Annotated in this window: 42 protein-coding genes; 24 read left to right on the plus strand and 18 right to left on the minus strand. The window is 64.6% G+C overall.

The window, feature by feature from the left end; all coding sequences use genetic code 11:
- The first annotated feature begins 4 nt into the window (after positions 1-4).
- Both G3574_RS07445 and G3574_RS07450 read left to right on the plus strand, forming a co-directional pair.
- On the plus strand, positions 5-1,150 hold the full coding sequence (locus G3574_RS07445) for an acyltransferase family protein (RefSeq protein ID WP_163961585.1): 1,146 nt from the start codon (positions 5-7) through the stop codon (positions 1,148-1,150).
- A gap of 162 nt (positions 1,151-1,312) precedes the next feature.
- Positions 1,313-1,669 (plus strand): DUF4189 domain-containing protein, encoded by a 357-nt coding sequence (locus G3574_RS07450; RefSeq protein ID WP_163961587.1) that lies wholly within the window; start codon positions 1,313-1,315, stop codon positions 1,667-1,669.
- Between the two features lie 133 nt (positions 1,670-1,802).
- Here the strand turns inward: G3574_RS07450 and G3574_RS07455 are convergent, their stop codons facing one another.
- Positions 1,803-2,678 (minus strand): sulfurtransferase, encoded by an 876-nt coding sequence (locus G3574_RS07455; protein ID WP_163961589.1) that lies wholly within the window; start codon positions 2,676-2,678, stop codon positions 1,803-1,805.
- Between the two features lie 190 nt (positions 2,679-2,868).
- Here G3574_RS07455 and dnaE point away from each other — a divergent pair, with 190 nt between their 5' ends.
- On the plus strand, positions 2,869-6,345 hold the full coding sequence (gene dnaE, locus G3574_RS07460; RefSeq protein ID WP_163961591.1) for a DNA polymerase III subunit alpha: 3,477 nt from the start codon (positions 2,869-2,871) through the stop codon (positions 6,343-6,345).
- A 314-nt stretch (positions 6,346-6,659) separates the two neighbouring features.
- Here the strand turns inward: dnaE and G3574_RS07465 are convergent, their stop codons facing one another.
- Both G3574_RS07465 and G3574_RS07470 read right to left on the minus strand, forming a co-directional pair.
- Positions 6,660-7,259, minus strand: coding sequence for a GNAT family N-acetyltransferase (locus tag G3574_RS07465; RefSeq protein ID WP_163961594.1), 600 nt, complete (start codon positions 7,257-7,259; stop codon positions 6,660-6,662).
- A 21-nt stretch (positions 7,260-7,280) separates the two neighbouring features.
- The gene (locus G3574_RS07470; RefSeq protein WP_163961595.1) at positions 7,281-7,664 is read right to left on the minus strand and encodes a DUF2917 domain-containing protein; all 384 of its coding nucleotides are present in this window, start codon (positions 7,662-7,664) and stop codon (positions 7,281-7,283) included.
- 124 nt (positions 7,665-7,788) lie between these two features.
- On the opposite strand from G3574_RS07470, the gene G3574_RS07475 reads away from it, so the two are divergent.
- Entirely contained in the window at positions 7,789-8,697 is a 909-nt protein-coding gene (locus G3574_RS07475) for a LysR family transcriptional regulator (protein WP_163961597.1), read from the plus strand.
- A gap of 148 nt (positions 8,698-8,845) precedes the next feature.
- A complete protein-coding gene (locus tag G3574_RS07480; protein WP_163961600.1) occupies positions 8,846-9,178 on the plus strand; it encodes a hypothetical protein in 333 nt (110 codons plus the stop codon).
- Positions 9,179-9,236: 58 nt separating this feature from the next.
- Here G3574_RS07480 and G3574_RS07485 read toward each other — a convergent pair whose 3' ends face one another.
- Together G3574_RS07485 and G3574_RS07490 are read right to left on the minus strand one after the other, a co-directional pair.
- Entirely contained in the window at positions 9,237-10,268 is a 1,032-nt protein-coding gene (locus G3574_RS07485) for a glycosyltransferase family 9 protein (protein WP_163961602.1), read from the minus strand.
- Positions 10,265-11,035 (minus strand): glycosyltransferase family 2 protein, encoded by a 771-nt coding sequence (locus G3574_RS07490; RefSeq protein ID WP_163961604.1) that lies wholly within the window; start codon positions 11,033-11,035, stop codon positions 10,265-10,267. Before G3574_RS07490 ends, G3574_RS07485 begins: the two co-directional genes overlap by 4 nt.
- A gap of 99 nt (positions 11,036-11,134) precedes the next feature.
- Here G3574_RS07490 and msbA point away from each other — a divergent pair, with 99 nt between their 5' ends.
- The 5 genes from msbA to G3574_RS07515 all read left to right on the plus strand — a co-directional run bounded on the left by msbA (position 11,135) and on the right by G3574_RS07515 (position 15,586).
- Complete coding sequence (msbA, locus tag G3574_RS07495; RefSeq protein ID WP_163961606.1) at positions 11,135-12,871, plus strand: lipid A export permease/ATP-binding protein MsbA; 1,737 nt, start codon at positions 11,135-11,137, stop codon at positions 12,869-12,871.
- The gene (locus G3574_RS07500) at positions 12,871-13,458 is read left to right on the plus strand and encodes a peroxidase-related enzyme (RefSeq protein WP_163961609.1); all 588 of its coding nucleotides are present in this window, start codon (positions 12,871-12,873) and stop codon (positions 13,456-13,458) included. Before msbA ends, G3574_RS07500 begins: the two co-directional genes overlap by 1 nt.
- A 10-nt stretch (positions 13,459-13,468) precedes the next feature.
- Positions 13,469-14,515, plus strand: a complete 1,047-nt coding sequence (waaF, locus tag G3574_RS07505) for a lipopolysaccharide heptosyltransferase II (protein ID WP_205609690.1) — start codon at positions 13,469-13,471, stop codon at positions 14,513-14,515.
- A 111-nt stretch (positions 14,516-14,626) separates the two neighbouring features.
- The gene (locus G3574_RS07510; protein WP_163961611.1) at positions 14,627-15,118 is read left to right on the plus strand and encodes a hypothetical protein; all 492 of its coding nucleotides are present in this window, start codon (positions 14,627-14,629) and stop codon (positions 15,116-15,118) included.
- Between the two features lie 66 nt (positions 15,119-15,184).
- Entirely contained in the window at positions 15,185-15,586 is a 402-nt protein-coding gene (locus G3574_RS07515; RefSeq protein WP_163961613.1) for a hypothetical protein, read from the plus strand.
- A 13-nt stretch (positions 15,587-15,599) separates the two neighbouring features.
- Here the strand turns inward: G3574_RS07515 and G3574_RS07520 are convergent, their stop codons facing one another.
- The 11 genes from G3574_RS07520 to G3574_RS07570 form a co-directional block, all read right to left on the minus strand.
- Positions 15,600-16,670, minus strand: coding sequence for a flavodoxin family protein (locus tag G3574_RS07520; protein WP_163961615.1), 1,071 nt, complete (start codon positions 16,668-16,670; stop codon positions 15,600-15,602).
- 92 nt (positions 16,671-16,762) lie between these two features.
- On the minus strand, positions 16,763-17,992 hold the full coding sequence (hutI, locus tag G3574_RS07525) for an imidazolonepropionase (RefSeq protein WP_163961617.1): 1,230 nt from the start codon (positions 17,990-17,992) through the stop codon (positions 16,763-16,765).
- Positions 17,985-18,557, minus strand: coding sequence for a HutD/Ves family protein (locus tag G3574_RS07530; protein ID WP_163961619.1), 573 nt, complete (start codon positions 18,555-18,557; stop codon positions 17,985-17,987). The genes hutI and G3574_RS07530 overlap by 8 nt, the downstream gene beginning before the upstream one ends.
- The gene (gene hutG, locus G3574_RS07535; protein WP_205609691.1) at positions 18,544-19,533 is read right to left on the minus strand and encodes a formimidoylglutamase; all 990 of its coding nucleotides are present in this window, start codon (positions 19,531-19,533) and stop codon (positions 18,544-18,546) included. The genes G3574_RS07530 and hutG overlap by 14 nt, the downstream gene beginning before the upstream one ends.
- 13 nt (positions 19,534-19,546) lie before the next feature.
- A complete protein-coding gene (gene hutH, locus G3574_RS07540) occupies positions 19,547-21,088 on the minus strand; it encodes a histidine ammonia-lyase (protein WP_163961621.1) in 1,542 nt (513 codons plus the stop codon).
- Between the two features lie 233 nt (positions 21,089-21,321).
- The gene (hutU, locus tag G3574_RS07545; RefSeq protein ID WP_163961623.1) at positions 21,322-23,040 is read right to left on the minus strand and encodes a urocanate hydratase; all 1,719 of its coding nucleotides are present in this window, start codon (positions 23,038-23,040) and stop codon (positions 21,322-21,324) included.
- 16 nt (positions 23,041-23,056) lie between these two features.
- The gene (locus G3574_RS07550; protein WP_163961625.1) at positions 23,057-23,761 is read right to left on the minus strand and encodes an ABC transporter ATP-binding protein; all 705 of its coding nucleotides are present in this window, start codon (positions 23,759-23,761) and stop codon (positions 23,057-23,059) included.
- Positions 23,754-24,566 (minus strand): ABC transporter ATP-binding protein, encoded by an 813-nt coding sequence (locus G3574_RS07555; protein ID WP_163961627.1) that lies wholly within the window; start codon positions 24,564-24,566, stop codon positions 23,754-23,756. The genes G3574_RS07550 and G3574_RS07555 overlap by 8 nt, the downstream gene beginning before the upstream one ends.
- On the minus strand, positions 24,563-25,420 hold the full coding sequence (locus G3574_RS07560; protein ID WP_328804757.1) for a branched-chain amino acid ABC transporter permease: 858 nt from the start codon (positions 25,418-25,420) through the stop codon (positions 24,563-24,565). The genes G3574_RS07555 and G3574_RS07560 overlap by 4 nt, the downstream gene beginning before the upstream one ends.
- 2 nt (positions 25,421-25,422) lie before the next feature.
- Positions 25,423-26,286 (minus strand): branched-chain amino acid ABC transporter permease, encoded by an 864-nt coding sequence (locus G3574_RS07565; RefSeq protein ID WP_163961629.1) that lies wholly within the window; start codon positions 26,284-26,286, stop codon positions 25,423-25,425.
- 86 nt (positions 26,287-26,372) lie between these two features.
- Positions 26,373-27,527 carry an ABC transporter substrate-binding protein gene (locus G3574_RS07570; RefSeq protein WP_205609692.1) on the minus strand — a complete coding sequence of 385 codons (1,155 nt, stop codon included), beginning with the start codon at positions 27,525-27,527 and terminating at the stop codon, positions 26,373-26,375.
- 190 nt (positions 27,528-27,717) lie between these two features.
- On the opposite strand from G3574_RS07570, the gene hutC reads away from it, so the two are divergent.
- From hutC to G3574_RS07625, 11 genes are all read left to right on the plus strand, one after another.
- Complete coding sequence (hutC, locus tag G3574_RS07575) at positions 27,718-28,455, plus strand: histidine utilization repressor (protein WP_163961631.1); 738 nt, start codon at positions 27,718-27,720, stop codon at positions 28,453-28,455.
- A gap of 61 nt (positions 28,456-28,516) precedes the next feature.
- Complete coding sequence (gene nudB, locus G3574_RS07580; RefSeq protein ID WP_163961681.1) at positions 28,517-29,011, plus strand: dihydroneopterin triphosphate diphosphatase; 495 nt, start codon at positions 28,517-28,519, stop codon at positions 29,009-29,011.
- Positions 29,012-29,063: 52 nt separating this feature from the next.
- Entirely contained in the window at positions 29,064-29,858 is a 795-nt protein-coding gene (locus G3574_RS07585) for an endonuclease/exonuclease/phosphatase family protein (RefSeq protein WP_163961634.1), read from the plus strand.
- 82 nt (positions 29,859-29,940) lie between these two features.
- Positions 29,941-31,107 (plus strand): phospholipase D-like domain-containing protein, encoded by a 1,167-nt coding sequence (locus G3574_RS07590; protein ID WP_163961636.1) that lies wholly within the window; start codon positions 29,941-29,943, stop codon positions 31,105-31,107.
- Between the two features lie 88 nt (positions 31,108-31,195).
- Entirely contained in the window at positions 31,196-31,591 is a 396-nt protein-coding gene (locus tag G3574_RS07595; protein ID WP_163961637.1) for a rhodanese-like domain-containing protein, read from the plus strand.
- Between the two features lie 19 nt (positions 31,592-31,610).
- Entirely contained in the window at positions 31,611-32,369 is a 759-nt protein-coding gene (locus G3574_RS07600) for an SIR2 family NAD-dependent protein deacylase (RefSeq protein ID WP_163961639.1), read from the plus strand.
- A gap of 76 nt (positions 32,370-32,445) precedes the next feature.
- Positions 32,446-32,946 carry a pyridoxamine 5'-phosphate oxidase family protein gene (locus G3574_RS07605; RefSeq protein ID WP_163961640.1) on the plus strand — a complete coding sequence of 167 codons (501 nt, stop codon included), beginning with the start codon at positions 32,446-32,448 and terminating at the stop codon, positions 32,944-32,946.
- 269 nt (positions 32,947-33,215) lie between these two features.
- A complete protein-coding gene (locus tag G3574_RS07610) occupies positions 33,216-34,391 on the plus strand; it encodes a hypothetical protein (RefSeq protein ID WP_163961641.1) in 1,176 nt (391 codons plus the stop codon).
- 46 nt (positions 34,392-34,437) lie between these two features.
- Positions 34,438-35,223 (plus strand): ferritin-like domain-containing protein, encoded by a 786-nt coding sequence (locus tag G3574_RS07615; RefSeq protein ID WP_235953132.1) that lies wholly within the window; start codon positions 34,438-34,440, stop codon positions 35,221-35,223.
- Positions 35,224-35,301: 78 nt separating this feature from the next.
- Positions 35,302-36,030: a sulfite exporter TauE/SafE family protein gene (locus G3574_RS07620; protein ID WP_163961644.1), complete on the plus strand. Its 729-nt coding sequence runs from the start codon at positions 35,302-35,304 to the stop codon at positions 36,028-36,030.
- Between the two features lie 151 nt (positions 36,031-36,181).
- Complete coding sequence (locus G3574_RS07625) at positions 36,182-36,808, plus strand: YqhA family protein (protein ID WP_163961645.1); 627 nt, start codon at positions 36,182-36,184, stop codon at positions 36,806-36,808.
- An 81-nt stretch (positions 36,809-36,889) separates the two neighbouring features.
- On the opposite strand, the gene G3574_RS07630 is transcribed toward G3574_RS07625, so the two are convergent.
- A complete protein-coding gene (locus tag G3574_RS07630) occupies positions 36,890-38,353 on the minus strand; it encodes a pyridoxal phosphate-dependent decarboxylase family protein (RefSeq protein ID WP_163961648.1) in 1,464 nt (487 codons plus the stop codon).
- Positions 38,350-39,714 carry a diaminobutyrate--2-oxoglutarate transaminase gene (locus tag G3574_RS07635; RefSeq protein WP_163961649.1) on the minus strand — a complete coding sequence of 455 codons (1,365 nt, stop codon included), beginning with the start codon at positions 39,712-39,714 and terminating at the stop codon, positions 38,350-38,352. Before G3574_RS07635 ends, G3574_RS07630 begins: the two co-directional genes overlap by 4 nt.
- 340 nt (positions 39,715-40,054) lie before the next feature.
- Here G3574_RS07635 and G3574_RS07640 point away from each other — a divergent pair, with 340 nt between their 5' ends.
- The 3 genes from G3574_RS07640 to G3574_RS07650 form a co-directional block, all read left to right on the plus strand.
- Positions 40,055-40,930: an ion transporter gene (locus G3574_RS07640; RefSeq protein ID WP_163961652.1), complete on the plus strand. Its 876-nt coding sequence runs from the start codon at positions 40,055-40,057 to the stop codon at positions 40,928-40,930.
- Positions 40,931-40,932: 2 nt separating this feature from the next.
- Positions 40,933-42,627 (plus strand): ShlB/FhaC/HecB family hemolysin secretion/activation protein, encoded by a 1,695-nt coding sequence (locus G3574_RS07645; RefSeq protein WP_163961654.1) that lies wholly within the window; start codon positions 40,933-40,935, stop codon positions 42,625-42,627.
- Positions 42,628-42,642: 15 nt separating this feature from the next.
- A partial coding sequence (locus tag G3574_RS07650; RefSeq protein ID WP_163961656.1) for a YDG domain-containing protein occupies positions 42,643-48,198 on the plus strand: 5,556 nt, incomplete at its 3' end.

Genomic DNA, 48,198 nt, shown 5'->3' on the forward strand with positions numbered 1-48,198 from the left:
GGCCATGTTCCCGTTCCAGACGCCACCCCGCCGCCATGCCGCCAAGGTCATCTTTGCCGACCAGCTGCGCGCGCTCGCCATCTTCTGCGTGCTGGTGGTCCATCTCCTCGGCAGCTATTGGGCGGCGCGCGACACGGTGGCCCAGCACATCGCCGCGCCGGTGGTAGCCGACCCGGCGGCGCGCAGCCTAAGCCTCATTTCCCTCACCTGGGTCAATCTCGGCCCGCTGGGCGTGTCGCTGTTTTTCCTCATCAGCGGCTTCGTGATTCCCTTCTCCCTGCAGCACGCCAGACGCTGGCGCTTTCTCGGCGCGCGCATGCTGCGCATCTATCCCACTTATGTCGCCTGCCTGCTGCTCGGCATGGCCGCGGTCTGGACCAGCGCGCGGTTCTGGGGCAAGCCGGTGCCATGGGATGCCACGACCTTCTTCATGAACGCGATGCTGCTGCATAACCTCGCCTCCGTCGACACCATGGACATGGTCAACTGGAGCCTCGCGGTCGAGATCAAGTTCTACCTGCTTGCCTGCCTTGCCGCAGGCTGGATACGGACCGGACGCAGCCTGCCGGTCATCGGACTGGCGTGCGCAATCGCCGGCCTCGTCTACCTGCAGGACGCCTGGCTGCCCGCCGCATGGCAAGTCGTTCCCGCCGGCGGCTTCGCGCTGTCCTTGCCCTTGCTGATGCATGACCTGATGTTCATGCCCTTCATGCTGATCGGCACGCTGTTCTCGTTCCACTTCCGGAAGATGATCGGCACGCGCACGCTGGGAGCAGGAGTGGCGGCGCTGCTCCTCGTCTTCCTCTTCGCCTGGACGCATTCGGTGCTGAAGGACTTCTTTCCGCTGGTGCCGCTCAACTACGTGCTGGCGCTGCTCCTCTTCTCGACGGCCTACGCCTTCCGTCGCAGCTTCCGTCCCATCGGCGCGGTGGACGACCTGGCCGCCATCAGTTATCCGGTCTACGCCTTGCACACCCTGGTCGGCTATACCGCCATCCGCCTGCTGACGGCGCATGCAGTGCCGTACTACATCTCGGTCGGACTCGCCTTCCTCATCATCGCGCCGCTCGCCAGCATCGTGCACCTGCTGGTCGAAATGCCGACGCAAGCCCTCGGCCGACGCCTGATGCAAAAAGGCCACAAGAGTTGAGGTATTCGCAATTTCTTGACCCTAGGCAACAGCTGTGACACGATCTTCCGGCGGCCGACAACAATACGCATGAAAAATGCAGGCCGCGTCCTTGCTGGCCTGCGTGAATCCGCGGGCCATCTTCACACCACGTTTTGAATACAAATCCAGGGAGGGTGGTTCATGAAACACTTTGCAAAATGGGCGCTGGTAGCGACTTACTTTGTGGCGCACAGCGCATTCGCCGTCGGCTCGATCGCGATCGACGACCAGATCGGCGAGGCCGAGCCGGCGTACGGCGTCGTGGTCGGCGAGGATTCCGCCGACGCGGCGAAGAAGGAAGCGGTCAAGACCTGCAAGGAGTACGGCGGCACGAACTGCAAGGCCATGGTCTGGTTCAAGAAATGCGGCGCGGTGGCGGTAACGAAGAAGTATTATGGCTACGGCTATGGCGACACCAAGGCGGTCGCCACGCAGAAGGCGCTGGAAATGTGCGGCCGCAACAACTGCAACATCGTGGCATCGGAGTGCGAGGAGTAAGCTCCGCGCGATCTTGAAATGTCATTCCCGCGAAGGCGGGAATCCCATTGCGCGCCACTCCGGACCATTGAAATGGGATTCCCGCCTTCGCGGGAATGACAAAAGTAGGCGGGAATGACAGAAGTGGTCACAACTACGCAGCCGCGCCCTCCGGCGCATTTTCCCGCATCGCCTTCCTGCAATGCGGGCACGATTCCCCCTCTACGTAATACGGCGACAACTGCTCCCGCGGCGTGACCACTGCGCGGCAGGCGAAGCATTGCGTGGTGTCGGTCGCTTCGAGCTGCGGATTCAGCGCGGTGCGGTAGTCGAAGACGAAGCAGTCGCCGCTGTAGTGTGCGCCGCCGACTTCCTCGAAGTACTTCAGGATGCCGCCTTCGAGCTGGTACACGCTGTCGTAGCCGACGTTCTGCATGTGGATCGCCGCCTTCTCGCAGCGGATGCCGCCGGTGCAGAAGGTAACGACCGTCTTGCCGGCGAACTCCGGCTTGTGTTCTTCCACCACCGCCGGGAATTCGCTGAACTTGTCGATGCGAAAGTCGACCACGTTGTCGAAGGTGCCCACGTCCACCTCGAAGGCGTTGCGGGTATCCATCATCACCACCGGCTTGCCATGGTCGTCATGTCCCCGGTCGAGCCAGCGCTTGAGGGTCTGCGCATTCACCGCCGGCGCCCGGCCTTCCTCGGGGCGGATCAGCGGGTTCTTCATGGTGATGATCTCGCGCTTGAGCTTCACCAGCATCTTGGTGAAGGGCTGGCGGTCGTAGTAGCTTTCCTTGGCCTCGATGTCGGCGAAGCGCTGGTCGGCGCGCAGCCAGGACAGGAAGCCGTCGATGCCTTCACGCGCTCCCGCGAGGAACAGATTGATGCCCTCGGGCGACAGCAGGATGGTGCCTTTCAACCCGAGCTCTTCGCAGATGGCGCGGAAGGCCGAGCGCTTTTCCACGGTGTCGTCGAAGGTGATGAACTTGTAGGCGGCGATGTTGACGATGGGCTTGCTGGCAGACATGGATGTTCCGAAATGAAATGCGACACCCCGCGCCTGGCTGTTGCGTTTTCCTCACTGCAATCGGCCGCGCGAACGGTGTCGTCTTAAGTCGTTGATTTGACGCCATTATAAACGGCGACGCACCAAAAATCCGTCTTCGATCAACACCATTGCCCTAGGGTATGGACTGCTCACGGAGTAAAATAGCCGGATGACCTCGCCGCAATTCATCCATCTCCGCCTGCACTCCGAATACTCCATCGTCGACGGCCTCGTGCGCATCGACGACGCGGTTAAGGCCGCCGCAAAGGACGGCCAGCCCGCCCTCGCCATCACCGACCTGGCCAACCTGTTCGGCATGGTGAAGTTCTACAAGGCGGCACGCGGCAAGGGCGTGAAGCCCATCGCCGGCTGCGACGTCTGGATCAGCAACGACGACGACCGCGACAAGCCTTCGCGCCTGCTTTTGCTGGTGAAGAACCGCGAAGGCTACCTGCAGTTGTGCGAACTGCTGAGCCGCGCATGGCTGACCAACCTCTACCGGGGCCGCGCGGAACTGCGCGCCGAGTGGCTGGAAAACGGCGCGGCCAGCGGGTTGATCGCCCTGTCCGGCGCCCACTCCGGCGACGTCGGCATGGCCATCGACAACGGCAACATCGCACTGGCCGAACGCTGCGCGCGCCGCTGGGCCGCCATCTTCCCGAATCATTTCTACGTCGAGGTGCAGCGCTACGGCCAGCCCAACATGGACGCCCATGTGCGCCAGGCGGCCGCGCTCGCCACCCGGCTCGGCCTGCCGGTGGTGGCGACCCATCCGATCGAATTCCTCAAGCAGGATGAATTCGTCGCGCACGAGGCGCGCACCTGCATCGCCGAGGGCGAGATCCTCGCCAACCCGCGCCGCGCCAAGCGCTTCTCTGACCAGCAATGCTTCAAGCACCAGGCTGCGATGGCCGAGCTGTTCGCCGACATGCCCGCCGCGGTGCAGAACACCATCGAGATCGCCAGGCGCTGCAACCTCACGCTGGAACTCGGCAAGCCCAAGCTGCCGCTGTTCCCCACGCCCGACGGCATGTCGCTCGACGACTACCTCGTGCAGCAGGCGCAGCAGGGCCTCGAAGCGCGCCTGCTCCAGCTCTTTCCCGACGAGGCGAAGCGCGAAGCCAAGCGTCCGCGCTACGAGGAACGCCTGAAGTTCGAGACCGACACCATCATCAAGATGGGCTTCCCGGGTTACTTCCTGATCGTGGCCGACTTCATCCAGTGGGCCAAGAACAATGGCGTGCCGGTCGGCCCGGGCCGGGGTTCGGGCGCGGGTTCCCTGGTTGCCTACAGCCTCAGCATTACCGACCTCGATCCGCTGGAATACAACCTGCTGTTCGAGCGCTTCCTGAATCCGGAGCGGGTATCCATGCCCGACTTCGATATCGACTTCTGCCAGGAAGGCCGCGACCGCGTCATCCAGTACGTGAAGGACCGCTACGGCCGCGAGGCGGTGTCGCAGATCGCCACCTTCGGCACCATGGCCGCCAAGGGCGCGGTGCGCGACGTCGGCCGCGTGCTCGACATGAGCTATACCTTCTGCGACGGCCTGTCCAAGCTCATTCCCTTCAAGCCCGGCAAGCTGGTGACCATCGCCGACGCGCTGCAGGAAGAGCCGCTGCTCAAGGAGCGCATGGAAAAGGAAGAAGAGGTCAAGCAGTTGCTCGACCTCGCGCAGCAGGTCGAAGGCATCACCCGCAGCATCGGCATGCACGCCGGCGGCGTGCTCATCGCGCCCGGCAAGCTCACCGATTTCTGCCCGCTCTACACCCAGGGCGGCGACGCCGGCGTGGTGTCGCAGTACGACAAGGACGACGTCGAAGCCGTCGGCCTGGTGAAGTTCGACTTCCTCGGCCTCACCACCCTGACCATCCTCGACCGCGCGGTGCGCTACATCAAGCAGCTGGATCCCGCCTTCGCGGAATTCGACCTCGCCAAGCTGCCGCTCGACGACCGCGCCTCCTACGAACTGCTGACCAAGGCCCGCACCGTCGCGGTGTTCCAGCTGGAAAGCCGCGGCATGCAAGGCATGCTCAAGGATGCGCGGCCCGACCGCTTCGAGGACATCATCGCGCTGGTGGCGCTCTACCGCCCGGGCCCGATGGACCTGATTCCCGATTTCTGCCGCCGCAAGCACGGCGAGAAATTCGACTATCCCGATCCGCGCACCGAGGGCATCCTGGCCGAGACCTACGGCATCATGGTCTATCAGGAACAGGTGATGCAGATGGCGCAGGTCATCGGCAACTATTCGCTTGGCGGCGCCGACCTGCTGCGCCGCGCAATGGGCAAGAAAAAGGCGGAAGAAATGGCGCAGCATCGCCAGATTTTCCGCGAGGGCGCAGCCAAGAACGGCCTGTCGGAGGAGAAGGCGGACGAAATCTTCGACTTGATGGAAAAGTTTGCCGGCTACGGCTTCAACAAGTCGCACGCCGCCGCCTACGCGCTGCTGTCGTACCACACCGCCTATCTCAAGGCGCATCATGCCGCTGCCTTCATGGCCGCCAACATGTCGCTGGCCATGGACGACACCGACAAGATCAAGATTCTCGTCGAGGACGCGATCGACGTCTGCGGCCTGAAGATCCTGCCGCCCGACATCAACCTCTCGCACTACCGCTTCATGCCGGCGTGGAACCCCGATCCGGCGAAGGACCAGCCTGAGGAAGGCAAGCGCGCGCGCTTCATCCGCTACGGCCTCGGTGCGGTCAAGGGCAGCGGCCAGAACGCCATCGAAGCCATCATTGCCGCGCGCGAATCGGGCGGGCCGTTCAAGGACCTGTTCGACTTCGTCAAGCGCGTGGACAAGCGCCAGATCAACCGCCGCACCATCGAGGCGCTGATCCGCGCCGGCGCGATGGATGGCTTCGGCATCGACCGCGGCGTGCTCATCGCCTCGGTCAACTATGCGATGGAATGCGCCGAGCAGGCCGAAGCCTCGGCCAACCAGGTCAGCCTCTTCGGCGGCGACGACAGCGACCTCGTCGCCCCGCCGGAATACGTCAAGGCGCCGGCCTGGAGCGACAAGCAGCGACTCACCGAGGAAAAGGTCGCGCTCGGCTTCTACCTATCCGGCCACCTGTTCAACGCCTACGAGGAAGAGGCCCGCAAGTTCGCCCGCAGCAAGCTCGCCAGCCTCGAGCCCTCGCGCGAACCGCGCCTGATCGCCGGCATCATCAGCGCCGTGCGCACCCAGATGACCCAGCGCGGCAAGATGGTGATCGTCACGCTCGACGACGGCACCGCCACGGTCGACGTGACCGTCTACAACGAGCTCTACGATCCCAACCGGGCCTTGTTCAAGGAAGACGAATTTCTCGCGGTGCAGGGCAAGGTCTCGGAAGACCGCTTCTCCGGCGGTCTGCGCATCACCGCCGACAAGGTGATGGACATCGCTACCGCCCGCATCGCCTTCGGCAAGCAGTTCGCGTTCTCGCTGTCCACGCGGATGGACGCGGCGCAGATCAAGACCATCCTGGCGCAGTTCCGGTCGGAGAGCGGGTTGCCGCTGACCATGCGGTACATGCAGGATGGGGTGGGGAGCTGCGAGATCCGGCTTGCGGATGATTGGCGCGTGGCGCCGGCGGACGGGTTGAAGCAGATGCTGGAGCGGCTTGGGGTGAAGGGGGCGATGGTGGAGTATTGACGGGATTTGCTTTGTCATTCCCAGCTATCTCCATCATTCGCGCGCAGGCGCTAAGCTGCAAAAGCGCCCCGACAAGCTCCCTCCCTTTCAAGGGGAGGGCCGGGGTGGGGATGGGTTTCGTTCGCGAGTAAAAGACAGAATTCAGTTCGCTGGCGATGTTAGTGCTGTTCTTTGATTGCACTGGAAACCCATCCCCACCCTAACCCTCCCCTTGAAGGGGAGGGGACATGGCGGCGTGAATTAAGCACACGTTGCAAAGATGTGAGCACAGATTCCCGCCTGCGTGGGAATGACAGGTGGCCCGCAACGAATCCCTAACCCCGCCCCCGCACTCCAATTTCCTTCACCGCCCGCCGCAGATACGCCCCATCCGGATGCCTCGTCAGCCGGAAGCCAAGTTCCAGCATTAGTCCCCGCATCGGTTCATTATCCGCGAGCACATCCCCGCCCAGCCGCTGCACGCCCGCCTCCCGCGCCAGCGACACCACGCCGCGCACCAGCCGCCGTCCCAGCCCTTCGCGCTGCCAGCCGTCCGCCACCACCACCGCGAATTCCGCCTCGCCGGGCACATCGCCAACGACATACTGCGCCATGCCAACAAGCCTGTCATGACCATCCTCGCTGACCGCGGCCACGAGGTTCATGGCCTTGCCCGGCGCGTTGGCGGTGAAGCGTTCGATCATGTCCGGCGTCAGTTCATGCACCGGATAAAAGAAGCGCTGGTATCGGCTTTGCAGTGACAGGTCGCGGACCATCTGCTGGATGCGCGGCCCGTCCTCGGGCCGCGACAGGCGCATGACGATGACGTCGCCCTTGCGTCCGCGCCAGACGTCGCGCACGCCATCGGAGCGCGGCGTGAAGTACCACGTCAGCAATTCCTTCCAGTGCAGGGAGAAAGGCAGGAGTTCGATCATGATGCGCTCCTTGCGGCAAACTCAGGCCAGCGCCGGTTGCAGGCTGAATGCGGTGCGGCGCGTGTTGCGCAAACCGCCTTGATGGCCGGGCTGGTTGCCATGGATCGCGAAGCGCGCATGGCCCATCGGCGACAACAGGGCAAGGCCATCGCGGTCGATGACATGTTCTTCGCCGCGCGACAGCACCACGTCCCGCAGGTCGCCATCCTGGGTGATCCATAGTTCTCCTTCGAGCACGACGACTCTCCAGTCCCTGGCATCGAGCAGGCGCAGGTGCTGGCGGGCCGTCAGTTCGAGTACCTGGCCGCCGCAGCGCGGGCCGGCCGCGTTCGTCAAGTTGGTCACGTTGGTCAGGTTGGAGGGCGAGGGAAGGGGGGCGACGAGGGAATGAAGGTTGGCGCTCATGGCGTTCTCCTGAAAGAGCCGGTGATGTCGGCCCATGGAGCACAGTATGATTTATTCTTCGGGCTTTACAATCCATCAAGATGGAATAAGATTGTTCGCATGGAAGAACAATCAAGGAGCCGGCATGAATAACCTGGAAGGGATGATCACCTTCGCCAAGGTCGTCGAGACACGCAGCTTTTCCGCCGCGGCGGATGCGCTCAAGACTTCGAAGTCGCAGATCAGCAAGCAGATCAACCAGCTCGAAAGCGCGCTGGGCGTGCGCCTGCTGCAGCGGACGACGCGCCGGATGAGCCTGACGGAGATCGGCGCCGCCTACTATGAACATTGCCAGCGCATCGCGCAGGAGATCGATGCCGCCGGCGAGACCGTCACCCAGCTGCAGGCGGAACCGCGCGGCGTGCTGCGCATCACCTCTCCGGTGATCTTCGCGTCGCTGCACCTCGCGCCCGCGCTGCAGAGCTTCCTCGAGCGCCACGAGCATGTGGAGATCGACCTGCATGCCAGCGACCGCACCATGGATATCGTGGATGACGGATATGACCTCGCCATCCGCATCACGGACAAGCCCTTGCCCAACATGGTGGCGCGCCAGATCGCGCCGGTGCGGTGGGTGACGTGCGCGGCGCCGTCCTATCTCGAACGCCACGGCACGCCGCGCACGCCGCAAGAATTGCAGGACCACCAGTGCTTGATGTACCAGGGCATTCCGGCAGCGCGGACCGACTGGCGCTATCTCGCGGGGAACAAGGAATGGGTGCTGCATCCTAAGGGCCGGTGCAGGGTCAACAGTTCGGAAGTGTTGCTGCAGCTCGCGGTCGATGGCATGGGCATCGTGCTGTTTCCGAAGTACATCCTCGGGCACTACCTGAAGACCGGGCAGCTCGTGGAGATCTTGCACGACACGGTGGCCAATCCAAACATGGGTCTCTACGTGATCTATCCGCCTAACCGCTACATGCAGCCCAAGGTGCGGGCCTTCATCGATCACTTGATGGCGCACTTCACGCCGGTTCCGCCTTGGGAGCGTTGACGTGCTTAATGAGACTGGGAAAGATTGATGTACCGCAAGCGCATGTGCAAGTTGTAACGAATCTTATCCTATGTCAGCGATGCCAGGAGACCATCGTTTTAGAGTTACACGCACCTCGTGTACAACCAACTCTGAAAAGGAAACTCTCATGAAAAAAATCATCGCCCTCATGATCGCCGGCTTGTTCGCTTCCGCTTCCTTCGCAGCAAGCCACACCGCGCCTGCTACCACCACCGACAAGCCGGCCGCCGCCGCCGAAGCCAACAAGGACATGAACAAAGCCGACGCCAAGGCAGAAAAGAAAGCCGCCAAGGCCGACAAGAAGGCCATGAAGGCAGAAGCCAAGGCTGACAAGAAGAAAGCCAAGGCTGATGCGGAAGCCAACAAGGACAAGGCAGAAGCCAAGGCCGACAAGACCGCAGCCGCCGCCGAAGCCAAGGCAGACAAGGCCGATGCCAAGGCAGACGCCGCCAAGAAATAATTCCGGATCAGGATTCACGACAACGGGAGGCAGGGAAACCTGTCTCCCGTTCTTGCGTTTACGGCGTGCCGTTGTGGAAGACCTGTTTCTCCCAGCCATCGATCACGTCGGCCACGTCCTTGGGCGTGATGTTGCGCATGCAGGCGCAGTCCGCCGGATCGCTGCAGCCATCGCAGCCCGTCGGCTTGACCAGTACCTGCGCCCGCGCGCCGAGCGCGCCCCAGCGCCCCGGGTCGATGGGACGCATCGGTGGAAACAATCCCAGCGTGCGCTGGCCCAGGGCGGCGGACAGATGCAGCGGTCCGGTGCCGCTCGCGACCAGTCCGTCGCATGCGGCAATGAAGGCCGTCAGCTCGTCGAGTCCGAAACGGCCGCACATGTTGTTGACGTTCGGCATGCCGATCAGGTCGGGCGCATGGCGCGCGATCCATTCCCCCTCGCCGGCGCTGCCGGTCACCCACAACCTGATCTTTCCCTGCGTCTGGAGCAGGCGCGCCAAGTCGGTGAAGCTGCGCAGCGGCCATTCGCGGCCGTTGCCGTTCGAGCGGGGATGAATGACGATGTTGAGCTGTTCGCGCGGCAACGCCGGCAGGCCGGGATGGTCCGGCGCCTGCAGGTGGTACAGGGCCGGGATGTCTTGCAGCGCGGGCACGTAATCGATGCCCAGCGGCTTGAGCAGCTTGAAGTTGAGCTGCGCTTCGTGCAGGTCCGACTTGACCCGGCTGAAATGCGCGAGGCGGTTGCAAGTCAGCCAGTGGAACCAGCGATGGCTTGTGCCGACGCGGTTCCGGATGCCGGCTTTCTTCGCGGCCCGCGCCAGGCGCTTGTCCGGCTTGGCAAAGATGATGGTGTCGACGTCGGATCGCGAGAATTCCTCCGCGGCATCGCCTAGCTGCTCGAGCTCGACCACGTAATCGAGCGCCTTGCAACAGCGCACCATGGGCGCGGCGTACCCGCGCACCAGGAAGCCGATGCGCGCCGCCGGGAAACGTTGCCGCAGGAACCCGGCCAGCGGCAGGGTCAGCACCACGTCGCCGATGTTGTCGGTGCGGCAGATGAGAATGTGCGAGGGAGTCAGCCTGGTCTTCATCGTCGGGGAATGCCTTTGGCAGCTTGTTCGGACAGCAGCATCAGCTTCAGGTACTTGTGATAGGTGCTCTCGGCGGCGGAGATCGCCACCATCAGCCCGGCGCGGCCGTCGAGGAAGCCGCGCTTGAACACATACGAACGCAGGAAGGCGGACAAGGCATGGCCCACCGCCTTGCCGAGGCCGCCGCGCTTGCCGGCGGCAAAGGCCTGCTTCGCGCCGAGCGTGGAGTAGTGGTTGAGCTTGTGCAGCACCGATTCATCGTCGAGATAGCTGTAGTGGATCATGTGCGACGCCAGCCGGCCGGTCGTTCCCTGCGTCACGCGCAGCGACTCATGCACCAGGCTGTCCGAGAAACGGGCCGCGCCGCGACGGAAAAGACGAACGATATGGTCCGGATACCAGCCGGAGTGATGGATGAAGTAACCGCAAAAGCTCGACAGCCGGGGCAGGGCGTAGGCGGCGTGCGCGCCATCACGCATCGCCGCCAGGATCTCGTCGCGCAGGGGCTCGGTGATGCGTTCGTCGGCATCGATGGACAGTACCCAGTCGCCGGTCGCGGCATCCAGGGCACGGTTCTTCTGGGGACCGAAGCCCGGCCAGTCCGGCGTCTCGATGACCGTCGCGCCGAAGTCGCGGGCGATCTGCGCCGTGCCGTCCGTGCTACCCGAATCCACTATAATCCATTCATTTGCAAAGCCGACGCTCTCCAGGCATGCGCGGATGTTGGATGCTTCATTCTTGGTGATGAGGATGACGGAGAGTTTCATAACGCACATGTTCGCTGCGCGCCGCGGGAATCGGCGCCGCATGGATTGTAGCCGCTTTTGCAGCCCGGTCCTTACCGCAAGCTTACCCCTGACTACCTGATGCGACTGCCCCCCAACCTCAAGCGCCTCGCCAGGATGCTGCCGCCTTACCGCAACCGCATCCTGCTGGCCCTGGTCGGCATGGTGCTCACGGCGAGCACCGAGCCGGCCCTGACCAAGCTGATGGAACTGCTGTTCGACCGGGGCTTCAAGCCCGACCGCAGCTTCTCGCTCTGGCTGGTGCCCGCCTTCCTCGTGGGCCTGTTCATCGTGCGCGGCGTCTCCACCTTCATGACGACATACATGATGACCTGGGTCACCACGCGCCTGCTCAACGACCTGCGGCGCGCGGTCTTCCACCGCATCCTCGACGTGCCGATCGACTTCTACGTGAAGCATTCCACCGGCAGCGTCATCAACGCCATGATGTTCGAGACGCAGCAGATCATCGACATGATCAAGAACGTCATCACTTCGCTCATCCGCGACACGCTCACCGCCGCCGGCCTGCTGGCCGTGCTGTTCTACTACAACTGGCAGCTGACGCTGATCACGCTGGTCCTCATCCCCACCACCGCCATCGTGGTGCGCGTGACCGGCAAGCGGCTGCAGCGGCTCACGCGTAACTATCTCGGCGTGAACGCCAACATGACCCAGGTGCTCGAGGAGACCACCCGCGCCCAGCAGGTCATCAAGATCTTCGGCGGACAGGACTACGAGCGCAAGCGCTTCGAGCAGCGCGCCGAGCAGCTCCGCAGCTACTCGATGCGCATGAGCAGCACCTTCGCCGCCACCGTGCCGATCACGCAAAGCATCGCCGCCATGGCGGTGTCCGTCGTGATCGTGATCGCCCTGGTCCAGGCGCAGAACGACCAGACCACGGTCGGCACCTTCGTCGCCTTCATCACCTCCATGCTGATGCTGCTCACGCCGCTCAAGCGCATCGCCGAAGTCAACGGCCCGCTGCAACGCGGCCTGGCGGCGGCGGACGCGGTGTTCGAACTGGTCGACGCACCGCCCGAGCGCAGCGGCGGCAAGACGCTTCCCGCCCGGGCGCGCGGCCGGCTCGATTTCGTGGATGTCAGCTTCACCTATCCCGGCCAGCACAAGCCGGCGCTGTCGCACATCGACCTTTCCGTCGCACCCGGCGAGACGGTGGCTTTCGTCGGCATGTCGGGCGGCGGCAAGTCCACGCTGGTCAACCTCGTGCCGGAATTCCATGCGCCCACCGCCGGCAAGCTCCTGCTCGATGGAGGGCCGATTTCCGACCTGTCTCTGGCCAGCCTGCGCGCGCAGATCGCCATGGTCAGCCAGCAAGTGGTGCTGTTCGACGACACCGTGGCCGCCAACATCGCGTATGGCGACCCGCATCCCGATCCGAAGCGCATCGAGGCGGCCGCGAAGGCCGCGCACCTGTCGGACGTGATCGCCGGCCTGCAGGAAGGCCTCCAGACCCAGGTTGGCGACAACGGCAACCGGCTCTCCGGCGGACAACGCCAGCGCCTGGCGATCGCCCGCGCGATCTACAAGGACGCGCCCATTCTCATCCTCGACGAAGCCACTTCGGCGCTCGACACCGAGTCCGAGCGTGCGGTGCAGGCGGCGCTCGACGAGCTCATGCATGGCCGCACCACGCTGGTCATCGCCCACCGCCTGTCCACCATCGAACGCGCCGACCGCATCGTGGTGCTGTCGGAAGGCCGCATCGCCGAATCCGGCACCCACGCCGAGCTGCTCGCGCGGCAGGGCGTGTATGCCAATCTTCACCAACTTCAATTCACGAAGGAGCCAGAGTGATGTCCGCACCGTCGATTTCCCGCTTCCCCGTTCCCGAGCTCCAGGACTTGCCCGACGACATCCGCGAGCTCATCCTCGCCGTGCAGGAAAAGGCCGGCTTCGTGCCCAACGTGTTCCTGACGCTGGCGCACCGCCCGGCGGAATTCCGCGCCTTCTTCGCCTACCACGACGCGCTGATGCTCAAGGAAACCGGCAGCCTGTCCAAGGCCGACCGCGAAATGATCGTCACCGCCACCAGCGCCCGCAACCATTGCCTCTATTGCGTGGTGGCCCACGGGGCGCTGCTGCGCATCTATGCCAAGCAGCCGCTCGTTGCCGACCAGGTGGCTGTCAACCATCTCAAGGCTGACATCCCGCCGCGCCAGAAAGCCATGCTCGACTTCGCGATCAAGGTCTGCGAGCGTTCGCATGAAGTGAATGACGACGATTACGCCGGACTGCGCCGCCATGGCTTCGACGATGAAGACATCTGGGACATCGCCGCCATCACCGCCTTCTTCGGCCTCTCGAACCGCATGGCGAACGTGATTTCCATGCGGCCGAACGAGGAGTTCTTCCTGATGGGCCGCGTGCCGCGCACCAAGTGAGCCTGCCCGCATGACCGTGCCCGTCGCCGGCGTGCCGCGCACGCTGATCATATCGCCCAACTGGATAGGCGATGCCGTCATGGCCCAGCCGCTGCTGCGCCTGCTCAAGGATGCGCACCCGGAGCGCCCGATCGACGTGCTTGCGCCGACCTGGGTGGCACCCGTGTGGCAGGCGATGGGCGAGGTGGACACGGTGCTCGAAGCGCCGTTCCGGCATGGCAAGCTGCAATGGGGCGAGCGGCGCAAGTACGCGCGGATGCTGAAGCAGCGCGGTTATGCCGATGCCTACGTGCTGCCCAACACCCTGAAGTTCGCGCTCATCCCCTGGCTGGCCGGCATTCCCAAACGCGTCGGCTACAAGGGTGAGATGCGCTATGGCCTCATCAACGTCATGCATCATGACGATCCGAAGGCGCCGCGGCCGATGGTGTCGTTCTACGCGGCGCTGGCCATGCCGCCGAAGCGCGACGTGCCATTGCCCCCGTCGTTGCCGCGTCCCGCGATGGCGGTGGACGAACAGGCGCTGGCGCAGGCGCTGGTCAGGCACAGGCTCGACCCGAAACACAGGCTCATCGCTTTCGCACCCGGGGCGGAATTCGGCTCCGCCAAGCGCTGGCCGGCGTCTTATTTTGCCGAACTCGCGCGCAAGCTCATGGCGGAACGGCTGGAAACGCAAATCGTGCTGCTCGGTTCGCCCAAGGATTCCGAGGTCACCGCCGAAATTCTTGCCCTCGCGCCGGGCGTGCGCAACCTGGCCGGCAAGACCTCGCTCGCCGAAGCCATTGCCATCATTGCCCGGGCCGATGCCATGGTCAGCAATGACTCCGGGCTGCTGCACATCGCCTCCGCGCTCAACCGGCCGATCGTGGCGATCTACGGGCCCACCGATCCGAACCACGCGCCGCCGTTTTCCGACAGGTCGGCGTCGTTGTATCTTGGGTTGGAATGCGCGCCCTGCAGGCAGCGGGAGTGTCCGCTGGGGCATCACAACTGCATGCGGGGGATTGGGGCGGGGATGGTGAAGCGGGAAGTCGAAAAGGTGTTGCTCAAGGTTTAATCTATTTCTGACCACTAATATTGTTTGAGCGTCTTGCCTGCAAAGGGCAAATTCCGAGGACCGGAGCAACTCATCCTCGAAACCATCTGTCGCCAATATTAGGAAATCAGCATGCCAATCAATCTCGGCTCGCCAATTCATCAGTCTCTTCTGTCACTCGATACGCAGGCAGCCATCAATCAGCATCTTCAGGCAAATGGCGGCAGGGCGCTGGGCATGGGAGAGTTCGAACTGATCGATACCGCGATCAAGAATGCGAAGCCCCTGCTGGGCCATGCCTTGGCATTCCTTGACGGAGATCGTGCCCTTGCAGTCGGTTCCTTCAAATCCATGATGAACGAGTTGCATGCGTCCATGGGGTTGCGTACCCAGATGAAGGAAAAAGGCCTGACGCTGTCCGATTTCGAATCCATCTTCAAAGGCACGCCCAGCCATCAGGCACTGGACGAAAAATACCATACGCAGCTGGATGAACTCGAACATCGGCTGAGCAATGGCAGCCTGAATTCCCTTGAAAAACAATTTGCCAAGATTTGCCTTTTTACCGCATACCAGCATGAATCGGTTCAGATCGCGCAAGGCGAGCGCGCGCACCTGGGATAAGTGCATCAACCGGACGACCGGGAGCCGTCGCTTTGACTTTCCCTCGATGCTTGAAGCGGAACCAACATGTCACTACACATGCATGAGAAATTGTTGTTCGCGGTACCCAACCATCTCCGTTCGCAAATCGTAGAGAGCGGAGATGGTTTCGTCGAGTTTCTTCATGAGGATCGTCCGATTCGACTTCGCATCGCAAGCCACGGCGACACATCGACGATCATGGGGTCTATTGCATGGCAAGACGTCTCGGTTGAACAGGAAGGCGCCTTGGTTCTCCTGGCAACGTATCTCAATTGCCAGGCGACCAGGCTAAGCGCCTTCCCCTTCTGGTTTGGCATCGACCTGGAAAACAAGATGATATTTGCTTACTTCGCCATTGGCGGAGAACACGCAACATCCGACCTGATCGTGGAAACCCTCTTGCGCACCTTGGACGTGTCGAAGCGGCTGGTCATCGAAGGGCAGTAGCACCTCGCCTCGGCTACTTCGGCCGAATCCGCTTCAACTCCCCATCCGGCTGCCGCAGCTGCCCGGCTCGCAGCTGCCGCACTGCATTGCAAACCGCCAGCGCCACGTTCCGCATCTCACCCTGTACCGCCACGTCGCCATCCAGCGTTTCGTGACTTTCCGCATACGGCTTGTAATATCCGATGTAGCGGTCCAGCCGCGCCTGCGGGCCGGCGTCGATCAATCCCATCCAGTCCAGCCAGTCTGACAACGCACGTCGCGTGCCTTCGATGCCGGCCACGTCGCCGTGGATCATCAGCCCGTAGGCACGTCCCGCAAGGTGTTTGGGATAATCCCAGCCTTCCATCTCGATCGCCTTGGCTTTCTCCGCATTCTTGCCCGAGGTCGACGTGGGGTCGGGATTCCCGCCGTCGGCGCACACCAGGCGGTCTATCATCAGCTTGAGGGCGCTCGGCGACTGGTACCAGTACACCGGCGAAATCATGATGATGCCGTGCGCCGACACCCATCGCTCGTAGATCTCGTTCATCCAGTCGCCGGTCTGGCGCAGGGAATAATTCGGATAGCAGCTGCACGGCCAGTGGCAGAGCGGCATGGCGGTGGAGACGCAGCCCTTGCAGGGATGGATGTGGCGGTCATAGTCCGAGATGAGCAGGCTGAGGTCGAGCACGTCCACCTCGATGCCCTCCGCCTCCAGTTCCATGCGCGCGATCTGCGTGAGGCGGTAGCTCTTGGACATCTCCCCCGGGCAGCTGCCATCGTTGCGATCGGAACCGCAGATGATCAGTACGCGCGACGCAGTCCTCGGATCCTTCTGCCGCTTTTCCGCCGCCTTCAGTTTCTCGCTTGCCTCGCGCCATTCCACCGACAGGTCGTAGTCAGGGTCGGCGTAGCCTTGCCCCGCCTTTTCCGTGCGCAAGGGCTTGCGTCCATGCGCATAGTTGTCCCAGGCGACAGCTTCGATCTGGTCGATGGCCTGTCGCACGCCATCGTAGGACGACTGCTCGAAGGTGGACAGGAAACGAATGCGGAATTCATCGCGGCCGAGCTTGGATGGCGCCTGGCCGGTTCGTGGTTTGGTCATCGGCTTCCTCGAAGGAAAGACTGCGTAAAGTGCGTCTTCCTTATGAGTAAGACAACGCCTGGAAGTTGCCGGAATCGCCGATTTTTTGAGCGTTAGAGAAGATCCACTCGCCGCGCCTTGCCTGCCGTCACGACGGAACGGCATGGTCGCCCACCAATCGCATACGCCAGTTCGCCGGGGCTCGCCACGTCCCACAAGGCCATGTCGGCGCGCCTCCCGACCGCCAGCAAGCCGGTCTCTGCCGCGATGCCCAAGGCCCTTGCCGCGTGGCTGGTGACGCCCGCCAGCGCTTCCAGCGGCGTCATGCGGAACAAGGTGCAGCACATGTTCATCGCCAGCAGCAACGAGGTCATGGGCGATGTGCCGGGGTTGCAGTCGGTGGAGATCGCGATCGGCACGCCGGCCGCGCGCAAGGCTTGCACCGGCGGCAGCTTCGTCTCCCGCAGGAAGTAGAAGGCGCCGGGCAGCAGCACCGCGACCGTGCCGGCCGCGCGCATCGCCGCGATGCCGGCCTCGGACAGATGTTCGAGATGGTCCGCCGACAGGCCGCGGTACTTCGCTGTCAACGCTGCGCCGCCCTGGTCGGAAAGCTGCTCCGCATGCAGCTTCACCGGCAATTCCAGACTGGCGGCGTGCTCGAATACCCGCTCGGTCTGCGCCGCGGTGAAACCGATCTTTTCGCAGAACGCATCGACCGCATCCACCAGGCCCTCTTCCGCCAGCGAGGGCATCATGACTTCGCAGACGAAGTCGATGTAATCGTCGGCGCGGCCGGCATACTCGGGCGGCAGGGCATGGGCGCCGAGGAAGGTCGTCATCACCCGCACCGGCAGCTCGCGGCCGATGCGCCGCGCCACGCGCAGCATCTTGCGTTCGCTTTCCAGGTCGAGGCCGTATCCCGACTTGATCTCCAGCGTGGTCACGCCTTCCGCGAGCAGCGCGGCCACCCGCCGCAGGCTCGCCGCATAGAGTTCGTCTTCCGACGCGGCGCGCGTGGCGTGCACCGTGGACACGATGCCGCCGCCGCGCCTGGCAATGTCTTCGTAGCTGGCGCCATTGAGCCGGGCCTCGAACTCGTCGGCGCGGCTGCCGCCGTAGACGATGTGCGTATGGCAATCGATCAGGCCAGGTGTGATCCAGCCACCCTGGCCGTCATGCACCGCATCGGCGCGGTGCGCCGGCAAGTCTGAATGCTTTCCAAGCCAGGCGATCCGGCCGTCCTTGACGGCGATGGCGGCGTCGCGGATCTCGCCATAGCCGTCGCTCATCGTGGCCAGGTGAACGTTTGTCCACAAGGCATCCCAATGCAGTTGTTCAGACATGTGCTTGTCCTTCGAAAAATCGTGCAAGGAAAAATGTGGCGGTGGTCCGCGTTGAAAATCGCAGGGTGTCGACGACGTCGACCTGCAAGGCTTCCCCGGCTTGCACCGTCATCGTGCCGCACGTGATGCTGCCATGAAGGCAGAATGCCAGCGCCCCGTCGGCGCCGCCCAATGTCAGGTCGCCTTGCAGGCGGATGCGTTCGAGCGCATGGCGCCACTGTGCGCGCCGTGTCATGACATTGAAGTCGGTGACGGGACCGCCGGCCAGCGATGCATGAATTTCCGCTTCGCCCTGAAAGCGGAACACCGGACTCGACGGAAGCAACACCTGCTCCGGCATGGCTGGCCCGGCGATACGCAGGCCGGCGCCATCGACGATGGCCAGCGAACGGTCCACGCCGGGAAAGGCGGAGAAGGGTCCATCCGACGCCACGCTGGCCATGCTGACGCGCCAGCCGAAGCCATCGATGCCGGCGCCGTGCGGATGCACCGCCAGCTGGGTCGTTGTTCCCCCGCCGTTCTTCCACGGCATGACGGAGAAATCCGACGCGCTAAGCTTGCGCATCTTCCGTCCGGGCCGCGCAGTAGGCATCGGCGATGCGCGCGACCAGGCGAGCGGCCACGCGCGCAGTGCGCTGGTCGATGTCATGTGCGGGATTGAGTTCGGCGATGTCGGCCACGCGCAGCTTGCCGCTGCCAGCCACCGCATCGACGATGGACTCGATCACCTCGAGCGATACGCCGCGCGCGGCGGGAGCGCTCACGCCCGGCGCCGTGGCCGCGGGCAGCACGTCGAGGCAGGTGGTGAAGTACACATGATCGACGCCGGCAAGGAAGTCCTGCACCGAATGCAGCGTTTCGCCCAGGTGCAGCAGGCTCATCTCTTCATCGAGGCGCCAGCGGACACCGAGCTTGCGCGCGCACTCGAACAGGGCTTCGGTATTGCCGAAGCGGCTGATGCCGAGGCAGCAGTAGTTGAAGGCCCAGCCGCGGCTGGCACAGTCCTCGGCGATCTGCCGGAAAGGCGTGCCGGAACTTGCCTGCTCGGCCATGCGCAGGTCGAAATGCGCATCGAGGTTGATCACGCCGATGCGCGGCACACCGGGCCGGGCCGCGAGGTGCCGCGCCAGTCCGCTGAACGAACCGAAGGCAATCTCATGGCCGCCGCCAAGAGCGACCGGCAGGCGGCCGCAGGACAGGATGTCGTCGATGCGCGCGGCCAGTTCCTGCTGCGCCTCTTCCAGGCCGTCATGATCGCCTTGCTGGCGGGGAGCGATGTCGCCGGCATCGACGATGGACCGGCAGGCATGCACCGGCATGTTGCCCAGGGCGGCGCGCGTGGCGGCAGGGCCCTTGCTGGCGCCGATGCGGCCATGGTTGCGGGCCACGCCGGCATCGCAGGCGAAGCCGACGAGGGCAATGCCCTTGCCGGATGGGGCCGCCAGTTCCGGCGAGACGACCTGGTGCCAGCGCTTGCCCGCTTCGCCTTCCAGCGCGTCGACCCGTCCTCGCCACTGCTGCATGTCAGCTTGCGTATGCATGGTGATTCCTCGCTTAGTCCGGATACAGGCCGTTGAACAGGTCCTTGCACGACAGGCTGGTTTCGCCGGACAGGACCATCCGCTTGGCAGCCTCGATGTCTGGCGCGAACAGGCGGTCCTTGTCATAGAAGGGGACGCGGGAACGCAATTGCTCGTGCACCTGCTTGAGCATCGGCGAGGTCAGCAGCGGACGGTGGAAGTCCACGCCCTGCGCGGCGGCCAGCAGTTCGATGCCGATGATGGTGGCGGTGTTGTCGGCCATCTCGTGCAGGCGGCGGCCGGCGAAGGTCGCCATGCTGACGTGGTCCTCCTGGTTGGCCGAGGTCGGCAGGCTGTCCACGCTCGCCGGATGCGCCAGCGACTTGTTCTCCGACGCCAGGGCGGCGGCGGTGACGTGCGCGATCATGAAGCCGGAATTCAGGCCGGAGGACGCGACGAGGAAAGGCGGCAGGCCGGACAGCGTGGCGTCGATCAGCAGCGCGATGCGGCGCTCGGAGAGGGCACCGATTTCCGCGATCGCCAGCGCGATGGTGTCGGCGGCGAAGGCCACGGGTTCGGCGTGGAAATTGCCGCCGGAAATGACGTCGCCTTCCTTGGTGTACACCAGCGGATTGTCGGTGACGGCATTTGCTTCGGTGAGCAGCGTGCGCGCCGCATTGGCAATGATGTCCAGGCAGGCGCCCATGACCTGAGGCTGGCAGCGCAGGCTGTACGGATCTTGCACGCGCTCGTCGTTTTCGAGGTGCGAGCGGCGGATCTCGCTGCCGGACAGCAGCGTCCGGGTGATCTTCGCCACCGCGATCTGGCCGGGCTGGCCGCGCACCGCGTGCACGCGCGGATCGAAGGGCGCATCGCTGCCCTTGGCGGCATCGACGGAAAGCGCGCCTGCCACCGTTGCCGCTTCCAGCATGCGCTCGGCATGGAACAGGCCATTCAGAGCCAGCGCGGTCGACACTTGCGTGCCGTTGATCAGCGCCAGGCCTTCCTTGGCCGCCAGCGTGACTGGCGGGATGCCGGCTTGCAGCAAGGCCTCGCGCGCCGGCAAGATCTTGCCGTCAACGCGAACGTCGCCTTCGCCCATCAGCGCCAGCGTCATGTGCGACAGCGGCGCGAGATCGCCCGAGGCGCCGACGGAACCTTTCGCGGGAATGCATGGCATGACGCCGGCGTTGTAGGCGGCGATCATGGTGTCGATGACCGTGGCGCGGATGCCGGAAAAGCCGCGCGCCAGGCTGCCTATCTTCATCGCCAGGATCAGGCGCACCACCGCGTCGTCGAGCAGCGGGCCGCTGCCCACCGAATGCGAGAGGATCAGGTTGCGCTGCAGCTGTTCGAGCTGGTCATTGGGAATGTGTGTCTTGGCCAGCTTGCCGAAGCCGGTGTTGATGCCGTAGGCCGGTGCGCCGCGTTCCACGATCTTGCTGATCATGGCGGCGGAGGCATTGATGGCGTCGTATGCGCCGGCGGCCAGCTCGATGCGGGGCGCGGATTGCCAGATCTGGCGCAGGTCGGCGAGCTTGAGCTGGCCGGGAGTGATGGTGAGGGTGGTGGTCATGGGGATGTCGATCCTTTTGTCAGTGCCAGGTTCCCTCCCCTTCAAGGGGAGGGTTAGGGTGGGGATGGGGTTCTTTCGAGCTGCAAGGAACAGAATTGAGTTCGCTGGCGATATGGATGCCGTTCTTTGCTTGCTTTCGGTGTTAAAGCTGTTCTTTACTCGCGACCGAAACCCATCCCCACCCTGGCCCTCCCCTTGAAGGGGAGGGGATCATAATGCGGCGCTTTGCGCGCTTACTTCACCATGGGCAGCGTCAGCCCAAACCGCTTCGCACACGCCACCGCCTGCTCATACCCCGCATCCGCATGCCGCATCACGCCGGAGGCGCAGTCATTCACCAGTACCCGCGCCAGCCGCTTCGCCGCCGCGTCCGTGCCGTCGGCAACGATCACCATGCCGGCATGCTGCGAATATCCCATGCCCACGCCGCCGCCGTGGTGCAGCGACACCCAGGTCGCGCCGCCCGCGGTGTTGAGCAGGGCGTTGAGCAGCGGCCAGTCGGACACCGCGTCGGTGCCGTCGCGCATGCCTTCGGTTTCGCGGTTCGGACTGGCGACCGAGCCGGTGTCGAGGTGATCGCGGCCGATCACGATCGGACCCTTCAGCTCGCCATTCTTCACCATCTCGTTGAATGCCAGGCCCGCGAGATTTCGCTCGCCCAGGCCGAGCCAGCAGATGCGCGCCGGCAGGCCCTGGAAGGCGATGCGGTCGCGCGCCATGTCGAGCCAGTGGTGCACATGCTTGTTCTCCGGGAAGAGTTCCTTGATCTTGGCATCGGTCTTGTAGATGTCTTCCGGATCGCCGGACAGCGCCACCCAGCGGAACGGACCCTTGCCCTCGCAGAACAGCGGGCGGATGTAGGCCGGAACGAAGCCGGGGAAGTCGAAGGCATTCTTCACGCCGGTGTCGAAGGCCACCTGGCGGATGTTGTTGCCGTAGTCCACCGTGGGAATGCCCATGGCGTGGAAGTCGAGCATGGCTTGCACGTGCGCGGCGCAGGACTTCGCCGCATCGGCCGTGAGGCGCGCATGCTGCGACGGATCCTGCTGTGCCGCCTTCCATTGCTCGACGGTCCAGCCCATCGGCAGATAGCCGTTGATCAGGTCGTGCGCGGAGGTCTGGTCGGTCACGAGGTCGGGCTTGATGCCGCCGGCCTGCGCGCGGCGCACGAGTTCGGGCAACACCTCCGAGGCATTGCCCAGCAGGCCGATGGAAACGGCTTCCTTGCGGGCGGTATGGTGCTTGATGAGCGCAATGGCATCGTCGATGTCCCTTGCCTGCTTGTCGAGGTAACGGGTGCGCAGGCGGAAGTCGATGCTGCTCTGCTGACATTCGATGTTGAGGGAAACCGCGCCGGCCAGCGTGGCGGCCAGCGGCTGCGCGCCGCCCATGCCGCCAAGGCCGGCGGTCAGGATCCAGCGTCCCGCCCAGTCATCGTTGAAGTGCTGGCGGCCGGCTTCGACGAAGGTTTCATACGTGCCCTGCACGATGCCCTGGCTGCCGATGTAGATCCAGCTGCCGGCCGTCATCTGGCCGTACATGAACAAACCCTTGCGGTCGAGTTCGTTGAAGTGTTCCCAGTTGCCCCATTTCGGCACGAGGTTGGAGTTGGCCAGCAGCACGCGCGGCGCGTCTTCGTGGGTCTTGAACACGCCGACCGGCTTGCCGGACTGGATGAGCAGGGTCTCGTCGTCGTTCAGCTCCTTCAGCGTGGCGAGGATCTGGTCGTAGCATTCCCAGTTGCGCGCGGCGCGGCCGATGCCGCCATAGACCACGAGGTGCTTCGGGTTCTCGGCCACTTCGGGATCGAGGTTGTTCTGGATCATGCGGTAGGCGGCCTCGGTCAGCCAGCTCTTGCAGGTCTTTTCGCTGCCGCGGGGCGCGCGGATGACACGGCTCTCGTCCCAGCGCGGATCGTTGTTTAGTTTGCTCGCTTCGGTCATGGAGTTCATGGTGTTTTCCTTATCATCAATGCAGGCCGAGATAGGCCGCGGTCAAGTCGGAGTTGTTGCGTGCGTCGTCCGCGCGGCCTTGCCAGACGGTGCGGCCGGATTCCAGCACGCAGACGTCGTCGGCCACGGACAGCACGCGGTCGGTGTTTTGTTCCACCAGCAAGATAGTCATGCCGTCGGCGCGCAGCTGCTTCAGGGCGCTGTAGCAGAGGTCGATGACTTTGGGCATCAGGCCAAGGGAAAGTTCATCGATCATGATCATGCGCGGACGGGTCATGAGGGCGCGGCCGATGGCCAGCATCTGCTGTTCGCCGCCGGACAGGTTGCCCGCCAACGAATGCAGTCGTTCCCCGAGGCGGGGAAAGAGGCCGAGCACGTAGTCGCGGTCCTGCCGGAAGCGGGCAGCGGGCTGGACCAGGCCGCCCACGCGCAGGTTGTCTTCCACGCTCAGGTCCTTGAACAGGCGGCGTCCTTCCGGCGAAATGGCGATGCCTCGCCGCACGCGCTGTTCGGGCGCTAGCATGCCGATGTCCTGGCCGTCGAAGCGGATGCTGCCGCCCTTGAGGCCAACGTGACCGGCCACGCACATCAGGGTGGAAGACTTGCCGGCACCGTTCGCGCCGATCAGGCCGGTGATGGTGCCGGGACGCAGCGAGAGCGAGAGGTCGTGCACCGCTTCGAAGGCGCCGTAGCCGCAAGACAATTGTTGAAGTTCAAGCATGGCGCACTCCTTGTTCGGCGTGTTGCATGGCCTGGCTTTCCGCTAGCGTATCGCCGCCAAGGTAGGCGGCGCGCACGGCGGGATCGTTCATCACCTGGCGCGGGTCGCTGACGTCTTTCGCGATACGTCGGCCGTTGTCCAGCACGACGAGGCGCTGGCAGATGCGCATCACTTCGCCGAGGTTGTGCTCGATCAGCACGATGGTCGTGCCCTGGCGGTTGATGTCGGCGATGGTCTCGGCCAGCGCGTGCGCTTCCTTGGAATTCAGTCCGGCCAGCGGTTCGTCGAGCAGCAGCAGCTTGGGGCGGAGCGCCAGGGCGCGCGCCATCTCGAGACGCTTGAGCACGCCCAGCGGCTGGATGCCCGGCTTCTGCGCAGCATGCGCGGCGATGCCGACCAGCGCCAGCATCTCGCGGCCGATGCGCGCTTCCTCTTCCTGCGACACGTGCATCAGCGCCTGCAGCGGCGACGCGGTGCGCGCGGCGCCGGCCGCCAGCGCCACGTTGTCCAGCACCGAGATGTCGCGCAACGGCTTCACCAGCTGCTGCGACAGGGCCAGCCCCTTGCGGATGCGCTGGTGGATGGGTAGGCCCTTTAGGCTTTCGCCAGCAAGGCGGACGTCGCCTTCGGTGGCGCGCACCACGCCGGTGATCGCGCGCAGCATGGTGGTCTTGCCGGCGCCGTTGGGGCCGATCAGGCCGAGCAGCTCGCCGGGCAGGACGTCGAAGGAAACCTTGTCGATCGCGGTGAGTCCGCCGAAGCGCACGGTCACCTGGTCGACCTGGAGCAATGGTGCGGCCTTCATGCGCCACCTCCGTTGCGTTGGGTCCGTTGCACGACACGGGTGACCATCGCCGCCATGCCGCCGGGCGAGAAGCGCATCATCAGGAACAGCAGGCCGCCGTACACCAGCAGCTTGTAGTCGCCGATGAACTGGAACCATGCCGGCAAGGCGCTCATGACCGCAGCGCCGATGGTCACGCCGGCGACCGAGCCGATGCCGCCGACCACGACCATGGACAGCACCGTCACCGATTCCACGAAGCCGAAGCTGTCCGGGCCGATGAACTTCAGGTGCTGGGCATAGAGGCCGCCGGCAAGGCCCGCGAGGGCGGTGCCGATGGCGAAGGCCGCAAGCTTGTAGCGCGGCACGTCGATGCCGAGCACGCGCATGGTGTCTTCGTCTTCCGCCACGCCGTTGAACACCCGGCCCATCCACGACTTGCGGATATAGAGGCAAAGCGCGGCGGTGGCTGCCGCCAGGACGACGCTGAAAACCATGAAGCCGGTCTTGGACAAGCCGGAATCCGGGATCGCCGACACGCCCAGTTCGCCGCCCAGCCAGTCCTGCTGGCGCACGATGCCGACGAACAGGAAGCCCACGCCCATGGTGGTGATGGCGAGGAAGTCGGCGCGAACCCGCAGGCTGGCAAGACCGACGACGACGCCGATCAGCCCGGCGAGCAGCATCCCCAGCGGCAACGTTGCGATGAAGGGCAGGCCGGCTTTCGACAGCAGCGCGGACAGATAGGCGCCGATGCCGAGGAAGGCCGCGTGGCCCAGGCTGATCTGGCCGCAGAATCCGGTGATCAGGTTGAGCGACAGGGCAAACAGCACGCTGATCGCCATCGAGGTCAGGAGGGAAATTTCATATTCCACGGTCAGCTCCTTGCGAACAGGCCTTGCGGGCGCAGCATCAGCACCGCGATCAGGAAGGCGAAGGCGATGGCGTTGCGGTCCAGCAGCTTGCCGAGGTAGATGGTGCCGAAGGATTCGACCACGCCAAGCACCAGCGCCGCCAGCAGCGTTCCGCGCACCGAGCCCATGCCGCCCAGCACGATGATGGCCAGTCCCTTGTAGGAAGGCACGCTGCCCATGGTCGGTTCGACCAGGTTGTTGAGCAGCGCCACCCAGACGCCGGCGAAACCGGCAAGCGCCGAGCCGACGAAGAAGTTGAGGTCGCGCACCTGGCGCAGGCGGATGCCGAAGGACTCCGCCATCTGCGGATCGGAAACGGTCGCCTGGCAGGCGACGCCGACGCGGGTGCGGGTCTGCAGGTAGCCGAGCAGGCCGATGATGGCGGCGGTGCTGACCATGACAAGGATTTCCGCCTGCTTGAACTGCAGGCCGCCGAACAGGCTGACCTGCTGCTGCAGCGGCGGCGCCTGGTAGGACAGGCCGGAAGCGCCGAACAGGATGCGGAACAGTTCTTCGAAAGCGATGTAGAGACCGATGGAAGCGATCAGCGCCACGAAGGGAGGCTGCTTCAGCATCGGTTCGTAGCAGAGGCGGTACATGGCGATGCCGGCGATTCCGGCAACGATCATCGCCACGGCAAAGCCTAGTGCGAGGCTGCCGCTGGCATTGGTGACCATGACGCCGAGGTAGCCGCCGAGCGTGAACAGCGCGGCATGCGCGACGTGCAGGATGCGCAGCAGGCCGTAGACCAGCGTCAGCCCGAGCGCGACGAGCGCGTAGATGCTGCCCTGGACCAGGCCCTGCGCGGTAAGCTCGAGGAAGAGCATGATGAATCCTTGGATAGGTGGATCGCCCTCCTCCGGGTCTCCCTCCCCTTCAAGGGGAGGGGACGCGAAAGGAAGGAAAATTGAAGTTACTTCGCCGGCTTAGAAGGCGGCGTCAGCATCGGACCCGAGATTACCGAATGCCGGTGGAAGGACTTGTCCTTCACCACCTGCACCTGCACGTCCTTCTTCACTTCATGCAGGTCGTTGAAGGCCAGCTTGCCGATCGGGGTGTCGAAGCTGCCGCTGGTAAGGGCATTCTTCAGCTCGTCGCCGCCCTTGCCGTTGGTCTTCTTCAAGCCTTCGATCAGCACGCTGGTCGCGGTGTAGGACGAGGCCGCCACCATGTCCGCGTTGCTGCCGGTGGCCTTGTGGTAGTCCGCCAGGAAGGTCTTCGTTGCCGCGGAATCGGAATCGCGGTCGAGCGAGGTGGTGACGTACACGCCTTCGGAAGCCGGGCCGGCGATTTCCATGAACTTGTCGGAGTCGTAGCCTTCCTGGCCGATGATGGGCGCGGTCACGCCGGCGGCGCGGAGCTGGCTCACGAGCGGGCCGGCGGTGAAGTAATAGCCCGACGCATAGATGACGTCCGGGTTGTCGGACTTGAGCTTGGAGACCAGCGCGCCGAACTGGCGGTCCTGCATGCCGTATTCGTATTCGCCGGCGACCTGCAGGCCGAGCTTGGCTGCGCCTTCCTTGAAGCCGGCGGCGAGCGCCTGGCCGAAGTCGTTCTTCAGCGTGACGAGGCCGACCTTCTTCTTGCCAAGGTTCTGCACAAGCATCGCGCCGGCGCGTCCCTGGACTTCGCCCATGGCCGAGACGCGGAACATGTAGTCGCCGGTCAGGGTAATCTCGGGATGGATGGCATAGGCCACCACGTAGGGCACCTTGGCCTGCTGGAAGATGCCTGCGGCGGCGCGCGTGGAGCCGGAGTAGGAACCCGATACCGCGCCAACGACCTTGTCCTTTTCCACCAGCTTGGTGGCGACCGGCACCGCTTCCTTGGCGGATGCCTGGTCGTCGTAGATCACGAGTTCGAGCTTCTGGCCGGCGACGCCGCCCTTGGCATTGGCCTGCGCCACGGCCAGCTTCGCGCCTTCCAGCGCGGACTTGCCGTCAGCCGCCGCGAAGCCGGTCAGCGGAACATTGAAGCCGATCTTGATGTCGGCGAAGGCCGGGGCGGCGATGAAAGCGGAAGCCACGGCGGCAACCATGTACAGCCTGGCGGGACGGGAAAGCGTCATCTTCTTGTCTCCATTGAAATGAGGTAATGAGCGGCCATCGGGCAGGGTGAGGCAGGGAAAGCGCCAGCCGGCCGCCACACGCACACTATAAGTTGTATAGACAACTTGCGCAAGACTTGACGCAATTGACCATACAAATTATGGTGGCGGTAACGATTGAAATAATGGAATGCCAGCAGGAGCACGTTGCATGAAGGAATCAGGCGAGGACATCGCTGCGCAGGAAGAACCGGCCCGCATACCCGCGTTTCTGCACATCAAGAACACGCTGCTTGCGCAGATACAGTCGGGTCACTGGAAGGAAGGCGACGCCATTCCTTCGGAGCAGGCGCTGGCGAAGGAATTCGGCGTGTCGCGCATGACGGTCAACCGGGCAGTGAAGGAACTGACCGACGAACAGATCCTGACGCGCGTGCAAGGCTCGGGCACCTACGTCGCGCAGCACAAGTACCAGGCGACGCTGGTCGAGATCAGGAGCATCGCCGAGGAGGTGCGCGCGCGCGGGCATGCGCACCGCAGCGAATTGCACCGCCTGGAGCGGGCCCGGGCAAACGAGGCGCTGGCGGCGGCGTTCGGCCTCAAGTCCGGCCAGCCGCTGTTCCACTCGATCATCGTGCACTTCGAGAACGAGATCCCGATCCAGGTCGAGGACCGCTGGGTCAATCCCGAGGTGGCGCCGGAATACATGCAGCAGGACTTCTCCGTCCTCACGCCGAACGAATACCTGATGGCGGCCGCGCCGCTGCAGGGCGTGAACTACAGCATCGAAGCGCTGTGTCCGCCGAAGGACGTGGCTGACATGCTGCAGATTTCCGCGCGCGAGGCTTGCCTCGTGCTCAAGCGCCGCACCTTGTCCAAGGGACAGGTGGCGTCGGTGGCAACGATGTGGCATCCGGGAAACCGCTACCAGTTCGCGGGCAGCTTCTGAACTTTCCGCGCGGCCGGCGCGCCTGGTTTACCATGGCGGGATGGCAACGACGACCCCGCGCATGGACAAGCCCTACAAGATTCCCGAATCGGTCCTGGTGGTGATATACACCGCCGACCTCGACGTGCTGCTCATCGAACGCGCAGACAAGCCCGGCTTCTGGCAGTCGGTCACCGGCTCGAAGGACAGCGCCGGTGAAGCGCTCTTCGACACCGCCATGCGCGAAGTCTTCGAGGAAACCGGCATCCGGGTTACCCCGGGAGAATGCCGCGCCCCGAACGAGGTGCCCTCGCATCACCTGCGCAACTGGCAACTTTCCAATGTCTACGACATCTACCCGGTGTGGCGGCATCGCTACGCGCCCGGCGTGACGCGCAACACGGAACACGTGTTCGGCCTGCTGGTGCCGCGCGACATCCCGGTGGTGCTCGCGCCGCGCGAGCATGTCGACATGCTGTGGCTGCCCTGGCTGGCGGCGGCGGACAAGTGCTTTTCACCGTCCAACGCCGAGGCCATCCTGGAATTGCCGCACCATGCCGGACCGGATTCGAACTAAGGACGCTCCGGGGCCATGCCCCGCATGACGGACCATGTGAACGAAGGGATACATGAAACTCCGCATCGCAACCTACAACATCCACAAGGGCGTGAGCACGCTGCGCAGCATGCCGCGCATCCATGCGCTCAAGCAGGCGCTGACATCGCTCGAAGCCGACATCCTGTTCCTGCAGGAAGTGCAGGGGCGGCACGACAAATTCGCGATGAAGCATGCGGCGCTCTGGCCGGAACAGGCCCAGCACCAGTTTCTCGCCGGCGAATCGCACCACGCGGTCTACGGAATGAACGCGGTCTACGACCACGGCCATCACGGCAATGCCTTGCTGAGCCGCTTTCCCGTCGTCTCCGCCACCAACCAGGACGTTTCCGACCATGCCTTCGAATCGCGCGGCATCCTGCACTGCATCGTCGGCACGCCGGCGGGCGACGTGCATTGCTACGTGGTCCACCTCGGCCTGTTCGCGCGCAGCCGCCGGCGCCAGACCGAGGCGCTGATCGAGGCGGTCAGCCAGTCGGCCCCGCCCGACGCGCCCATCATCATCGCCGGCGACTTCAACGACTGGACCAACCAGCTCAGCACGACCATGCGCGCCGAGCTCGGCGTCACCGAAGTGTTCGATGCTAGCCTGCCCTCGCGCGGCTTCGGACAGTACCTGCGCACCTTGGGCGGGCGCGGCCCCAAGCTCAAGCCGGCGCGCACCTTCCCCGCGGCGCTGCCCTGGCTGCGCCTGGACCGCGTCTACGTGCGCGGGCTCGGCATCTCCACGGCGGAAGTCATGCACGGCGGAACCTGGGCCAAGCTCTCCGACCACGCGCCCATCGTCGCCACGCTGACGCTGGAATGAACGCCGGCAATGACAGGTAAAATGGCGCCGCCATCCGGATTCCGGTATCCGGGTCCATCGTCCCATCCTGGATCGACAGCGCATGCGTTCGGTAAGCTTCACCGCCCATAATCAAGTCACGCTCCTGCACTCCGGCGCGGAGTTCTTTCCCGCGCTGATACGCGCGCTCGACGAGGCGCAGGCCGAAATCCTGCTGGAAACCTACATCTTCGCCGCAGACGAAACCGGGGAGGAGGTGAAGGTCGCGCTCAAGCGGGCCGCGGCGCGCGGCGTGGTGGTGAACGTCATCACCGACTGGCTCGGCACCGGCCATGGCCAGTCCAGGCGGCTGCAAGAGGAATTCCGCCAGGCAGGCGTTCATTACCGAGTCTTCAATGCCTGGTTCCAGCGCGGCGTGGTGCGCACCCACCGCAAGATCTGCGTGGTCGACCGCCGCATCGCCTTCCTCGGCGGACTGAACATCAACCACGACCTGCGCGCCGACCACAACCCCAGCCTGCTGCTGCCGGCGCCGCGCTGGGACTTCGCCGTCAGCATCGTCGGACCGCTGGTCGAATCCATCCACCTCGAGGTGGAAGCGCAATGGATGCTGCTCAACCGCTTCAACTTCCGCTACCGGTGGCGAAACTTCCGCGGCAGGTTCGGCGTGCGTCCGCCGCCGGGCGACGGGCCGGTGCTGGCCGGCCTGGTGGTGCGCGACAACCTGCGCAACCGCCGCACCATACAGAAGGCCTACATGAAGGCGCTGGGCGGCGCGCGTGAATCGGCGATGCTCGTCACGCCTTACTTCGCGCCCGGGCGCAAGCTGCGGCAGGCCCTCGCGAAAGCCGCCTCGCGCGGCGTCAGCGTGACCCTGCTGCTGGGCGTAGGCCAGTTCCGCATCCAGGACGCGGTGGCGCATTCCTTCTATCCGAAATTGCTGAAGGCGGGTGTACGGATCGTCGAATACACCAAGACCCAGCTGCACGGCAAGGTCGGCGTGATCGATGACTACTGGGCGACGGTGGGCTCCAGCAACTGGGACGGCCTCAGCCTGCTGCTCAACCAGGAAGCCAACGTCGTGATCCACGACGCCGACTTCGCCCTGCGCCTGCGCGAGCATATCGAGCGCGGCATCGCCGACGGCACGCCGGTCCGGCTGGAGGACTACGTCAACAAGCCCTGGTACAAGCGGCTGATGTATGGCGCGGCCTACATCTTCTACCGCACGGTGCTGCGCGTGATCGCCGCCGACCGCTACGAGGAATAGGGTCACGCGCCGCGCGGCTTTGCGCATTCCGCATTCCGCGTTACCATCGTCGCAGACGATACATGCCATCCATGCCAAAGGACACGCCATGCAAGCCCAACTGCAGCACTACCTCGACAAGCTGGCCTATGAAATCGATTCCTGGGACCTGAGCGAAGCGCTCAAGGCGGGCGAACGCATCATCGTGGTGGACGCCCGCTCGGTCGAGGCCTTCGCCGCCGAGCATGTGCCGGGCGCCACCAACATTCCGCACCGGACCATGGACGAGGCGAGCACGGCAACGATCGACCGCGAGGCATTGGTCGTGACCTACTGCGACGGCATCGGCTGCAATGCTTCCACCAAGGGCGCGCTGAACATGACCCGGCTCGGCTTCCGGGTGAAGGAACTGATGGGCGGCCTCGACTGGTGGAAGCGCGACGGCCATCCCACCGCGGGCGAGAAGGGCAGCCAGGGCAACAGCGAAGTCTTGTGCGGCTGCTAGCCAGCGCCGTTGCCCAGCCATGCATTTCGCCCCGGAACTTCTCGATGCCTTGCGCCAGGCCCGCGTGATCGCGGTGTTCACGGGCGCCGGCGTCTCGGCGGAAAGCGGCGTGCCGACCTTCCGCGACGCACAGACTGGCTTGTGGGCAAGGTACCGCGCCGAGGAGCTCGCCACGCCGGCCGCCTTCCGGCGCGATCCGCAGACCGTATGGAAGTGGTATGAATGGCGCCGCGACCTCATGCGCAATGCCTTGCCGAACCCGGCGCACCTGGCCATCGCGTCGCTGGAAAAGACCGGCGCGGAAGTGACGGTGCTGACGCAGAACGTGGATGGCCTGCACCGCAAGGCGGGCAGCACCGACGTGGTCGAACTGCACGGCAACATCTGGGACGACCTGTGCCTCGAATGCCGCGCGCCCGGCGACGGCGACGCGCCGAGGGACGGCGCCGGCTTGCCGCGCTGCACGCATTGCGGCGGCCTGCTCAGGCCGGGCGTGGTCTGGTTCGGCGAATCCCTGCCGGAGCAGGCGTGGCAGCGCGCCGCCGAACTTGCCGGCAAGGCTGACGTCTTCTTCTGCATCGGCACGTCCAGCCTGGTCGAACCCGCGGCAAGCCTGCCGCTGCAGGCGCATGACAGCGGCAAGACCGTCATCCAGGTCAATCCCGAGGCCACCCGGCACGATGCCTCCGCCAGCTTCGTCCTGCGCGGCAAGGCTGGCGCGGCGATGCCTGCCTTGCTGCGGGCGGCCTGGCCGGGCGGTCCCGCGTCTTCGCCCTGACGGAACTTTCGGCGGCCCGGTTTCTCTTTCTTGCACAGGCATTCGCGCCTGCGTGCAACATAGCCAGGAGAAAGCGATGGACGTGCAACAACAAGACAACGAGGATCTCGTCAAGGTGGCGGAACTCGTCAAGGAAATGAAGTTCGCCATGCTGACCACGGAAGAAATGGACGGCACCTTGCGCAGCCGGCCCATGTCGACCATGCAGATGGACAGCGAAGGGCATCTCTGGTTCTTTACCGCAATGTCGTCTCCCAAGGTCGCCGAGGCGGAGCAGCACCGGCAGGTCAACCTCAGTTATGCGCGCACCGACAAGCAGGATTACCTGTCCATCTCGGGCAAGGTGGAAGTGGTGCATGACAAGCAAAAGATGCAGGAACTCTGGACGCCGTGGATCAAGCCTTGGTTCCGCGATGGCCTCGACGATCCCGACCTCGTGCTGCTGAAGGTGACGATCACCGAGGCGGAGTACTGGGACGCGCCGGGCAGCGCGATGGTACGCCTCTACGGCCTGGCGAAAGGCATCCTTACCGGCAACACCGATGCGCTCGGCGACAACCGCAAGCTCGTGATGTAGCGTCCGGTGCAGGCCCTGATGTAAGCATTGCGATGCGCCTGTAAAAACTGCGGCGTCCCTGCCGCCGCCTGCCATGGCGCGTTCCGCGCGCCGTGGCGGTAACGGATTCGCGCAGCCGTGCCGCGCTTGTGCCGCTTTCCTGTCTTTCTCCCTCCGCCTTGCCGGACATCCCATTGTTGCGGCAAGCCTTGCCACCGGCATGCTTCTTGCGCCCAGCCCGCTTCCCCGCTTTCACGCTTCGACCCACCGGCAAACCAAGGAGCATCGCCATGGCATTCAATCTGTTCTCTTCCAGGGGCCAGCCGATCGACCGTCAGCGCTTCACCTGGCGCGACATGGTCGGCAAGCCGATCAGCAAGCTCGACGATGACGCTTTCACCCGCGTGCGCGTGATCTTGATGAACGGCATCGAGCAGGAGTGCCAGCGCTTTTCGCACATGGCCGCGCGCAGGAACAAGGACCTGCGCGTCGACCTGGCAAGGATACGTCGCATCGAGCAGCACCAGGCCACGATGGTCAATTGGCTGCTCGGTCCGGACCATTCGCCGCTGGAAATCACGCTCGGCTACGAGCAGACCGCCATCGAGGTCACTGCTGCCGTGGCGCAGCGCGAACCCGATCCTTATCTGGCGCAGGCCTACCGCTTCGGCATGCTGGAAGACTTCGACCACCTGTACCGCTTCTCGGCCCTGATCGATCGCCTCGAAGGCAAGGATGCGAACAACATCGTGCAGAACTACACCGACATCCTGCCCGGCCGTCCGACGGTGGCGGAGCATCGCGCGCCCGAGGATGACGTGCGCGAACACTACGACCGTGCCACCGCCTCGCCGCTGACCAAGCTGCACGCGCTGACCATCGTGTCCACCGAGTTCCAGGTCAACCAGTATTACCTCAACGCCGGCCCGCTGTTCGCCGATCCGGTGGCCCGCCAGTTGTATGCCGAGATTGCCTCCATCGAGGAACAGCACGTGACCCAGTATGAGTCCCTGCTCGATCCCGGCGAGACCTGGATGGAGCAATGGCTCCTGCACGAGGCCGCCGAGGTCTACAACTACTACGGCTGCGTGCAGCAGGAAACCAATCCGCGCCTGAAGGCGATCTGGGAACGCTTCCTCGATTACGAGCTGGGGCATTTCCATTACGCCGCCGACCTGTTCAGGCAAATCGACCGGCGCGATCCGGCGGAGCTGTTCGGCAACGGCGACCTGCCCGAGCCCATCCCCTTCGCCAGCCAGCGCGACTTCGTGCGCCAGACCTTGTCGCGGGAGGTGGACCTTCGGGCCAATGGCACCCGGTTCGTCGACCGTGCGCAGGAAAGCCAGGCATCGATCGCCTACCGAGAGCACATCAATTCCGACGGCTCGCCGAGCGAGACGGTGGCCGCCGGCTATGCCTGGATCCCGGGCACCGAGCTCAACCGCAAGGTGGCGCTGGCGGCGTGAGCCAGTCCTGCCTTTGCATCCATCGTTCACTGAAAGAGGCAGCGCAATGAAACAGCACACCCCCATCGGCATGAACCGCACCGGCATGCAGATGTCCACCTTCGATTCCGCCGGGATGGCCAGGTCCGGGCAGCCGGATCAGATGCCGTCCGCGCCCGGCGACGACAGCATGCTGGCCGAGGTGCGCGGCGCCTACATCGCCGAAGCCGACCCGCTCGGCTCGGTGCCGGTGCCGGGCACGCTGCACGGCGCCATCACCACCGGCGTGCAGGTGATGACCGGCAACCAGCCCCAGCTCCTGCTCGATAAGCTGGGCGAGCGCATGGCCTTCGAGCGCACCGGCACGAGGCTGTATGACGCACTGATTACCAAGTTCGACACCTTGCAGGACCAGACCACGGGCATGACGATGGCCGACTTGCAGCGCATCCGCCAGGACGAGGCGCGCCATTTCGCCATGGTCGCCGAAGCGATCGCCGCGATGGGCGGCGACCCGACCTCGCAGACGCCCTCGGCCGACGTGGCGGGGGTGGAAGCGATGGGCCTCATGCAGGTGCTGACCGATCCCCGCACCACCATCGCCCAGTCGCTGCACGCCATCCTCGTCGCCGAGATGACCGACAACGCCGGCTGGGAGATGCTGATCGCCTTGGCGGAAGACCAGGGCCAGGGCGGCATGATCCCCGACTTCAGCGTGGCGCTGGACGAGGAGAGGGCGCACCTGCAGATGGTGCGCAACTGGCTGGAAGAGGCCACGCTGGGCAAGGCGATTTCGGATGGCGTCAGCGTGGATGACGTGAGCGACGCGAATTCGTCGCAGCAGCTGCATTGAGGCTAGGGCAGGGTTCATGCGCTGCGCGGAAAGACAAGTCAGGGCAGAATGTGCCTGTCATCCAAACAACGGGCACTCATGGATTCTTCCTGGCTTTTCATCGGCGCTGTCTTCCTGCTCGCCGGCTTCGTCAAGGGCGTGATCGGACTCGGCCTGCCGACCATCGCCATCGGCCTGCTTGGCATCGTGATGGCGCCGGTGCAGGCGGCGGCGCTGCTGGTTGTGCCGTCGATGGTGACCAACGTCTGGCAGCTTGCCAGCGGCCCGGGAATCAAGATGCTGCTGCGCCGGCTATGGGTCATGCTGCTGGGCTTCTGCATCGGCGCGGCCATCGGCGGATGGCTGTTCGGCGTCGAGGCGCATGCGATCGCGTCGCGGCTGCTCGGCGCCGCGCTGGTGATGTATGCGCTGGTCGGGCTCTACGGCAAGCGCCTGGAAATCGATGCGCTCATGGAAAGACGTCTGGCTCCGTGGATCGGGGTATCGACCGGCGTCGTCGCGGTGACGACCGGCGTGTTCGTCATTCCCGCCGTGCCCTACCTGCAGGCGCTGAAGCTGAGCAAGGATGAAATGGTGCAGGCGCTCGGGCTGTCGTTCACGGTGTCGACGATTGCGCTCGGAACGGTGCTGACGGCAGGCGGCGTCTTCAAGCTCTCGGTGGCCGGGGCGTCGCTGCTTGCCCTGGCGCCGGCATTGGCCGGCATGCTGATCGGGCAGGCGGTACGCAACCTGATCCGGCCCGATGTCTTCAGGACCATGTTCTTCGCCGGCCTGCTGGCGCTGGGAGCCTACCTGGCGCTGCGATGATCAATTGATCATTCTCCAGCCGTCCGGCGTTGATTGAAACTGAAACGGCCCGTTGCCGCGGCTGCGAAAAACGGAAATTTATCGCGTCAATCAATTTCCGCGTGGAATGAGGGCCGTTATAATCAAGCACCCTCATCCCAACCTTTCCATCATGCATCCTGCCCAATTCCGCAAGCCTAACGCTCTTTCCAGATTCATCTTTCTCAGCCGCTGGCTGCAGCTTCCGCTCTACCTTGGCCTCATCCTCGCGCAATGCGTGTACGTGTTCCATTTCTGGGTCGAGCTGTCGGATCTGATTGGCGCCGCGCTTGGTCACGCCGGGTCGCTCGAACACATCACCGAAGCGGTGGCCGTCACATCGAAGACCGCAACCGATGCCAGCGCCCATGGCGTCAAGCTGACGGAAACGACCATCATGCTGGTGGTGCTGGGCCTGATCGACGTGGTCATGATTTCCAACCTGCTGATCATGGTGATCGTCGGCGGCTACGAAACCTTCGTCTCGCGCATGAATCTCGAAAGCCATCCTGACCAGCCGGAATGGCTGTCGCACGTGAATGCCACGGTGCTCAAGGTCAAGCTGGCCATGGCAATCATCGGCATCTCGTCGATCCATCTGCTGAAGACCTTCATCAATGCCGATGCCTATGAGCCCAAGACCCTGATCGCGCAGACGGGGATCCACATCGTGTTCCTGTTCTCCGCCGCGGCGATCGCGTATTGCGACCGTTTGATGCATCTGACGCAGCAGGACGCGCATCACGCAGAGAAGCACTAAGGATGCAAAGCCTGCCCCGGCCGGGGCAGGCGTGTTGCGAGGCCGGACCCGCCCGCGGGAGGCCCGGCCTGGTTTATCACTTCAAAGAAGGCTGCGCGCGCAGCGCTTGAACGCCTCGAGAATCCTGCTCAAGTCCTCCGCGCGGGTGCGCGGATTCATCAGCGTGAACTTCACGCAGGCGTGGTCATCCACCCGCGTCATGCCGATCAGCGCCTCGCCATCCAGCAGCAACTGCCGGCGCGCCACCGTGTTGATGTGCTCCAGTGTCGTTTCGTCGAGGCCCTGCGCGGCATAGCGGAATACCACCGATGCCATGCGCGGCGGCGCCATCAGTTGCAGGTCGGGATCGTTCCGTACCAACTGCGCGCCTTCCTCGGCGAGCGCCAGCACGCCATCGACCAGCGCGGCGAAACGTTCGCGGCCCAGCGTCTGCAGTGTCACGAAGATCTTCAGGCCGTCGAAGCGGCGCGTGGTCTGTATCGATTTCGTCACCAGGTCGAGCACGCCGGCGTTTTCGTTTTCCTCCGGGTTCAGGTAATCGGCATGGTAGCGGATCACTTCCCAGTCGGCGGCGTCCTTGATGAGCAGCGCGCTGCAGCTGATGGGCTGGAAGAAGAGCTTGTGGAAATCCACCGTGACCGAGTCGGCGCGCTCGATGCCCGACAGCAGCCGGGAATGCTTGCGGCTCAGCATCAGCGCGCCGCCATAGGCGGCGTCCACGTGCAGCCAGAGCTTTTCCTGCGCGGCGACGTCGGCCAGCGCATGCAGCGGATCGACGCTGCCGAAATCCGTGGTGCCGGCCGTGCCGACCAGGGCGAAGGGCAGCAATTCCTGCTCGCGCAGCCGGGCGATGGTCTGGCGCAGCGCCTCCGGATCCATCTGTCGGTCGGCATCGGCGGGGACGGGAACCACGGCGTCGTAGCCCAGCCCGAGGATGGCGGCGGATTTCTGCACCGAGAAATGGGCCATCTCGGAACACAGGATGCGCAGGCGGGAAGCCTGGGGCGGCAAGCCCTTGGTCTGGATGTTCCAGCCGAGCTGTTCACGGGCAAAGACATCGCGCGCGAGCAGCAGTCCCATGAAATTCGACTGGGTGCCGCCGCTGGTGAAGACGCCGTCGCCGCTGCCGCCGAGGCCGAACAGGCCCAGCAGCCACTTGACCATTTCCTGTTCGAGGTAGGTTGCGGCCGGTGCCTGGTCCCAGGAATCCATGGAAGGATTGCTGGCGGCGATCATCACTTCGGCGGCCACCGCGGGAATCAGCGGCGGGCAATGCAGGTGCGCCATGGTGTGCGGATGGGTGACCGCGATCGAGTTTCGCAGGATGTTGGCGCCGACCCAGTCCAGCACGTCCTTCAGCGCGCGCCCTTGTTCCGGGCACAGGTCGATGCCGTCGAACAGGCGCGCGGTCTGCGTCGGCGGCATGCCGCTGTAGCATTGCTCCAGTGTTCCGAAATGCGCGATGACGTTGGACGCCGCTTGCTCGACCGCCCGGGAAAATGCGTCCTGGCTCTGTTCGTCCCGGCCTAGAAATTCTTGACTCATGCTGCTTGTTTCATGGATTCCATGCAGGCGTCGGCAAAGATGCTCGCCACGGCATCGATTTCATCCGCGTTGATGATGAGGGGAGGCAGGAAGCGCGCCACGGCGCCGTGGCGTCCGCCCATTTCGATGATCAGGCCGCGCTTAAGGCAAGCCTGCTGGATGCGGCGCGACATCACGCCGTCCGCCGGCGGATGACCGAGCGAGTCGAGCTTGCCGTCCGGGTCGACGATCTCCGCGCCCATCATGAGGCCACGGCCGCGCACGTTGCCGATGAGCGGGCAATCCTTCTGCAGCGAAAGCAGATGGCTTTCGAGGCGCTTGCCCATGGCCTCGGCATTGGCGACGAGGTTCTGCTCGCGGATGGTGCGCAGCGTCGCGACGCCGGCCGCCATCGCCAGGGTATTGCCGCGGAAGGTGCCGGCATGCGCGCCGGGCTGCCATACGTCCAGGTCCTTGTCGTAGATGATGACCGCCATGGGCAGGCCGCCGCCGATGGCCTTGGACAGGGCGAGCACGTCGGGCACGATGCCGGAATGCTCGAAGGCGTAGAAGGCGCCGGTGCGGCCGCCGCCGGTCTGGATTTCATCGACGATCAGCGGCACGCCGCGCTCGCGGGTGATCTCGCGGACGGCGCGCGCCCAGTCGTTCGGCGCGGGAATTACCCCGCCTTCGCCCTGGACCAGTTCGGTCACCACGCCCGCGGGAAGCACGCCGCCTTCCACGTCCGACAGCAGCGAGCGCAGATAGTGGGCGGACATGCGGGAACTTGCTTCGCCGCCGACGCCGAAGGGGCAGCGGTAGGAGTAGGGAAAGGGCATGAACTGCGCGTTCTGCGCCGTGCCGGCCATTCCGTGCTTGGGGCCGAGGTTGCCCATCAGGCCCATGGCGCTCTGGCTCATGCCGTGGTATCCGCCGGAGAAGGCGATGACGTTCTGTTTCTGGGTGGCGGTCTTGACCAGCTTCAGCGCCGCTTCGATGGCGTCCGAACCTGAAGGGCCGCAAAACTGGATGCGCGCGCGCGCCGCGAATTCCGGCGGCAGCGTGGCGAAGATTTCGTTGGTGAACTCATCCTTGAGCGGCGTGGCGATGTCCAGGGTCTGGAAAGGAACTTCCTGCTCGAGCGCCTGGATCAGCGCCGCCTTGACGGCCGGGTGATTGTGTCCGAGGGCGAGCGTGCCGGCGGCAGCGAGGCAGTCGAGATAGGTCTTGCCGTCGGCGTCGGTGACCCTGACGCCCTTGGCGTGCGCGATCGCCATGCGCAACCGCCTCGCATAGGTGCGCGCGTTCGATTCGCGCGCGTCTTGGCGGGCAGCGTAGCCGGCATTGCCGGTGACCGCAAAGAGCTCTTTCTCAACCAGCATTGCTTTCTCCGAAATGAGTTCCAGGTGGAAATAGTGTAACCGATAGACACACCATTTGATGTTCCGTAAAACATTTTGTCGGTTTTTGTGCGCACAAATTGCTTATCGGGAACAGCATTGTTATGATTCCCTAATGCAATCAAGGGGATAAATTCACTGGATTGATTGATATCAAGAAATTTCCCAGGGAAATCCGGGCGAAAAAGTTGATATTTCTTTACGGAAACTTTAGGTCTGGATGCTGTTTTTCCATGCCGTAAAGTTTTTTTCCCTTTGTCCGACCACCCGCCATTTATGACTTTTGGTAAATGCGGTTTCCGTACAATTGCCAGTCCTGACCATGTCGACCCTTACACAGACCTCCCCCGCTTCCCCCATGCTTGCCTTCGTCGAAAGCGCATTCTTTCGCCGGACCGTCATCACCCTCATCCTCCTGAACGCCCTGCTGCTGGGGCTGGATACGATTCCCGACGTGTCGACCGCCTTCGGCAACCTCCTGTCCGGCGCGGACCGGATCATCGTCTGGTTCTTCGTCGCCGAACTGGCGCTGCGCATCGGCGCGTATCGCGGCAAGTTCTTCCGTTCGGGCTGGAACTGGTTCGACCTCGCCATCGTGGCGTTGTCCTTCATGCCCAACAGCGACGTCCTGTCGGTCCTGCGCGTGCTCCGGTTGCTGCGCCTGATCGCCATCGTGCCCAGCCTCCGCGTCGTGGTGGAAGGTCTCATCGCCGCGCTGCCCGGCATGGGTGCCGTCTCCCTGCTGATGGCGATCTTCATGTTCATCGGCGGCGTCATCGTGACCAAGATGTTCGGCGCGAAGGCGCCGACCCAGTTCGGCGACCTGTTCATTTCCACCTTCTCGCTGCTGCAGGTGACCACGCTGGACGGCTGGCCCGACATGGCGCGCGCCGCGATGAAGACCAATCCCTCGGCCTGGGTTTTCTTCTTCGGCTACATCTTCGTCACCACCTTCACCGTCATGAACCTCTTCGTCGGCGTGATGGTGAGTTCGATGGAAGAGCGCGTCGCGGCCCACAAGGAAGAGCAGGCGAAGGCGCGTGCGCTTGAAGCTCAGCTTGCCGGCAGGGATGCGCCCGAGTCGGAAAGCGAGGACACCCGCATGCTGCTCGCGGAACTCAAGACCCTGCGGCAGGAACTGGGCCAGCTGCGCGCGGAAGTGCGCGGTCAGCGACGGGCGGAAGCGATCGAAAGCTGATCATGCGCCGAGAGTACCAGATGGGCCTGGCCGCCGGTTTGCTGGCGGCCAGCGCGGCGCACGTAACTGCGCAAACCGTTCCTGACGCCGGCTCGCTGCTGCAGCAGATCGAGCAGAACCGGCCGATTCCCCTGCCCGGAAAATCCGAGCGCGTGCTCGCGCCCCTGCCTGCGCCGATGACGGCGTTGCCCGGTCCGACGGCAACGGTCGCCGCGTTCCGCTTCGCCGGCAACACCCTGCTCTCCGACGCCGAACTGGGCCCCAGCGTCGCTTCCTTCCTGAACCGGCCGCTCTCCTTCGGCGAATTGCAAAACGCCGCCATCGCCGTGGCAACGCGCTACCGCGAGGCAGGCTGGGTCGTGCGCGCCTACCTGCCGGCCCAGGAAGTGAAGGATGGCATCGTGCTGATCCAGGTGGTCGAAGCGAAGTTCGGCGGCCTGCGTCTCGAAGAAAAGGCGCGTTCCCCGATTTCGTCCGCCCAGCTGGAAGCCATCGTGGAGGCCAACCAGCCCAAGGGCGCGCCGCTCAACGCCAACGCTCTCGACCGCGCGCTCCTCCTCATGGAAGACCTGCCCGGACTCGCGCCGAACGCCAGCCTGGCCCAGGGCAGGAACGAATATGAAACCGACCTGGTGCTCTCGCCGGGCGCGGCGCGGCCGTTCCGCGGTGAAGCCGCCGCCGACAACACCGGCTCGCCTTCCACCGGACGCGCGCATCTCAACGCCACGCTGGCCTGGGCCAATCCGCTGGGGCGCGGCGACAGCGAAACCCTGGCATACATGCATTCCAGCGGCAGCGACTACCTGCGCGCCGCGGCATCCCTTCCGGTCGGGCCGCGCGGCTGGCGAATCGGCGCGAGCCTGTCCTACCTGCAATACAAGCTGGTGTCGGATGCCTTCGCGGCGCTCGACGTGCACGGCAATTCGTTCACGGCCGGGCTGGATGCCAGCTATCCCTTGATCCGTTCGCGCCTGTCGAACCTCTACTTGTCGCTCAATGCCGACCACAAGCAGTTCGACAACAACGCCGCAGGACTGACGGTCACGAAATACAAGATCGACAGCCTCTCTGTGGCATTGACCGGCAACCGCTACGACGGCCTCGGACTCGGCGGCGCCAGCACCGTGAGCGTCGCCCTGGTGGCAGGCAAGGTGGACCTCGATGGTTCGCCGAACCGCTCCGCCGATGCCGCCGGACCCAACACCGCCGGCTCTTATGCCAAGCTGAAGTACAACCTCTCGCGCACCCAGGCGGTGAGCGAGCGCATCACGCTCTCCGGGCAGTTCTCGGGGCAGTTCGGCAACAAGAACCTGGATTCCTCCGAGCGCTTCTACCTTGGCGGCGCCAGCGGCGTGCGCGCCTATCCCGGCAGCGAAGGCGGCGGCAGCGACGGCCAGATGCTCATCCTCGAAGCCCGCGCGCGCCTGCCGCACGATTTCACGCTGATCGGCTTCTACGACTGGGGCCATGTCACGGTCAACAGGAACAACGATTTCATCGGCGCCGCCGCGGTCAACAGCCTGACGCTCAAGGGCGCGGGCGTGTCGCTGGCCTGGACCAATGCGCAGGGCATGTCGGTGCGCGGCACCCTGGCAAGGCGCATCGGCAGCAATCCGGTTCCCACCGCCGACGGCAACGACTCCGACGGCACCCTCGTCAAGAACCGACTCTGGCTGTCCGCCAGCGTTCCCTTCTGATCTCCAAGGAAAGCCATGAGCGGCCACGCGACCGTCAACCGTATCTATCGCCTGGTCTGGAGCAGGCTGCTCGGCGCATGGGTCGCGGTGGCGGAGATCGCCAGGGCCAAGGGGAAAAGCAGCGGCGGCCGCTCGCTGCGCCTGGCCGTCCTGATCGGCGCGGGCGCGGCCTTGCCCGCACACGCGGCCGGGCCGGCGCCTGACGCCTTGCCAGCCGGCGGGCAGGCGATCGCCGGGCAGGTTGCGGGCATCGTGCGCAACGGCGCGACCCTGACCATCAATCAGGCAAGCGAACGCGCCATCATCGAGTGGGCCAGCTTTAACGTCGGCGCGCAGGCGCAGGTCAATTTCAACCAGCCGTCAACCGGCGCGGCCACGCTCAACCGGGTGCTGGATACCCAGGCCAGCCAGATCTTCGGCCGCATCACCGCCCCGGGCCAGGTCTTCCTCGCCAATCCGAACGGCATCTATTTCAGCCCGGGCGCATCGGTCGACGTTGGCGGCCTGGTCGCGACGACGCACTCGATCGCCAACGGCGACTTCATGGCTGGCAACCTCAAGTTCACCCGCAACGGCGCCACCGCCAGCGTGGTCAACGAGGGACAGCTCAAGGCCGCGCTTGGCGGCTACATCGCGCTGCTGGCGCCGGAAGTGCGCAACAGCGGCGTGATCATTGCCCAGGCCGGCACCATCGCCCTCGCGTCCGGCGAAGCCATTACGCTCAAGATGGGCGAAAGCAGGAACCTGACCGGCATCGTGGTCGAGCCTTCCGCCATCAAGGCGCTGGTGGAGAACAGCCAGGCCGTGCTCGCGCCCGGCGGACTCGTGGTGCTCTCCGCCAAGGCGGCCGACCGCCTGCTGGGGGGCGTGATCCGCAATACCGGCGCAATCGAAGCCACCGGCCTGACCAGCGACGGCGGCCGCATCGTGCTCGAAGCCTCCGACCAGATCGTTGCCGGCGGGAGTTTCAAGGCCGATGCCGCGGCCGGCAGCGCCGGCAAGGGCGGCAACATCAGCATCGTCGCGGATCTGTCCAATCCCGGGAGCAGGACCGAATTTTCCGGCGCGGCCAGCGCGCGCGGCGGAGAGAAGGGCGGCGACGGCGGCTTCGTCGAGACCTCCGCCTCGCGGCTGAAGGTTGCCGGGGCGCGGGTCGATACGCGCGCGCCGGCAGGCAAGGACGGCACCTGGCTGCTCGACCCGAACGATTACAAGATCGATTCCGCCGCCAACAATGGCGACATTACCGGAGCGGACCTGGGCGCCAGCCTGGAGACGACCAACGTCACCATCAGCAGCAGCAACGGCGCCGCCGCCGGAAACGGCGACATCAGCGTCAACGAAGCGGTCACCTGGAACAGCGCCAGGACGCTGACGCTGAACGCGGTGCGGCACGTCAACGTCAACGAGGCGGTCACCGCCGGCAGCGGCACGGCCAACCTGCGCGCCGATGCGAACGGTGCCTGCGTGACCGGCGCGACGAACTGCGGCACGGTCAATTTCAGCGGCAACGGCCATGTCACCGCCGCTGCCACCAACATCTATAGCAATCCGCCGGGCAGCAACGCCGCCACGCCAAGCTATGCCACGCCGACCGACTATTCGCCGTACGTGACCGGCCCGCTGACCGCCTACATGCTGGTCAACGACGTGACCCAGCTTCAGGCGATCAACGACAACTTCCAGTCCAGCGCCGAGTATGGTCCGTCGAAATCCTTCGACGGCAAGTACATCGTCGGCAACTATGCGCTGGGGCGGGATATCGACGCCAGCGCGACGGCGGGGTGGAATGGCGGCGCGGGCTTCCGGTCGATCGGCACGCACAATTTCTGGGGTTCTGACGAATTCGACTGGGCCTACGCCGGCAAATTCGACGGTCTCGGGCATGCGATCACCAACCTGACCATCAACCAGCCTGGCCGGGATTACGTCGGCCTGTTCGGCATGATTTCCGGCACGGTGAGCAATCTCACCTTGGTCAATCCGAACGTGACCGGCCACAATCAGGTGGGCGCACTGGCCGGGGCATTCGCCGACAACGTCAACTGGTCGCAGCAGCCTAACAGCTTCGCAACGGGAAGGGCCACCAATGTGGCGGTGGTCAATGGCAACGTCGCCGGCATTACCTCGGTCGGCGGACTCGCAGGCCTCATCGATTCCGGTTCCACGCTGTCGAACGTTGCCGCCGTGGGCGGCAACGTGCAGGGCCAGCAGAACGTCGGCGGTGTCGTGGGCGATATCCGCGGCGCAAGCTCGGGCGTGAGCAATGCCTTCAACACGTCGACAGTCACGGGAATCTATTCCGGCGGCACGATCAGCATCGGCGGCGTGGTCGGCTATAGCCAGGGCGTCATTTCCGATGTCTTCAATCGCGGCTATGTCACGTCGTCGGGCGACTATGCGTATTACACCGGCGGCGTCGTCGGCTTCGCGGACACCGGATCCACCACGGCCAATTCGTATTCGTCGGCAGCGATTTCCCATACGGCGACCACGAACGGCGGCGACTTCGCAGGCCCGGCACTGGGGTATCCTTATGGCCAGATCGGCACGGTCAGCAACGTCTACTTCAATACCGACCGCACTTCGCTTCCAGCCATGTTCAGCGGCGCGCAAGGGTTCGATACCGCAGGCATGCGCACCGCATCGAACCTGACCGGCCTGAACTTCAACGGCACCTGGAAAATCGACCCCATCCGCAACAACGGCTATCCGTATCTCGCCGCGCTGGAGTCCTTCACGCCGCTGACCGTGACGCCGACCGCCCTCACGGTGAAGGTGACCGGCAGCGCGACGAGCAGCGTGTACGGCGATACCCTCGCCACCTTCGGCTACACCCTCGTCAACGGCAGCACGGAACTGACCGCCGGCGCGCTTTCCGGCATGGGCCTGATCGCCGGCGGCACGGCGAGCTACTCGGGCGCGCCGACCGGCCGCGCCAACGTCGGCACCTACACCGTCGATTATTCCTCGGGCATCGTCTTCGGCGGCGCCAACGCCGAAAACTACACCATCAACGGCTCGACGCCATTCAGTTATTCGGTGACTCCCAAGTCCCTGATCGCCGTGCTGACCGTCGCCAACAAGACGTATGACGGCACCACCTCCGCCACCGTCAACGGTGTCTCGCTGTCCGGCGTGCTGAGCGGCGACACGGTCACGGCAACGATCGCCGGCTCGGCAAGCTTTGCCGACAAGAACGCCGCAAACGGCAAGACCGTGAGCGCGACCGGCGCCAGCATCGGCGGCGCTTCCGCCGGCAACTACGTCCTGTCCGGCACCACCGCGACCGGCACGGCGAACATCACGCCCAAGCTGCTCACCATCAGCGGCGTGACCGGCGTGGACAAGGTCTACGACGGCACGGATGCAGCCACGGTGACCGGCACGGCGGTGCTCAACGGCATCGTAGCCGGCGACGACATCAGCTATACCATCGCCGATCCGCGCTTCTTCTCGGCCAATGCCGGCGCGCGCGCGATCGTCTACAACGGCGCGGGTTTCTGGGGACCCGATGGCGGCAACTACATGATGAGCATGGCCGCCAACACCCTGGCTTACATTTCACCCAAGCCGCTGGCGGTGAGCGGCGTGTCGGCACTGAACAAAGTCTACGACGGCACGACGACAGCGGCTCTGACTGGTGGCACGCTCACCGGCGTCATCGGCGGCGATGCGGTTTCCTATTCGCCGTCCACCGGCACCTTCGCCAGCAAGAACGTCGGTGCCGGCATCAGCGTCGCCATCTCCGGCGGCACGCTCAGCGGTGCGGCCGCTGGCAACTACAGCATCGCCTCGGTCAACTCGTCTACCGCCGACATCACTCCCAAGCCATTGACGGTCACCGGCGTGAGCGCATCCAACAAGACCTACGACGGCACGACCAACGCCACGGTCTCGGGTGGTGCGCTGAGCGGCGTGGTCAGCGGCGACACGGTGACGCTGTCCTTGGGCAGCGGCAGCTTCGCCGACAAGACCGTCGGCAGCGGCAAGACGGTCACGATCAGCGGCAATGCGCTGGGCGGTACCGATGCCGGCAACTACACGGTGCAAAACGCCACGGCAACGGCCAACATCAACTTCAAGCTGCTGAGCATCGGCGGCGTGACCGGCGTGGACAAGGTCTATGACGGCACGGACGCGGCGACGGTGACGGGCACGCCGGTGCTCAACGGCATCGTGGCCGGCGACGACATCAGCTACAGCTTCGGCTCGCCGACGTTTGCCAGCGCGAATGCGGGGCTGCGCAGCATCGTCTACAACTATGCCGGCTTCAGCGGTGCGGACGGCGGCAACTACCTGATCTCGGTATCGGGCAACACGTCGGCCAGCATCACGCCCAAGCCGCTGACGGTGAGCGGCGTGACGGCACTCAACAAGGTCTACGACGGTACAACGACAGCGGCTCTGAGTGGCGGCGTGCTGAGTGGCGTGGTCGGCGGCGATGCGGTTTCCTATTCGCCGTCCACCGGCACCTTCGCCAACAAGAACGTCGGTGCCGGCATCAGCGTCGCCATCTCCGGCGGCACACTCAGCGGTGCAGCCGCAGCCAACTACAGCATCGCCTCGGTCAACTCTTCCACCGCCGACATCACTCCCAAGCCATTGACGGTCACCGGTGTGAGCGCATCCAACAAGACCTACGACGGCACGACCAACGCCACGGTCTCGGATGGTGCGCTGAGCGGCGTGGTCAGCGGCGACACGGTGACGCTGTCCTTGGGCAGCGGCAGCTTCGCCGACAAGACCGTCGGCAGCGGCAAGACGGTCACGATCAGCGGCAATGCGCTGGGCGGTACCGATGCCGGCAACTACACGGTGCAGAACGCCACGGCAACGGCCAACATCAACTTCAAGCTGCTGAGCATCGGCGGCGTGACCGGCGTGGACAAGGTCTATGACGGCACGGATGCAGCGACGGTGACGGGCACGGCGGTGCTCAACGGCATCGTGGCCGGCGACGACATCAGCTACAGCTTTGGGTCGCCGACGTTCGCCAGCGCGAACGCGGGGCTGCGCAGCATCGTCTACAACTACGCCGGCTTCAGCGGCGCGGACGGCGGCAACTACCTGATCTCGGTATCGGGCAACACGTCGGCCAACATCACGCCCAAGCCGCTGACGGTCAGCGGTGTGACGGCACTCAACAAGGTCTACGACGGCACGACGACAGCGGCTCTGACTGGTGGCGCGCTCAGCGGCGTCATCGGCGGCGATGCGGTTTCCTATTCGCCGTCCACCGGCACCTTCGCCAGCAAGAACGTCGGTACCGGCATCAGCGTCGCCATCTCCGGCGGCACGCTCAGCGGTGCGGCTGCAGCCAACTACAGCATCGCCTCCGTCAACTCGTCTACCGCCGACATCACTCCCAAGCCATTGACGGTCACCGGCGTGAGCGCATCCAACAAGACCTACGACGGCACGACTAACGCCGCGGTCTCGGATGGTGCGCTGAGCGGCGTGGTCAGCGGCGACACGGTGACGCTGTCCTTGGGCAGCGGCAGCTTCGCCGACAAGACCGTCGGCAGCGGCAAGACGGTCACGATCAGCGGCAATGCGCTGGGCGGCACC

It is taken from the genome of Noviherbaspirillum galbum (genome assembly GCF_010974945.1).
Lineage (GTDB): Bacteria > Pseudomonadota > Gammaproteobacteria > Burkholderiales > Burkholderiaceae_D > Noviherbaspirillum > Noviherbaspirillum galbum.

Excerpts from the sequence above, each read along its gene's own strand:
- G3574_RS07445 (WP_163961585.1), top strand. The coding sequence starts at position 5 with ATGTTCCCGTTCCAGACGCCACCCCGCCGCCATGCCGCCAAGGTCATC.
- G3574_RS07450 (WP_163961587.1), top strand. The coding sequence starts at position 1,313 with ATGAAACACTTTGCAAAATGGGCGCTGGTAGCGACTTACTTTGTGGCG.
- G3574_RS07455 (WP_163961589.1), bottom strand. The coding sequence starts at position 2,678 with ATGTCTGCCAGCAAGCCCATCGTCAACATCGCCGCCTACAAGTTCATC.
- dnaE (WP_163961591.1), top strand. The coding sequence starts at position 2,869 with ATGACCTCGCCGCAATTCATCCATCTCCGCCTGCACTCCGAATACTCC.
- G3574_RS07465 (WP_163961594.1), bottom strand. The coding sequence starts at position 7,259 with ATGATCGAACTCCTGCCTTTCTCCCTGCACTGGAAGGAATTGCTGACG.
- G3574_RS07470 (WP_163961595.1), bottom strand. The coding sequence starts at position 7,664 with ATGAGCGCCAACCTTCATTCCCTCGTCGCCCCCCTTCCCTCGCCCTCC.
- G3574_RS07475 (WP_163961597.1), top strand. The coding sequence starts at position 7,789 with ATGAATAACCTGGAAGGGATGATCACCTTCGCCAAGGTCGTCGAGACA.
- G3574_RS07480 (WP_163961600.1), top strand. The coding sequence starts at position 8,846 with ATGAAAAAAATCATCGCCCTCATGATCGCCGGCTTGTTCGCTTCCGCT.
- G3574_RS07485 (WP_163961602.1), bottom strand. The coding sequence starts at position 10,268 with ATGAAGACCAGGCTGACTCCCTCGCACATTCTCATCTGCCGCACCGAC.
- G3574_RS07490 (WP_163961604.1), bottom strand. The coding sequence starts at position 11,035 with ATGAAACTCTCCGTCATCCTCATCACCAAGAATGAAGCATCCAACATC.
- msbA (WP_163961606.1), top strand. The coding sequence starts at position 11,135 with ATGCGACTGCCCCCCAACCTCAAGCGCCTCGCCAGGATGCTGCCGCCT.
- G3574_RS07500 (WP_163961609.1), top strand. The coding sequence starts at position 12,871 with ATGTCCGCACCGTCGATTTCCCGCTTCCCCGTTCCCGAGCTCCAGGAC.
- waaF (WP_205609690.1), top strand. The coding sequence starts at position 13,469 with ATGACCGTGCCCGTCGCCGGCGTGCCGCGCACGCTGATCATATCGCCC.
- G3574_RS07510 (WP_163961611.1), top strand. The coding sequence starts at position 14,627 with ATGCCAATCAATCTCGGCTCGCCAATTCATCAGTCTCTTCTGTCACTC.
- G3574_RS07515 (WP_163961613.1), top strand. The coding sequence starts at position 15,185 with ATGTCACTACACATGCATGAGAAATTGTTGTTCGCGGTACCCAACCAT.
- G3574_RS07520 (WP_163961615.1), bottom strand. The coding sequence starts at position 16,670 with ATGACCAAACCACGAACCGGCCAGGCGCCATCCAAGCTCGGCCGCGAT.
- hutI (WP_163961617.1), bottom strand. The coding sequence starts at position 17,992 with ATGTCTGAACAACTGCATTGGGATGCCTTGTGGACAAACGTTCACCTG.
- G3574_RS07530 (WP_163961619.1), bottom strand. The coding sequence starts at position 18,557 with ATGCGCAAGCTTAGCGCGTCGGATTTCTCCGTCATGCCGTGGAAGAAC.
- hutG (WP_205609691.1), bottom strand. The coding sequence starts at position 19,533 with ATGCATACGCAAGCTGACATGCAGCAGTGGCGAGGACGGGTCGACGCG.
- hutH (WP_163961621.1), bottom strand. The coding sequence starts at position 21,088 with ATGACCACCACCCTCACCATCACTCCCGGCCAGCTCAAGCTCGCCGAC.
- hutU (WP_163961623.1), bottom strand. The coding sequence starts at position 23,040 with ATGAACTCCATGACCGAAGCGAGCAAACTAAACAACGATCCGCGCTGG.
- G3574_RS07550 (WP_163961625.1), bottom strand. The coding sequence starts at position 23,761 with ATGCTTGAACTTCAACAATTGTCTTGCGGCTACGGCGCCTTCGAAGCG.
- G3574_RS07555 (WP_163961627.1), bottom strand. The coding sequence starts at position 24,566 with ATGAAGGCCGCACCATTGCTCCAGGTCGACCAGGTGACCGTGCGCTTC.
- G3574_RS07565 (WP_163961629.1), bottom strand. The coding sequence starts at position 26,286 with ATGCTCTTCCTCGAGCTTACCGCGCAGGGCCTGGTCCAGGGCAGCATC.
- G3574_RS07570 (WP_205609692.1), bottom strand. The coding sequence starts at position 27,527 with ATGACGCTTTCCCGTCCCGCCAGGCTGTACATGGTTGCCGCCGTGGCT.
- hutC (WP_163961631.1), top strand. The coding sequence starts at position 27,718 with ATGAAGGAATCAGGCGAGGACATCGCTGCGCAGGAAGAACCGGCCCGC.
- nudB (WP_163961681.1), top strand. The coding sequence starts at position 28,517 with ATGGACAAGCCCTACAAGATTCCCGAATCGGTCCTGGTGGTGATATAC.
- G3574_RS07585 (WP_163961634.1), top strand. The coding sequence starts at position 29,064 with ATGAAACTCCGCATCGCAACCTACAACATCCACAAGGGCGTGAGCACG.
- G3574_RS07590 (WP_163961636.1), top strand. The coding sequence starts at position 29,941 with ATGCGTTCGGTAAGCTTCACCGCCCATAATCAAGTCACGCTCCTGCAC.
- G3574_RS07595 (WP_163961637.1), top strand. The coding sequence starts at position 31,196 with ATGCAAGCCCAACTGCAGCACTACCTCGACAAGCTGGCCTATGAAATC.
- G3574_RS07600 (WP_163961639.1), top strand. The coding sequence starts at position 31,611 with ATGCATTTCGCCCCGGAACTTCTCGATGCCTTGCGCCAGGCCCGCGTG.
- G3574_RS07605 (WP_163961640.1), top strand. The coding sequence starts at position 32,446 with ATGGACGTGCAACAACAAGACAACGAGGATCTCGTCAAGGTGGCGGAA.
- G3574_RS07610 (WP_163961641.1), top strand. The coding sequence starts at position 33,216 with ATGGCATTCAATCTGTTCTCTTCCAGGGGCCAGCCGATCGACCGTCAG.
- G3574_RS07615 (WP_235953132.1), top strand. The coding sequence starts at position 34,438 with ATGAAACAGCACACCCCCATCGGCATGAACCGCACCGGCATGCAGATG.
- G3574_RS07620 (WP_163961644.1), top strand. The coding sequence starts at position 35,302 with ATGGATTCTTCCTGGCTTTTCATCGGCGCTGTCTTCCTGCTCGCCGGC.
- G3574_RS07625 (WP_163961645.1), top strand. The coding sequence starts at position 36,182 with ATGCATCCTGCCCAATTCCGCAAGCCTAACGCTCTTTCCAGATTCATC.
- G3574_RS07630 (WP_163961648.1), bottom strand. The coding sequence starts at position 38,353 with ATGAGTCAAGAATTTCTAGGCCGGGACGAACAGAGCCAGGACGCATTT.
- G3574_RS07635 (WP_163961649.1), bottom strand. The coding sequence starts at position 39,714 with ATGCTGGTTGAGAAAGAGCTCTTTGCGGTCACCGGCAATGCCGGCTAC.
- G3574_RS07640 (WP_163961652.1), top strand. The coding sequence starts at position 40,055 with ATGTCGACCCTTACACAGACCTCCCCCGCTTCCCCCATGCTTGCCTTC.
- G3574_RS07645 (WP_163961654.1), top strand. The coding sequence starts at position 40,933 with ATGCGCCGAGAGTACCAGATGGGCCTGGCCGCCGGTTTGCTGGCGGCC.